Origin of the sequence: Aeromonas sp. s1(2024), from assembly GCF_040908005.1 — a bacterium.
Taxonomy (GTDB): domain Bacteria; phylum Pseudomonadota; class Gammaproteobacteria; order Enterobacterales; family Aeromonadaceae; genus Aeromonas; species Aeromonas caviae.
On sequence record NZ_JBFOCW010000067.1, the window covers coordinates 1 to 57,087 of the forward strand.

The following is a 57,087-nucleotide window of genomic DNA, read 5'->3' on the forward strand; positions in this document are numbered from 1 at the left end:
TTTTTGATGCTCGATGCTGTGAGTGCCCACACAGATTGCTTGATTCAAATTGTTAAAGAGCGTCACGCTTATCGCGTTGAGGAGGCGCATCTTACGCTCCTCACTTCGAAAGTCAAGCGGTTGTTTTCGCTTTTCTTTCGGCGCTGGCTTCACGAGGAAGCTAGCTCATCAGGTTGGCGTGGTTCGCCGTGCTGGTAGGGGCGCATTATAGGGAGGCCGGTTACGATGACAAGGGATTTTTTGAAGAAAGTCACGGAAACTTCAAATTATCCAGTTAGAAACAACTTACCCAGTGTATATATACAATGTTATCCACAAGCTGATGATTTCAGCCCTCTTTTATTGGCATTTATCAGGATCTTCCTGGCTGAAGGAATGCCATACTGAAGCGGATAATTTGCCTCAAGTGGTCCATGGTAGCGTCTGGTCGTAAAGCTGGTTACCATGAAGGTGAATAGAGTGTTGCACCTTTTTTGCTTTCATTTACAAAAGGTCTTTAAAGATGAATTTATCCAAGTTTCCCGTTTATGTGCAGGCAGCAGTTCTTGCTCTGGTATTGGCGCTGCTCGGCTATCTGGTTGCCCAGGCCCTGCAGTTCTCTCTGAAAGTCGAAGTCATTTTTGCCGCCGGTCTGGCCATTGGCGGTTTCGTGGTACCGCTCTTCCTTAACCGTGCGCCTGCCACCGCCCTCGAACAGGCGACCAGCCAGGAGACCTGTACCTTATATGTAGGCAACCTGCCCTATCGCGCCAACGAGATTGCGGTGCGCGAACTCTTTGCCGAGCAAGGTCAGGTACTGTCAGTTCGTCTGATGAAGGACAAGGCCACCGGCAAACGCAGGGGCTTCGGGTTTGTGGAGATGCCTGTCGCCGATGCGGCCAAGGCCATCGCCGCGCTCAATGACAAGGAGTATCAGCAGCGCACCCTGAAAGTGCGTGAAGCAAATGACAAGCGGGACCGGGATGAGAAGGACGTCAACGACGTCGACGCCTGATATTCAGTACACCACTTCTTCGAGTGACGACAGCCCCCAAGCTTGCAAGGGGGCTGTCAGTTTCTGGGCCCCAGCATCCAGTCGCGTGCAGTAGGCACGTCCCGTCCCCTCGCCAGGCGCCTGGACCGGCAGTGTCGCCAGCAGATGCGCCACCCGCCTTGCCACGGCAAGACCCGAATCGACCAGTTGGCATTCCGGCATCAGCTGTTTGATCTCTTTGTTGAGCAAGGGGAAGTGGGTACATCCCAGTACCAGGGTATCCGGCCTCTCCTCCCCTTCCATCCAGTCTGCGAGCACCTCTCTGAGCAGGGCCATATTGACCGGCAACCCCGCCAGCTTGCGCTCGGCTTCGATAACCAGTTCGGTGGCCCCCTTCAGCAGCACATGCTTGCCCGGGGCGAACTGGGCAATGAGTTCATGGGTATAGTCACGGCTGACGGTGCCGGGCGTTGCCAGCAGACCGATGTAGCCGTTACGGGTCAGGGCGGCGGCAGGCTTGATCGCGGGGACCACGCCGACCACGGGAATGCTGAGTGCGGTACGCAGGGATGGCAGGGCAATGGTGCTGGCGGTATTGCAGGCGATCACCACCAGATCGATGGCGTGCTCGGCCACCATGTGGCTGACCAGTCCGGTACAAGCCTCGATGAGGGCCGCCTCACTCAGCTCGCCATAGGGAAAGTGGGCATTGTCGAAACTGTAGAAATAGTTGTGCTCCGGCAGAGCGCGACGGATCTCCCCATAGACGGTCAGACCGCCCATACCGGAGTCGAACACGAGAATATTGGCCACCTGAGCTCCCCCTTGAATGCGAGGCCGCGATCATACTCCCGCCCGGCGCCAATAGAAAAGGCCCTGCCAATGGCAGGGCCCCTGATTTTTCAGATCCAGACAAGGGGATCAGAGTGCGTAGTCCACCGTCACATAGTAGGCACGCTCGTCAGCCGGGTAACCCACCGAGGTCTGGTATTCCTTGTCCAGCAGGTTGCTGATCTTGCCGGAGACCTTCCAGGACGGTGCAACCTGATAGCCCACCGCCAGGTTCCACACGCTGTAACCGCCCAGCTGGGTGGTATTGGCCGCGTCACCATAACGCTCACCCTGGTAGATCCAGCTCAGAGAGCCATCGAACTGCTGCCACTGCGCCTGGCTCACCCACTTGGCCCCCTTGCGGGAGATCAGCTGCAACTGCTTGTCGGTGACCTTGTCCTTGGGATCCTTGTATTCGGCGGAAACGCGATGGCTCAGCCAGCCGGTCTCGAACTCCCCTTCCAGCTCAACCCCTTCAATCCGCGCCTTACCGACGTTTTGCGGCGTCCACATGCCCTGGCTGTCCGGTGCCCATTGGATCATCTGCTCGAAGTCGTTGCGATAACCGGTCAAGCGCCACTCCACACCAGCAGTCTGTCCGTCCAGCATCAACTCGTGGCTTTTCGACTCTTCCGGCTTCAGATCCGGATTGCCGGACCCCGGGTAGTAGAGATCGTTGAAGGAGGGGGCACGGAAACCGGTGCCGTAACGGGCACTGAGGCGATAATCCTCAACGAAGCGCCAGCCAGCGCCGGTTTGCCAGGTGTTGTGACGTCCGAACTGCTCGTTGTCATCGCTGCGACCGCTCAGCTCGGCCTGCCAGACCTGGTTGTCAAACTGGGCCAGGGCATAGAGCCCGGTGTTGTCACGCTCATCGGCGTCACTCGGGAAGGCGACGCCAGAGGAGCGGGAACTATCGTCGAGCATGTCGCGCTGCCAGTCGGCGCCGCCCCCCAGGGTCCAGCTCTCGTCCAGTTTGACGCTGTTGACCCAGTTCAGGGTGTATTGACGGGTATAGAGTCGATCAGCGGACTGATCGCGGCCGCTGGTATCCGGGTAGTCGTAGGCATCCTGTTTGGAGAAGGCGCCGCGCAGTTCGCTCAGGTAGCGCTCGTCATGATAGCGGGAGCCGAGCTGGTAGCTCTGGTTCTCGGTCCAGGTCTCATTGCGTTGATGAAACGCCGGACCCCAGGCGGAAGCGGCAGAGGATCTGTCGTACTGGGCAATATTGCGGAACCAGCGGGTCGTACCGAACAGATCCCAGTTGCTGGCCAGCGCCTGCTGATAATCCACCATGGCGTTATAGCCCCGGTGTCCATGCTTGTCGCCATCGTTCACCCCGACGATGGGATGCACGTTGTAGCCGGTCTCGTCATCGAAACCACCAGCGACCTTGATCTGACCCGCATCACCCACCTGGCTGGCGCTGCTGAAGGCGGCCTGACGCTGCTTGTGGGAGCCCGCGCCCAGGTTGAACTTGTGTTGATTGGTTCCCTGATCCGGGCGAGTGATGATATTGATGACCCCACCGATGGCATCGGATCCATAAATGGTGGCGCGCGCACCGCGGATATATTCGATCCGCTCCACCTGGTTGAGGGGCAGGTTGTTGAGCTCGGTCATGCCGGCGGTCAGGGAGGCGCTGCGCACGCCGTCCACCAGCACCAGGGTCTGGGAAGAGGTGCCACCACGTACCCGCAGCGAGCTCAGTTGACCGCGGCCACCATTGCTGACCACTTCCACGCCGGGCAGGGTCTTGACCACATCGGTCACGGTCTGGGCTTGCAGGCGATCGATCTCGTCCCGGCTGATCACATTGACGGGAGCCAGTACGCTGGAAGCAGGTTGGGCGACGCGAGTGGCGGTCACCACCATGGTAGGATTGACAGGAATGGTCAGCTGCTGGGCAAATGCCGCCGTCGGCAACAGGGCAGCCGCCAATAATTTCTTGGACATGAGAGATCCTTAAGTTCGCGTAAGCATCTACTTCGTGGCCGGTTTCTCTCGGCCCGAAATACGAACTCTGGCAGGTCTTCGGGCTGGGGGGCTGATGACCTACGGCGACGGCTTCCCACCTGACGGCAGTGCCCTGATGTCGCTTCGTTCCCCCTTACCGCTGCGCGCCAGCTCCGGATTTTCACCGGATTCCCTATTAAGCATGATGCGCCAAAGCGGGGGGATTATAGGCAGACGCATATCGGATGTATAGCCATCCAGATTTCTATTTTTTATTTTCCAGTGCCGCCAATCGCTGGCTGGCCCCCTCCATCACCGCCTTCACGCCGGGGTGGGAGAGATGACGGCCGGCCGAGACCAGATAGTAGGAGAGGGTGACCTCGGGCAGGGTGGCAATCCGTTCGACACCATAGACGCGGGTTATCTCCTCCCCCATGGCGAGCGGAGCCGGAAAGATCCCCATCCCCGCCTTGCCAAACGACTTCATCAGGGCAGAGTCATCGAACTGGCCGACCAGGTGGGGATGGATACCCTGCTGGTGATACCAGGCCAGCAAGCGATCATGAGTCACCGACTTTTCACCCGGGATCAGCACAGGCAACCCCTCCAGGGCGGCGGGAAACCCCTTGCGGGCCTGCGCCGCCAGCGCCGGGCTGGCAAACAGGGCCAGCGGGCTGCGCCCCAGCTCGTGGTTATAGCCGCGGATGCCGCTGTCGGGGGGCAGCGGGCGGTCGGTCAACACCATGTCCAACTTGTGTCTGGCCAGCTCGCTGAAGAGCTGGTCGGGCCGCTCCTCATGACAGATCAGCCGAAGCGGGGTCGCCAGTGCCATGGCCGGCGCCAGCAGTTCGAATGCCAGGGTGCGGGGGACTGACGCGGTAATCCCCACCTGCATGGTCAGCTCCTGGCTGGCGTGGCGCAAGGAGTGCTCCAGCTCGGCGCCGAGCGAGAAGATGGCCCCGGCCTGTTCGAGCGCCTGGCGACCTGCTGCCGTCAGCACGAGCCGCCTGCCCACCCTGTTGAACAGCGCCACGCCGAGGGATTGCTCCAGCTCGGCCACCTGGCCGCTGATGGTCTGCGGGGTCAGATGAAGTTGCTGCGCCGCCCGCGTCACGCCACCGCTGCGGGCCACATGCCAGAAGTAGTAGAGCTGCTTGTAGTTGAGCATCGGGCCCCTTATCAGTTTTTACCGAACAACCATCAATCAAAATCTGATTTTATCGAAGCATCATGCACTCTAGCATGCAACCACCCTGTGGACTGCTCCCGCGAGTCATCATGTTGGATGTTGTTGTTCTCTTTTTCCTGTTTGGCCTGCTGGCCGGTTTGGTACGTTCCGAGCTCAAACTACCACCCGCCCTCTACGATACTCTCTCCCTCTTTTTGCTGCTGGCTATCGGCCTCAAGGGCGGCGTCGGGCTGGCCCAGCAATCCCTGCTCCCCCTGCTGCCCCAGCTGGCGCTGGTGATCCTGCTCGGCATGGTGCAGACCCTGCTCGGCTTTGCCCTGCTGCGCATCAAGATGAACCGGATCGATGCCGCCGCCACCGCCGCCCACTACGGTTCGGTCAGCGTGGCCACCTTCGCGGTCGGAGTGAACTGGCTCACCGAGCGCGGCATCGACTTCGAATCCCAGCTCTCCATCTTCCTGGCGGTGATGGAGATCCCGGCCATCCTGGTCGGCATAGTGTTGGCGCGTGGTGTGAGTCGCCAGACCCGCTGGCGGATGCTGGCCCACGAGACTTTCCTCGGCAAGGGAGTCACCTTGCTGCTCGGCGGCATGGCCATCGGCTACCTGGCCGGACCGGAAGGGGTCGCTCCCCTCAAACCGCTCTTTGTCGACCTGTTCAAGGGAGCGCTGGCCCTGTTCCTGCTGGAAATGGGCCTCATTGTCGCGCGCCAGTGCCAGGACCTGCGCCGTCACGGTCTGTTCCTGCTCGGCTTCGCTCTGCTGATGCCGCTCGCTTCGGCCGGACTGGGATTGGCCGTCGGCAAGCTGATGGGGCTCTCCCTCGGCGGATTGACCCTGCTTGCCATCCTGGCCGCCAGCGCTTCTTATATTGCCGTACCCGCCACCCTGCGCATCGCCCTGCCCCAGGCCAATCCCGGACTGTCGCTGAGCGCCGTGCTGGGGGTCACCTTCCCGTTCAACATCATGCTGGGGATCCCGCTCTACCACAGCTGGGCCCGCCACTTCATGGAGTAGCCATATGCAGACCGAGACCCGCACCCTGTTGACCATAGTGACAGAGGCCACCCTGGAACCCACCCTGCTGCGCACCCTGACCCGAGAAGGGTTGCGCGGCTATACCATCACCGATGCCCGGGGCCGGGGAGACCATGGCGAACGCAACGCCAGCTGGAGTGAAAGCGGCAATATCAGGCTGGAGGCGATCTGCACTCGCGAGCAGGCCGAACGATTGATGGAACATATTAAGATCCGTTACTACCCCGATTACGCTATGATTGCGTTCCTGCAAACGGTCGAAATAGTGCGACCCGAGAAATTCTGAGCCGGCATGCCGGCTTGTTTTGCCAACCAGAGACAAACGTTTGACTGCAAGGAGTAGTAATGAGCACCCCTCCCCTGATCGGCCTGGTAATGGGCTCTGACTCTGACTGGCCCGTTATGCAAGCGGCCGCCCGCATCCTCAAGGAGCACGGGGTTCCCTACGAAGCGCGCGTGGTATCGGCCCACCGCACCCCGGATCTGCTGTTCGAATACGCCGCCAGCGCCCGCGAACGCGGCCTGCGCGCCATCATCGCCGGTGCCGGCGGTGCCGCCCATCTGCCGGGCATGCTGGCCGCCAAGACCACGATTCCGGTGCTGGGCGTGCCGATCCCGACCCGCCAGCTCAAGGGGATGGACTCCCTGCTCTCCATCGTGCAGATGCCCAAGGGCGTGCCGGTCGCCACCTTCGCCATCGGCGAGGCGGGTGCCGCCAATGCCGGTCTGTTCGCCGTGTCCCTGCTGTCTGTCGCCCAAGATGGCGACGCTCCCCGTTATCACCAGCAGCTCGACGGCTTCCGCGCCAAGGAGCGCGACCGGGTGCTGGCGCTCACCCTGGAGGAGCCGGCATGATACTGCCCCCCGCCACTTTGGGTATGCTCGGTGGCGGCCAGCTCGGCCGCTACTTCGTGATGTCTGCCCACCGTCTCGGCTACAAGGTGATCGTGCTGGACCCGGACCCCATCAGCATCGCCGGTGCAGCCGCCGACGAGCAGATCGTTGCCGCCTATGACGATACCGATGCCCTGCGCGATCTGGCCAGCCGCTGCGACGCTATCACCTGCGAGTTCGAAAACGTGCCCGCCGTCTCCCTGGCCCTGCTTGAGCAGTACCAGCCGGTGCGCCCGGCCGCGAGCGCAGTACGTGTCTGTCAGGATCGCCGGGAAGAGAAAGCCTTCCTGACCCGCGCCGGCGTACCGGTCGCCCCAAACCTGACCCTGCTGCCCGGCGAGCCGCTGCCCGCCCTGCCCGGCGACCTCTTCCCCGCCATCCTCAAGACCGCCCGCGAGGGCTACGATGGCAAGGGGCAGTGGACTATCCACAATGCGGGCGAATTGCCAGCGGCCCTGGCCGCCAGCGGTGTCCCTTGCGTGCTGGAAAAACGCCTGCCGCTGGAGGGGGAGTTTGCCCTCACCCTGGCCCGCAGTCCGAGCGGTGCCATCAGTGCCCTGCCCCTGGTGCAGAACTGGCACAGCGGCGGCATCCTGGATCAGACTCGCTCCCCGGCCAATGTGCCCGCCCTGGAGCGCGAGGCCCAGCGCATCGCCGAGCACATCATCGCCGCCCTCGACTATGTGGGCGTGCTGACGGTGGAGTTCTTCCTGGTCGGCGGTGAGCTACTGGTCAACGAGATGGCCCCCCGGCCCCACAATTCGGGTCACCCCAGCATCGACAACGCCGGTTGCAGCCAGTTCGAGTTGCAGGTGCGCGCCCTGTGCGATCTGCCGTTGCCGGCACAGGCTGAGGTTCAGCCCGCCATCCTGCTCAACCTGCTCGGGGATCTGTGGCAAGACGGCACGCCGGACTGGGCCGGCGCCCTGGCCCTGCCCGGGGTGCACCTTCACCTCTATGGCAAGGGCGAAGCCCGCCCCGGCCGCAAGATGGGCCACGTCACCGTCACTGGCCGCGACTGGGCGGCGGTCGAGGCCACCGCGCACCAGCTGCGCGCCCTGCTGGGTCTGCCCCCGCGCTGAGTCCACCCCTTGACATGCAAAGACCCGGGCCAAGGCCCGGGTCTTTTTTTATGATTTGAGAAGCGAGAGGGGTCAGGCCCTGTCGACAGCCGCAACGGGAGCCGGCAGGCGGATGGTGAGGGAGAGCACCAGGGCCACCACCAGCAACACCAGAATGAGGTTGAAGGTCGCCATGAAGCCGCCGAACAGGGAGGCCACGATGGAGCCGATGATGCTGCCCAGACCAAAGCCCAGGTAGATGACGCCGTAGTTCTTGGTCAGATTGTTGAGGCCGAAGAAGTCACTAACCAGCGAGGGGTAGACGGTGATGGTGCCGCCGAAGCTGAAGGCTACACAGGCCACTGCCACGAAGAACAAGTTGGCATTGAGCGGCACGAACAGCAGCAGCGCCATGCCCGCCAGGGTAATCAACTGGGCGATGGTGATGACCCGGATACGGGACATCTTGTCGGAGAGGATGCCCAGCACCAGCCGGCCGCCCAGGTTGGCCATGGCGATGATGGCGACGGCGTTGGCGGCGACCACGGCCGGCAGGCCCACCATCTTCTCGCCGATGTCCTTGGCCACGCCGATGACGTAGAGACCGCTCATGCAGGCGGTGAGGAACATCAGCGCCAGCATCCAGTATTGGGGCTTGCGCATCGCCTCGGCCAGGGTGAAGTCGCGGCTCTCGCTCTGCTGCACGGCGGCGGCCTGCTTGGGTGCATCCTTCATCAGCATGCCACCCACCAGCACCATGGACATGGCGATCAGCCCCCACAGCTGGAAGGTGGTCTCAAGGCCGTTGCTGGAGAGCAGCAGCAGGTTGATGTACTTGAAGCCCAGGCTGCCGAGACCGTAGGCACCGATGGAGCAGGCGGAGATGAGCCCCTTGCGCTCCGGGAACCACTTCACGCAGTTGGAGAGGGTCATCAGGTAACCGGTACCATCGGCAAAACCGACCAGGATGCCGGCGCAGAGGTAGAGCATCGCCAGGTTGCTGGCATGAGCGGTGAGGAAGAAGCCGATGCCGAGCAGCACGCCGGCGCCCAGGGTGACGTTGCGCACCCCGAACCGCTCCTGCAGCTTGCCCGCCAGGGAGGAGGCCACCGCCAGGGAGAGGCTGAGCAGGCCGAAAGCGAAGGCGACCTGGCTGACCGGCTCGTCCAGCTTGTCGGAGAGCTGGGCGTTGAACAGGCTCCAGGTGTACACGGATCCCAGCGCGAACTGGGTGATGATGGTCCCCAACAGGGTGAGGTAACGGGTGCGATTCAGATCGATGGTCATGATGCGTCTCGAGGAATGGCCTTAAGGAAACTGGGGCCACTATAGGCAAGACGCCGCTCCCGCCGACCGATTACGGCATGAAATGCAGATCGGCGGGAATGAATAACAATCAGAGCCGCATCAGCTGACGGAACGCCTTGATGTTGCTGCGACTGACCGGCACCTCGAACGGCAGGTCATGGAGCCGAATGAGATAGGTGCTGTTGAACCAGGGCACTATCTCGCGGATCTTGTTGATGTTGACGCAGTAGGAGCGGTGGCAGCGGAAGAACCCCTCGGCAGGCAACCGACTGACGAACTCGCTGAGGGTCATGGTCATCACGTAGCGATCGGTACGGGTGTAGACATGGGTCAGCTTCTCGTCGGCTTCCGCGTAGTAGATCTGCTCGCAGGGGGTGACGATGATGCGCTCCCCCTTCACCAGATTGACGGTGCGGTTCTGTGGCGTCCCGGACTCCGCACCCTGGGGCTGGGACTTGCCCGCCAGTTCGAGCTTTTGCAGCAAATTGATGAGGCGCGGCTCGTTGTAGGGCTTGAGGATGTAGTCGAATGCCTCCAGCTCGAACGCCTCCACCGCAAACTCCTTGTAGGCGGTGACGAAGACGATGTGGGGCGGATGGCTGGACTTGTGCAGGTTCTTGGCCAGCAGCAGGCCGTCGATGGCGGGGATCTGGATATCCAGAAACACCACGTCCACCTCGTGATCCTGCAGATACTTGAACGCCTCCAGCCCGTCCTCGAAGCTCGCCACTATCTCGATGTTGCTGTGCTGCCCCACCAGAAAGGCCAGCTCCTCGCGGGCCAGATACTCATCTTCCACAATGATCGCTTTCAGCATGGCATTGCCTCCTGATCAGGCAGATAGAAACAGACTTCGGTCCCCGGCTCCAGCCGCTTGAGGTGCAGGCCGTCGCCATAGAGCAGCTTGACCCGCTGATGCACGTTCATCAGACCGATGCTGCGGCTCTCCACCCGACCGGCGGCGACCCCGTCGATCACCGCCTGGCTGATGCCGTAGCCTGTGTCGCGCACCGCGACCCGGATGCCGCCCGCCAGCTGCTTCACCTCGATGGTGACCCGACCCGGCGCACTGCGGGGCTGGATGCCGTGCAGGATGGCGTTTTCCACCAACGGCTGCAACAGCAGGCTCGGCACCTGGATATGCACGTCGTCCACCTCGAACACCACCTCCAGCTTGTCGCCGAAGCGGGCCTGCTCGATGGCCACGTAGTCGCGCACCTGCTGCAGCTCCTCCTGGATGTCGATGAGGGTGTCCCCCTTGTTGAGGTTGTAGCGCAGGTAATCCGCCAGATTGGCAATGAGCTGGCGTGCCTGCTGGGGACGGATGCGGATCAGCGACGAGATGGCATTGAGGGCGTTGAACAGGAAGTGGGGGTTGATCTTGCTCTGCAGCGCGGTGAACTCCGCCTTGCGGGTCATCTCCTTGAGCTGCTCGATACGCGACACCTCCATCTGGGTGGAGATGAGCTGGGAGAGGCCCACCGCCATCTCCTTGAGGGAGCTGGTGATGCTGTGGGTGCGGCGATAATAGATCTTGAGGGTGCCGCTGACGGCGCCGTTTTCCCGCAGCGGAATAATGATGACCGAGTGAAAATCGGAGAGGTGATACTGGCGCAGATCGTTGTTGATGATGATCTGGTCCAGCAGCACCGCTCTGTGGGTCATGTCGCTGATGGCGTGATGCTCGTCCAGCTCGTAGTAATCCTTGCCCACCCCCACATAGGCCAGCACGTCGCGGGTATCGGTGATGGCCACCGCATCGGCGCTGATCTCGCTGCGAATGATGCCGCACACCTGGCTCAGGGAGTGGCGATCAATGTTCTGGAAAAACGGCAACGTCTTGTTGGCGATGTCGAGCGCCAGCTTGGCCTGCTTGGCGGCAATCAGCTCCTTCTCGTCATCCAGATCCTGCACCAGCTTGATGATGAGCCCGATACAGAGCGCACCGGCGATCATCGGGTAGGCAATATGACTGACTATCTCCACACCTACCGCATGGGGCTCGGTCAGTTGCCAGATAAGCAGCATGGTCAGCCCCTCGCAGGCCATCCCCGCCAGGATGCCATAGAGCCAGAGCCGCGACTTGCGACAGCGCAGGTGCAGCCAGGTGGCCAGCAGGCCGGCGATGATGCTGGCGATGAGACAGGGAATGGAGGTGTGGCCATCCATGTCGATGAGATAGCGGTGCAGCCCCGAGATGACCCCGGCCGGAATGCCGACCCAGGGGCCGAACAGGATGCCGCCCGAGATGATGGCGATGATCCGCACATTGATGAGGGCCCCCTCCACCGGAATGCCGGTGTAGGTACTGAACACCGCGAACAGACAGAAGATGGCCGCCACCAGCACCAGCTCGGCCGGGGTGTGGTCACGCTTCTGGAACAATCGCTGAAACGGCCGGGTGCGGGTGAGAAGAAAGAGCGTCATCAGCATCAGCGCCGCCCGCTCAAACACCGCCAACAACATCATCTGATTTTCGAGCATGGCTCTCCTCCGTCAATGGCATGGCGCCAGGGGGCGGATCATACCCCTTATCTGCCGCCGACTCATGGGCGAATCCGGGGAGAGCGGTTCAGCTTTCGGGGAAAGCGCCGATAAGAGGAGGCCCTCGCCAAGGAGGGCCCAGTCCGACAAAGGAGATAACTATGTTTCAAAAAAGCATGGTGCTGGCAGTGATGATCGGTTGCAGCAGTGCCGCCGTTCACGCCAATACGCAGGTGAGCCAGCTGAACTGGCAGGCCACCGCCAGCAAAGAGACCAACATGGAAGTAGCGCTTACCCACCCAGGCCTCCAGGCCATCAATTCGGATCCGGCACAGGCTCCCGTCCAGATCCTGGCAGCAGACCTGAGCCACCCGGATTTCAACACCACCTATCGTTTGCAAGCCCGCGCACTCTACGGCTCCCTGCCACAGCAGGATGATCTCCGGATCACGCTGGCGCTCAACGGACAACCCCTCGAAGCAAGCCGCGCCCTCCCCTTGGCGCAGGCGACCCGCTATTACCTCAGCTATCAGGCCCCGTCAGCCAGACCGGACCAGGTGGGCGAAGCCGCCTATGAGTTGATGGTGTACTGGCTGGGCTGACCACAGGAGCCGAAGGCATGTTCCCATGCCTTCATTCCTCCCCTTCCATCACCTGCAGTTGGGTCGCCGCCAGCCGAACGACCTCGTACTCTTGCTGCAAACGGGCCAGCGCCTCGGGCAGCCTGGCCTGATCGAGCTCCCAGGATTCTATTTCGCTGCAGGTCGCCACCAGTTTCAGAGTGCCCATGATCCTGGCGCCCCCTTTCAGGCGATGTATGCGGTCGATGAACTGGCCGACATGCCCCTCCTCCGCGGCCCGTTGCAATCCCGCGATATCGTCGTCACTGGCCCGCACGAACTCGGCCAGCAGAGGCACCATCAGGGTCGACTGGTGTGCGGTCAGCGGCCCCAGATACCGCCGGATCTCCTCCATGCAGACGACCATGTCACTCTGCTCTTCCCGCTGCATGTGCCGACGCAGGCAGTGATCGAGCGCCTCCAGTCCGACGGGCTTGAACAGACAGTCATCCATCCCTGCCGCCTGCCCTTCATTGATCTGCTCCTGCCGCGCATCGGCCGTCAGCCCGAGGATCACGGTGCGTCGCCAGCCGTGCAGCCGCTCCAGCTCCCGGCATTGGCGAACCAGCTCGAAGCCGTTCATGCCGGGCATGTTGAAGTCGGTCATGATGACATCCACCCTGGCTCCGATCAGCAGCCGCAGCGCCTCTTCTCCCGACTCGACGGCCGTGGCGTCATGACCCAGATAAGCCAGTTGCTGGCTGACCAGCAACCGGTTGGCTGGATGATCGTCCACGACCATGATCTTCAGTCGCCGCACCGGCTCCACCGCCGGCTCCTGTGCAGGCGTGGCGGGCATCGCCACGGCATCGGCCACCGGCAGCTTGATCTCGATACTGACCCGGGTCCCCTGCCCGGGCGCACTCTCCAGTTGCAGGGAGCCGCCCATCGTCTCGCACAGGGAGCGGGAGATCATCAGACCCAGCCCAGTACCCGACTGCTGGATTTTCTCGGGTTGGCTGGCCTGGCTGAAGGGCTCGAACAGCCTGGCCTGCTCGGCCTGATCAATGCCGATTCCGGTATCCAGAATGGTGAGCTGCACGGTACACCAGCCATCGCTGACCCGGGAGGCCAGCGTCACCGTGACCGACCCACGCTCGGTGTACTTGATGGCGTTGCTGATCAGGTTGGAGACGATCTGCTTGTAACAAAGACCATCGATCTGCACCCAGGAAGGATTGCCCGTGACGAGATCCAGCCGCAGATTTTTCTGCCTCGCCAGCGCGGTAAAGACGGTAACGACCGATGCTGTCAGGGTCACGATGTCATGGGGTTCGGGGGCAAGTTCGAACCGGCCAGACTCGATCTTGGAAATATCCAGGATGTCGCCGATGAGGCTCAGCAGATCGCTGGCCGAGCCATGGGCAATGGCGAGGGAGGCCTGATCCTCCTCGTGCAGCCGACCCCGCTTGAGCGCCAGTTCCAGCAAGCCGATGATGGCATTCATGGGGGTACGGATCTCGTGGCTCATGGTCGCGAGGAAGGTGCTCTTGGCACGGTTTGCCTCCTGGGCCTCCTGGCTGGCCACCGCCAGCTCATCGAGCAGGCGTACCCGTTCGCTGACGTCGATCCAGCCTCCCACGCCCCCCTGCACATTGCCGTCCAGATCGTAGTAAGGCTGAACCCAGTGATAGACGTCGACCCCGCCCGTCGGCAGGACCAGACGGTGATCCCCCTCCTGGGCACGGCGGCTGTCACAGGAAAGCACCAGATCCCCGTGCAGGGGAGCAAGAAAAGGCCAGCGCGTTCGCGCGTCGTCCAGGCCCGTGCCGAGCAGGCTGACCTTGGACTCGCCAAGGAAGCTGGCATAGCTGCTGTTGCACAGTACCAGGATCCCGTTCAAATCCCGCGCATAGATGGGGTGAGGTGTCCCGTCCACCAGATCGGCGATGAACTTGAGCTGGGTGCTCAGCGCCCCCTCCACCAGTCGCCGCTCGCGGATCTGCTTGCGCAGGGACAGCCCCCACAGGCCAACCCAGAGGGTCAGCAGCAGGATCAAGGCGATAAAGACCCCGAACTCCTGAATCAACTCCTGCCAGGAGACACTCTCCTGTTTGACATTGACCCGCCAGCGGTTGGAGAGCCCTTCCAGCTCATCCGGCGGAATGATGGCAATCACCTTGTCCAGAATGTCCCGCAGTACGGGATGCGCGGGGGTGACCGCCAACGCGGCACCGATGGGGATGGAATCGAACAGCTCCCCCGTAATGATCAGGCTGTCGGGGAATTTGCTGTTCACGTAGTACTTGGCCACCCGCAGCGGCAGTATGGTCACATCGCACACATCCATCGCCACACAGCGCATGGCATCTTCAATCGTATCGAACTGCCGCGACGTCAGCTTGCCGTATTCCGCCTCGATGGCCTGGGTCGAGATAAAGCCTCTGACCATGGCCACGGTGCCGGTCTTGAGCAGCGATGCAGGGGGGACCTCCCGGTGGCGCAGCCCCACCACATAGGAGAGGGGATCGAGGACAAAGGCCCGGCTGAACAGATAGCGGTTCCTGCGCTCGGCAGAAGGGCTCAACACCCCCGCATCCACCTGGCCGCTATCCAGCAACTGGGTCATCTGCTCCGGCGTCTTGGCAGGCACCACCTCGAGCTCCACCCCCAGCTTGGCTCGCATGACCTGCAGCAGATCGGCGACCACGCCGTGCATGGTACCGGTGACGTCATAGAAACTGAGGGGCGGGATGCCGCTGTTCACCGCAATCCGGATCTTCTCCCGTTTGCTCAGCCATTCCCATTGCTCGCGGCTCAGGTCGATTCTGCTGGCACCGATGGAGAGGCCCCCCCCATTCCAGCGCTTGGCCACTTCCGCCCGCTTGCCCTCGAGGATCTCCCCCAGCGCGATATCCATGATCCTCTTGAGTCGCCGCTCCTTGGGATTGAGGGCAAAGGCAAAACCGGCGGTATCGATATAGAGCGGCTTCAATAATTGAATGCTGCTCTGATAGAACTTGTTGACGATGAAATTGCCGGAGATCATGTCCACCATGACGGCATCAACCTGACCATATGCCACCGCGGACAATGCACTATAGCGGGACGGGTATATTTTAATTTTGTAGTCCGACAGATAGCGCATGATGTCCATGAACGGCAAATAATACTCCGGCACGGCTATTGTTCTTATTTCTCGCTCTTTGACCTGAATGTTTTTATAGATGGCTGGGTCGTCAGCAATATATTTGTCAGTCAGCAGAAGATGCTGTTCCCGCTCATAGGAATTGGAGGTACTCAGCAGATCGATCTCCCCCCGCTGGAGCGCTTCAATGGCAGCCGCCCTGGAGGGATATCCCTTCACCAGGATCTCGATGTGCAGCAGATGGGTCAACATGCCGACGATGTCGGCCGTCACCCCTTCATAAGCATTCGCCCTCAGGGTGATGTCCATAGGCGGGTTGTCAGGTCTGGGCACCCCCAGGATCAGCCGCTCGCGCTCCTGCAACCAGCGCCACTCCTCCCCATGCAGCGGCAAGGGGCTGGCATCGAGGTATTCCCCGCCATCCCGCGAATAGACTTGCAGCAGGGGCTCTTCCGGTTCCTGGGCCGCCAGCGGCCACACCCAGACCAGCGCCAGCAGAAGCAACAGCAATTTCGCCCTGTTCACAGCAGTTTCTGCCGTCTGGCCAGACTGATCAGATCAACGATGTTGGTGATGTTGAGTTTCTTCATCAACCGGGTCTTGTAGGTACTGACGGTTTTCTCGCTCAACAGCATGCTTTGGGCAATCTGCTTGTTGGCATGACCCTGACAAATCTGCAGCAGCACGCTCATCTCGCGGGAAGAGAGGGTCGACAGCAGATCTTCCCGATCGACCGTATGGGCATGCCTGGCGCCGGCGATGACGTCACGGGGGTAATAGAGTTGCCGCTTCTCTATTTTTGCGATCGCATCCTTCAGCAAATACAAATCATCCAGCTTGGACAAGAACCCCTCGGCACCAGCTTGCAGGCACCGCACCATAATATGGTGGGTGGACTGTGCAGACAGCACCAGAATCTTGGCGCCAATATCCAGCATCTTGATTCTCTTTATCACTTCGATGCCATCAAGCTGAGGTATTCCAATATCAAGAATGACAATATCTGGATGGGTGTTCCTGGCCATGGCGATAGCATCAACACCATTATCAACCTCGCCTAACACATGATGTTCTTCCTGTTTCAACAACATGTTCACGGCCATTCTTATTGCTGGATGATCATCAACTATCAATACCTTCGCCATATATAGATCCGTTATTCAGCCCTGTCCGACGAGCATATTAACTACAAATCAAGCAACGACACCATACAGCTTGATCTTGTTTTCAATATGTTAAATAAATATAAAAATGGCATTCTCAAGTTAATCACCATTATAGCTTCATTTATTTTTTATATATTTATCAATATATTGCATTTTATTTGCCTCGTATGGAGCCTGGTGGTGGCCGGGTCCCCTCCCTCGTTGATGTCCCCTCCTTCCCGGTTTTCCCTGTGCTCTTCCTCCCGCAATAAAAGACCTAAAAAACATATAAATCAAATACATGAGACACAACAACCCACTGAAAGGAAAGGGAAATCAATTATTTTATAAAGTTTGCGCCCCATCATCCTTTGAGATTTTTCCTACGCACCATTCGGTCGATCAAAACAGATCCGATCGTTATCTTAGTCGACGAAAAAACAAGCTGGTCCGAGGAGAAACATATTCCAGGTCCGGCTGCCACGACCGGTCGAATCGTCGCCAACGTGGCAAGGCATGCCCCTGACGGGCAATGAACCAACCGGGTGGTCAATACCATCCAGAAGATATGTAGGAAATATCGTAATGAAGAAGACTCTGATTGCTCTGTCCGTGGCTACCCTGGGCTTTGCCGCCACCGCTCAAGCCGCCGTAGAAGCGTCTGCCGTCGCGACCTGGCAGGCCACTGCCAAGAAAGACACCACTTCCGAGCTGGTGGTCACCCCGCTCTCCAGCCTCTCCTTCCAATATGCCGAAGGGATCAAGGGGTTCAACACCGTCAACGGCCTGTTCGATGTCGCCATCAAGGGTGATGCCAGCGCGACCGACTTCACCCTGAAGGCGAAGAAGCTGAACGGCACCCTGAATCACCTGGGTGGCGACTCCACCGTCGATGTGGGCGTGCTGTGGGGCGGCGCACCGGTCAGCACAACCGCCTACACCACCCTGATCGACACCGCTGCCGGCATCACGGGGGGGAATCTTTCTCCTCTTGCCAACGGCTTCAAGAACGATGCCGAACGCGTCACAGCGCAGGGTTCCTTCACTTTCAACATTGAAAGTGCCACTGCCAGCGGCACCCCCACCACCTTTGACGCCCTGCCGGACGGCCTGTGGAGCGGTGAAGTCAACGTCGAGTTCGTAGCGAACTGGAGCTAACTCATCCACCGCTTACCATTGAGGGCCCTGCGGGGCCCTTTGTTCTCTTAGGGGCACATCATGAACCTGAAAATTGCAGCGATATGGCTGCTGCTCATTCCCGGTATCAGCCAGGCGATCAATGTCGGCGCCGTCACCACCTTCATTGATGCAGGCAGCCAGGAGGTCGCCAAACAGATTGAAAATGGCAGTGACCAGGCCAGATTGGTCACGATCAGCGTGACACGCATCACCTCACCGGAAGAGGGAGGGCAGGAGATCCCCATGGAAGTCAGCGGCGAGCTGATGTTGTCACCCAGTCGGCTGATGCTGCCCGCCAATGCCAAAAACAACGTCAGGTTCTTTTACAAGGGTCCGCAGGATGACAAGGAGCGTTACTACCGCATCCGCTGGCTGGACACGGCGCTCTCCGTCGACGATCAGCGCAACGAACGCCGTCAGGCTGTTGCCACCACGTCAGCACAGATAGGCACCATTCTGGTGGTAACACCACGCCAGCACCGGTTCGCCTATGACCTGAAGGACGACACGCTCACCAACCAGGGCAATGCCTCCTATCGCACGGTAGCGTATGGCCCCTGCCTGAAAGGCGAGGAGCTGTGCAAGGAAACCTACTACGACCTGCCGGGCAAGCAACGCCGGTTCAAGCAGGTCAATATGCGTGATCCAAAGAGCCACCTGGGACTCTGGCTGGGTCAGGAATTCGTCGTCATCAAGTAACCCCCTATCACGGTGCCGCCCCACCCTCTTGCAGGGTGACGGCTCTCGATCTCCACACCCGGAACCATGGTGCTCGATATGTTGAAAAAAGCCTGGCTGTTGCCGCTCTCCTGGCTGATTGCGATGTCAGCCTCGGCCAGCACTGCTGCCCCTCTCAAAATTGCCAACGTCATCATTCCTGCCAGTTTTGCCAAGGCGCTGGAAGAGGGGCTGGCGGTACCGGTACGCCTGCGATACACGGATGAGGACAACAGGATCGACACCCTGACCGACGACACCATCGGCAATGCCACCCTGCTGCTGCAAGACGGCAAGCTGCACTTGTTGCACCTTGATTTCAGTGCCGGCCAGCAGCAAGGCGTGCTGAACGATGCCCTTACCACTCTGCTCTCCAGCAAGCAAAGACGCACCTTTTCTGCCGATGGCGCCTTGCAGATCGATGCCGATGCCAGCATGCAGCTGGACCTCGTCGCCATGCTGCTCACCATCCGGGTGTCACGGGATGCCTTTGGCCAGGCGAGGCAATCTGACAACCGTGTCGCACTGACCCCGACGGTGGACACCCTGACGGGCGTACAGCGCTACAACCTGGGTTACTCCTTCATCAATACCCCCCAGAGCGGGCACCAGGACTCCAATTTCCTGCAGCTGGAGAGTACCGTAGGGCTGGGCGCGCACCATGTCGCCGTGGATGCATCCCTTTACAACCTGGGTGAGCCGGAGCAGAGCGGCGACATCTACCGCGCCATGTACGAACGGGATCTCGATGATCGCCGCATCGCAGCAGGCATGGTCTCGACATGGGACCTGCAGACCCTGGGGGTGGTGACGGGCCTGACCACGGGTCGCCTCTACGGCGCATCCTATGGCAACCAGGCGCAATCTCGAAAACAGACCACCAACGAATCGACCACTCCGGTGCAAGTCTTCATGCCCGCCAACGGCGAGGCCAGGGTCTATCGGGATGAACGCCTGATAGGCCTGCAAAACCTGGCGATCGGCAACCAGCACATCGACACCTCCGCGTTCCCCAACGGGGTCTACAACGTCACGGTCGAAGTCTATGTCGACGGCCGCCTGACCAGCACGACCACCCAGCGAGTCACCAAGCTGGGCGGCAATCAGGGCTTTACCCGGGAGTGGGGATGGCAATGGTGGGGAGGCATGATGGAGAACAGCCAGCACAGCGGCGATTCCCCCCTGCTCGGTCTGTCGCTGGCACGCTCGCTGGATACCCTTGATCTGGCGACGACCACCTATGCTTTCAGGGATGCGGCCGTCGGCGAGGCACGCGCAAGCTGGCAGGTCACGGATCGCCTCGGCACCCAGTTACAAAGCATGCTGTCCACCGATCACTCCTGGCGGCTGGCGTCCAGCCTTTCCTTGCAAGCCCATGACAATGCCTCCCTGTGGGTCAGCCAGGAAAAACTGTATGCAGGCGATGCCCTGGGAGTGAGTGCAACCGAGCTCTACTCTGCCGGCATCACGATCAATCTGGGTGGCTGGGTCAGCGGCATGGGCCAGCTGACCTTCAACACCACGCACGACCGTCAGATGAACAGCGATCGCAGTTATGCGGATTACTACCAGCACCTCTATGCGGGCCGATACGGCAACCTCTCCATGCGCGCCAGCCTGCAGAGCGACAGTGGCACACTCAATGGATTCAGCAACAAGAGCATCACCCTGGACTACTCCATCCCGTTCGACAATCTGTTCAGCTTCGGCATGAGCAGCAACGAGCAGGGCCAGACCACGGCCAACCTCAACTATCAGAAGCGCATGGAGGGAGCCATCAATCTGGCCGCGCTGAATGCCTCCCGCATGATGCACGGCAGCGACACACACAATATGGCGCTTTCCGGCACCCTGGGGTTCGAGAACAGGGTCATCGGCGGCACCATGACGCTGGGTCGCGGTCATGGCGGCGACGTGAATGGCAACCTGATTGCACGGGGTGCCCTGATCACCACGGAGAACGACGTGATCGCATCCAGCCGGAGCACCTCTGGTTCAGGCCTCATCATCAATACCGGCATCCACCGGGAAGGACAGATGCTCGCCAAGGTGAATGGACAGGACTACCCCCTGCAAGGGGAACAGACCTTCCTGGCGCTCCCGCCTTATCAGGAATACGAAGTGGAACTGCTCAACAGCAAGACGGGCAAGGACAGCTATGACATCAACACCGGCAAGCAGCGCTACACCCTGTTCCCCGGCAACGTCGCCACTCTGGATGCCGGCAGCAGCATCAAGGAGATGGTCACCGTGTTTGGCGTACTCAGGGCAGAAGATGGCTCGCTGCTTGCTAACGCCCGCATTGACAACCACATCGGCACCACGGTGACCAACGAGGTCGGCGAGTTCACCCTGGACGTGGACAAGGCCAACCCCATGCTGACTTTCCGCCGGGGAAGCGACTTCTGTGAAGCCGACCTGGATCTTGCACAACACACGGGCGCGGCCTGGGTCGGCATCGTGACCTGCCAAGGACTGCCCACCTACGCCATGGTGAGAGAGTATTGAACATGAACATCACACACAGATTGCTGCTGGTCATTGCACTTGGCGCCGGCTGGGCACAGCAAGGCAGTGCGGCTGTATCCAAAACCGTCTGGCCGAATGCCGCGCTGCGCCATTTTCTGTTAATTGAAAATCAGGAAGACAACAACCTGTTTGTTGCGCCGACTGATGGCCTGGATCCGCGTCTGACCGGCGCAAATGCCTGGACCTCGCTCAAAGGAAATGGTCAGGTGAGCCTGGCGTACGTTGATAACGGATACAACACCGATATCAACAACTGGAACGTCGATATGTGGGAAAACGGCCCTATTCGCCGTCCTTATGTCAACCAACGCTGCATCATGTCTTATACCCGTTGTGACCCCGATACCGCTGAGGCGGTCAACAAGCCGGCCGTCGTTGATGATTTGGGCTTCTTCGGTCTCATTGGGGCATCTGCCGGGTGGGGACATGGCAAATTGAGTGCAAGTTTCTTTGATTATCTTCGAACCATGCCTGTCGGAGCTGTTTTGAACAGGGAGATGAACCTGTGCAGGACCACGCTAAAATATGACGCGGCAGCCGGTGAACGCTGTATCAATCAGAACAGCGGAAACTGGTACGTCAGAAACATGCAGCACAAGAAGGCCGGCCATCTTCGTTTCGTACAAACCAATGCAATAAGTGAAGTCATTGTGGACAGCAATGGTGTTCCTTATGTCTTGCCCGGTTCACAAGGCTGTGAGAATTACAGGCTGGGTACCCGAGATGGGATTTTGTGTCGTTTTCTTGATTACAACTTCAATGAAGATGGCAGTCAGAACTACACCGAGCCCTACATGTATACCAATGTCAAAAACAGCTCGCTGAATAGCGCCATTGGTTCTGCGGATCTGCAAATGAGCGCAGATTTGAAAAATTGGGCAAGCAAAGGCTCTCGCTACAACATCAGCTATTTAAGAGGACAGCCATCTGTTTATCTTTTCTTGTCCAGCAATTTCTTCAAACAAGTTGTAAGGCTGGGACTGCAAGATCAACTGACTCGCAGTCTGATCAACTTCAATATGAAGAATGGATATGCTCCCGAGAGTGGATACTATGAATTCAGCGGCACAACCGAAATTCATATAAAACCACGGGACTTCAGCGTATCCATCTTGTCTTCGGAGGGCGTCAGCAATCCTTACAGGGAGGGGCAGGTCGGAAAAGACATTCTGAGCTTCTCATACAATATCTCTGATAGCGGCCCCATCAGTGCCGATATGCTGGAAATTTCTATTTCACAGGACAGGGGGTCGCCTTATCGGGGATATTGCACTTTCTATCCGGCAGGCTCCTTCGCACCTGAACAGGCCGTCCCCATCCCTACCAGGCTGGTATTCGATTCGGTGGCTCATGGAGCGGGTTCACGGCACGCCATTCGCTGCGATCGCACACCGGTGGATATTCGCACCCTCGGAATACAGGACAATCAACCACCACAGGAGTGGAATGATCCCGTCAACGGCCAGGGCATCACCCGGTTTTACAAGCTGGCGCTGGAATTCGACCTGACCGATCCCATGGTGCAGCGCACCATGGGCGACGAGATGTGGGAAGGCGAGGTGGAACAAAGCGGCACCATCATCATCAAGGGGACCTGGCGCTGACCATGGAGTACAACATGCATCGTCTACTTTGGCCCTTGCTGGGCGGCTTGCTGGCCTCACAGGCCGCCGCCCTCGACATCGGCGCCATGACTCTTGCCATGGCGCCAGAGCAGGAGTTCATTACCAGAACCCTGACCAACAACAGTGCTTCACCCAAGCTGTACGACATACAAATGGAAAAAATCAGCGACCCCACGGCCAGAGGCAGAACACTGCCCACCGTCCCCGGTGAGCTGCTGTTTGCCCCCAGGCGCTTCACCCTGCACGCCAGACATGCCCAGAACGTCAAGTTCTACTACAAGGGGCCCGCCGATGACCATGAGCGTTACTACCGCATCACCTTCACCGAGTCACCGGCAGCCCAGGTGGATGAAGGCAGCCAGACGCAGCACCGGGGAACCGTCGAGGTGAAACTGGCCCTGCAGTCCATCCTGGTGGTGCGCCCGCGTCAGTCACGTTTTGCATACCAGTTGGACCCGGCACAGAGCGCCATCACCAATACCGGCAACACCTATTTCGAGTTCATGGTGAAACGGGGCTGCCAGCAGGCGGACAGCGAGGCGGACAGCAAGTACCTGCTGCCCGGGGAGACCTACCACAATCCCGGGATCAATCAGCCGGGCAACCAGAAGCTCATCGTCTACCAGTCCCGCTTCATCCCCGTGGGCAAGGATTGCTGGCCAGACTAGGTGCCCGACACCGGACGGTCAGCAATCCCCAGGGTCAGGAGGAGAGCGTCGCCAGCCTGGCCGCAAACCCCATGAAGAAGAGGCCGATAAGGCCGTTGCCGAGACGGGCCGCCGTCTGGCGCTGACGGAAAAAGCGGGCCATCAGGGTACCGCCGAAGATCAGAAGGGTCAGGTAGACGAAGCTCATCGCTTCCAGCATGCCAGCCAGCACCAGGTAGGAGATCCAGGTGTGGGCATAGCTGAAGTCGATGAACTGCACGAAGAAAGAGACGTAGAACAGGATCGCTTTGGGATTGGTGAGGCTCAGGGTGAGGGCCTTGGTAAAATAGCGCTCACCGGGATCCATATCGGACGCCGGTCCCGCCTTTTTGGCGATGAAGTTCGCGTGCAGGATCTTCACCCCCAGATAAAGTAGGTAGATGGCGCCCAGATAGCGCACCAGGGTAAAGAGCAATGGGGTGGTGCGAATGAGGGACGCGATCCCCAGATAGGCGCAGAAAATGAGGATGGCATCGCCGACGAAGACGCCGAGGGCGGCGCGATAACCCGGGCCTATGCCGCGCACGGCACCGGTTCGCAGCACATAGAGGGAGTTCGGGCCCGGGGCGATGATGATGAAGAAGAGACCGACCAGATAGGTCCAGACGTTGATGACACCCAGGCTTTCGAACATGTTCCCTCCATGGCGGGCGATGGGCCGGATAACGGCGGCAGGCCTTCTATACTAATCCGCCCCGCGCCAAGCACAAGATCTGACCAGCCATCCACACGTCGTCAGCATGAACGGCCTGCGCGCCACGCGAACGCAATCCGGGAGTTCGCCCACTTTGGTTATGTCCAGATACGCCGGGATAGGGCATGGTAGAGGGAGTGATCCCCCAGCCATGGACAAGACCTTGAGTACCGACACCCCGATCACCGCCCCGCCCGCGGTGGACAACCCGACTACCACCGCTTATCCGGTGATCGCCGCCATCAGCTTCTCGCACCTGTTGAACGACATGATGCAGTCGGTACTGCTGGCCATCTATCCCCTCCTGAAGCTGGGGCTCGATCTGTCGTTCACCCAGATAGGTCTCATCACCCTCACCTACCAGTTCACGGCCTCGCTGCTGCAACCCCTGATCGGCCTCTATACCGACCGCAGACCCATACCCTACTCCCTGCCTCTGGGCATGGGCTTCACGCTGGTGGGGCTGCTCTACCTGTCGCAGGCAGGCAGCTTTGGCGCCGTGCTGTTGTCGGCCATGCTGATCGGCATGGGCTCCTCCGTCTTCCACCCGGAATCCTCTCGGGTCGCCCGCATGGCGGCCGGCAACCAGCCCGGTCTGGCCCAGTCTCTGTTCCAGATCGGCGGCAATCTGGGATCGGCCATCGGCCCCCTGCTCGCGGCGCTCATCATCGTGCCGAAGGGACAGGGCAGTGCGGCCTGGTTCTCGTTGTTCGCACTCATCGGGGTCATCGTGCTCAGCTTCGTCGGCCGCTGGTCCAGCCACCATGCTGCCAGCTTCCATCGGCGGATGAGGGCCCATGCTGGCACCGGCCTGAGCCGCCGCCAGATTGGCTGGTCACTGGCTATCCTCGGTCTGCTGATGTTCTCCAAGTTCTTCTACATGGCCAGCCTGAGCAGCTATTACACCTTTTACCTGATGGACAAGTTCCACCTGTCGCTGGAGAGCGCCCAGCTCTATCTGTTCGCCTTCCTGTTTGCCGTCGCGGCTGGGACAGTGCTCGGCGGGCCACTCGGCGATCGCATCGGGCGCAAGCGGGTGATCTGGATCTCCATCCTCGGCGTCGCTCCCTTCACCCTGCTGCTGCCCCACGTCGACCTGTTCTGGACCTCGGTGCTGTCGATCGTCATCGGCCTCATCCTGGCGTCGGCCTTCTCCGCCATCCTGGTCTACGCCCAGGATCTGGTACCCGGCAAGGTCGGCACCATTTCCGGCCTCTTCTTCGGCTTCGCCTTCGGCATGGGAGGGATAGGGGCCGCCCTGCTGGGCAAATTGGCCGATGCCACCAGCATCGAAACCGTCTATCAGGTCTGCGCCTATCTGCCCCTTATCGGCCTGCTGACCGCCTTCCTGCCCAATATCAGGAGAGGCTAGAGGCCAAGCGGCAGCCAGCGACCGACCATAAAAAACGCGGCCTGAGCAGGCCGCGTCTGGTTCCATCACTCGGGCCGCCTGACACGGCCCGATCCGCTCGGACTCATCCGCTGAGCCTCTTTGTCAGCAGTACGGCCTCTCCCCCAGCCCGACGACCGGGCCCACTGGAAGTTGTCACCCGAGAGGCCGCTGACGGGACCATTCACAGCAAGGATGCGGCATCCCTCAGCAGTACTGGCCTGCCACCCAGCCCGACGACCAGGCCCACTGGAAATTGTAACCACCGAGCCAGCCGGTCACATCGACCACTTCGCCGATGAAGTAGAGGCCGGGCACGGTGCGCGCCTCCATGGTCTTGGAGGAGAGCGCGTTGGTATCCACTCCCCCTAAGGTCACTTCGGCGGTGCGATACCCTTCGGTGCCGTTGGGCAGGATCTGCCAATCCCCCAGCAGGGTGGCCACCGCCTCCAGCTCCCGTTCGTTGTACTGGCGCATCGGCTTGCTCACCAGCCATCCCAGCTCCACCAGCTTGTCGACGAAGCGCTTGGGCAGCTCGCGCCCCAGCACGGTTTTCAGCTCCTGGGCAGGATGGGCCTGGACCCAGGTCTTGAGGGTCTCTGGAATGTCGAGATCCGGCAGCAGGTTGATGTGAATCTTCTCCCCCGCCAGCCAAAAAGAGGAGATCTGCAGGATGGCGGGGCCGGAGAGGCCGCGATGGGTGAACAGCATGGCCTCCTTGAAGCGGGTGCCATCCTCGGCGGTCACCGCCACCGGCAGGCTGACCCCCGCCAGATCGGCGAAGGCCTCCTTGTCGGCCTGATGCAGGGTAAAGGGCACCAGCCCGGCGCGAGTCGGCAGCACGGTGAGGCCGAACTGCTCCGCCAGCTTGAAGCCATAAGGGGTAGCACCGAGTTTCGGCATGGAGAGGCCGCCGGTGGCGACCACCAGCGACGAGCAGGCGATCTCCCCCTTGCTGGTGTCGAGCACGAAGCCTTCATCTGTCTTGCTGACGGTGAGGATCTCGGTCTGGAACTGCAGGGTCACGCCAGCCCAGTCGCACTCGGTCAGCAGGATGTCGACGATATCCTTGGCGCTGTCGTCGCAGAAGAGCTGGCCCAGCGTCTTCTCGTGGTAGTTCAGGCCATGCCTGTCCACCAGATCGATGAAATCCTGCTGGGTATAGCGCGCCAGCGCCGATTTGCAGAAGTGGGGGTTGGCCGAAAGGAAGGCATGGGGACCCACCTGATGATTGGTGAAGTTGCAGCGACCGCCGCCGCTGATGAGGATCTTGCGGCCCGGCTTCTTGGCGTTGTCGAGCACCAGCACGGAGCGACCCCGGTAGCCAGCCTGGGCCGCACACATCAATCCGGCCGCCCCGGCACCGATCACCACCACATCCACCTGTTTCATCGTCACTCACCCATCAAAAGAAAAACGGCCCCTTTACCTTAAAGGACCGTCATTGTACCCGGCAGACACCAGCACAGCGGTACAAGGACACCTGCAAATAGAAAACGGCCCCTTTACAAGGGGCCGTCATTGTACTGACTGAACACTAAGTGTCCACGACTATCAGGCGTTGCCGTCCATGATGCTGGCCGGTGCGCCCTTGGCCAGCTCGGCCAGCTCCTTGTCGATGAAATAGAGGCCCTTGCCATCCTCGCCCACCAGGCTCAGACGGTCGACGATGCTCTTGAACAGCTTCTCCTCTTCGTGCTGCTCGGCCACGTACCACTGCAGGAAGTTGAAGGTGGAATAATCCTGGGTGGTGAAGGCGACATGGGCCAGACCGTTGATGCACTTGGTGATGTGATACTCGTGCTCCAGGGTGGTGCGGAAGATGTCACCCAGGGACTTGAATTCATGGGGAGGCGCTTCGATGGCCCCCAGCACCGGCATGGCACCGGTCTCGCTCACGTAGGTGAACAGGCGCTCCATGTGCTGGCGCTCCTCGACCGCATGCTGGCGCAGGAAGGTGGCGGCCCCCTCGAAGCCCTTGTCCTCGCACCAGGCGCTCATCTGCAGGTAGAGGTTGGAGGAATAGAATTCAAGATTAATCTGCTCGTTCAACTTCTCGATCATGGCTTTGGCCAACATGATGATTCTCCACTGTGATTTGCCCACGATTGTCGCCACTGTTGCATCCTGACGCAACCAGAGACAACCGACGCACCCCGCAGTTGCGACGACTTTTCACCTCATCCTCTCCCCCATACGGTTATAGAGAAGCAAAGAAACATGGTGTAGGTGACATCAGCCATTATGATGGCGCCATTGGTCGGGGAAAGGATTCAATGAGATTCATAATGGCACTGGCGCTGCTCTGGATGACCCAGTTGCAGGCAGCTCCCTCCTTGCTGAAAGAGGCTGAATTGCAGGCGGCGCGCGATCCCGTCGGCTATCTGCAGCGCCTCGACGCCAGTCCCCAGCAGGATATGGAACTGTTCTACGCCAGGTCCCTGGCCCAGGCAGCCCTTGGCCGCTATCCACAGGCACAGCGCGACAATGCCCGCGCCCGCGGTCTGGCCAATGCCCAGCAGGAGACCCTTCGCCTGCTCGACTTCCGGTTGCAGCAGATTGCCCTGACCCTGGATGCCGATACGCCGGATCAGGCGCTCGAGCTGCTCACCCAGCTCTGGCCAGCGGTCCGGCATCACCCCAGGCAGGTCTCGGAGTGGCATGCCCTCAACGGGCTCGCCCTCTACCGTACCCAGCAGATGAAAGAGGCGATCCTCGAGCTCAAGACCGCCTATCACCTCAAGCAGAAAGAGCCGGGTTCCATCCTCTCCACCTTGCAGTGCGGCCGTCTGCTGATGACCCTCGGCAACCTCTATGCGGACCTCAATCTCTACCGTGAGGCCGAGACCTATTATCAGGATGCCCTCGGCCAGATGGTGCAGCTCAACGAGCCCAACAGCCAGGCCATCATCCGGGCCAACATGGCCAGGCTCTACATCGACATGGGCCAGCCTGCCAGAGCCAGCCAGTTGCTCGATACCCTGCTGGCCACGCCGAGCCTGTCACCCCACTATCGCGCCATCGTCCTCGGCTACCAGGCCATGGTGTTCAACGCACGGGCGGACTGGCACTCAGCCTGGCGCAGCTTGGAGGAGGCACAAGCCATCTATGACAGGCTGGATAGCCCGCAGGCGGCCTCCCGTCTGACCGAGATCCGGGCAAGAACCCTGCTGGGTCGTGGCGAGAAGCAGCTGGCCCTGCAACTGCTGATGGAGCACACCGCCCCTCTCTCCATGGATGGTCGGGCGATGCAGGCCAGGTTGCTGGCCGATCTGGGCCGCTACCCCGAGGCCTATGGGGCCATGACCCGCTACATGCAGTACTACAAGCAGCACTTCAACCAGACCCTGAGCCAGCACGCAGCCGCCTTCCAGGTCGAGATGGATCTGGCTCGCAGCGAGGCCAGCAATCGCGCGTTGCAGCAGGAAAACGAGAGCAAGCGCCAGCAACTGCTCTACCAGCAGAGTGCCCGCTACTACCAATTGCTGCTGCTGGTGCTGCTGGCCGTCGCCTTGATCCTGCTCGGGCTCACCACCCGCAGGCTCCACCGCAGCTCGCGCCACCTCTACAAGCTCGCCACCTTCGATCAGCTGACCGGGCTGCCAAACCGGCGCGCCCTGCTGGAGAGACTGGGTCAACAGTGGCTGCACGAAACGCCCCTGACCCTGCTCATCATCGACATCGATCACTTCAAGCAGATCAACGACAAGCATGGTCACCAGGCGGGGGATCAGGCTATCCGGCAGTTGGCCAGGGAGCTCAAGAGCTGGGCACCGGACCAGCAATTGATCGGGCGCTGGGGCGGGGAAGAATTTCTGGTGGCCATGACCCAGGACGGGGCCACCTGCTGGCGGCTGGCGGAGCAGCTGAGAAGCCGGATCGCCTACCTGGCCGCCCCCCACATGACCATCAGCATCGGGGTGGCGGAACGCTCGACGCAGGATGACAGCCTGAGCCAGCTCATTCATCGGGCCGACATGGCCATGTATCAGGCGAAGCGCCAGGGGCGCAACCAGACCGTGCTGGCCCAGTCTCCCCACCTTTCCCCTGAACTGGCCTGCAACGTCGCCTGATGCCCCTCGTGCGGGTGTCAGGGCGTCAGCTCAGTGAGTGACGCCACGTTCACCGGCGCACCGTAATCCACCCCCGGCAGCTCGAAGCCGTTGAGCTGCATGAACTCCTGGCGCAACCCGGCAAAATCCCCCAGGGTGCGGAAGTTCTCCGGCGTCACCTTGGGCCAGAGTGCCGAGACGGCGGCCTGCACCGCTGGCTCAAGCTCGTGGTCATCCATCCGGATCAGCCGGTTGCCATCGGCGACGACCCCTCTGGGCCCGTACATCTTGTCGGCAAACAGCCGCTGCATCTGCTCGATGCAGCCCTCGTGGACACCACGCTCCTTCATCACCCCCATCAACAGGCCCAGATAGACAGGCAGCACCGGAATAAACACGCTCGCCTTGGTCACCAGCGCCTTGCAGACCGACACCCAGGCATGACCGCCAATCCCGGCAAGTTGCAGGTTGATGGTCTCGGCGGTGGCGTGCAGGTGCTCCTTGGCATAGCCGATGGTGCCGTCCCGATAGAGGGGGTAGGTGGACTCGGGGCCGATATAGGAGTAGGCAACGGTCCGGGCGCCGGGGGCCAGGCAATCCGCCTGCTGCAATGCCTGCATCCAGCGCTGCCAGTCCTCTCCCCCCATCACGGTGACGGTGTCGCGGATCTCCTCCGGGGTGGCTGGCACCAGCGACTGCTGCACCAGCGCATCGTGCTCCAGATCCAGCCCCCAGCCTTGCAGCGGCTGGCCTGTGGTCTTGAGCACCGAGCGTACCTGTGTGCCATCCGGCATCACCCTGACTCCGCTCGCCAGCGAATAGACCACCAGATCCACCTGCCCGAGCTGCTGGCGGATGACGTCGATGGCCTGCTGGCGCATGGTGTCGGAGAAGGCATCCCCGATCAGGTTGACGGCGATGCGACCGGCTTGCTCCGCCGCCTGACGAAACCAGATGTTGTTGTACCAGCCAGCACTGCCGAGCCCCTTGTCGGAGGGACCCCGCTCGAACGAGACGCCCAGGGTATCGGCCCCGGCGCCGAAGGTGAGCGCGACCCGGGACGCCAGCCCGAAACCGGACGATGCCCCCAGCACCAGCACCCGTTTCGGCCCGTTGAACGGCCCCGCCGCCCGCACCTGTTCGATCTGTTGCAGCACGGCGGCGCGACAACCCATGGGGTGGCAATTGCGGGCAACACAACCCTGGATCTGGGGATGAATGATCATGAAGGACTCTCCGGTGCATCGGTGGGACATGAGAAACGGCCATGACAGCGTCACCCGGTTGCAGGTGAGGAGCCCTGGCCGTTTTGCCAAGGGAACTGGCTACAGCATAACCAAGGAGGGCGGGATTACCTTGATGTCGGACGGGATATGGGCTGGAAGAGGGCAGAAAAACAAAAGGGAGCGCGAGGCTCCCCAAAGCGGTATTCAGATGCTTTTTGTTGTTTTGTGTTCATTGCGAAGCACGGGCACATCCTATTCCCCCACCTTCCCGGGGGCAATAGCACGCCTGTGACCGGTGTCAAACTCCTGTTCAAAATATGCACTCCCCGGCCACCTGCACCTCTACGCCTTCCGGTTCGGGGTCAGGCAAATCCTGAAACTGTGGCGACGATGCCGTTTTAGTTTCAGCAGACATTGGTATAGTGGACCCAGGATCAGTGAGGAGAACTCCCATGAATGGAACCTATTACAAACACGTACTGGCCGCGATCGACCTGTCGGAAGACAACCGCAAGGTGATCGAGAAGGCGGTCGACCGGGCCCGCTCCAACGGCGCCAAGCTGTCGGTGATCCATGTGGATGTGGACCTCAAGGATCTCTACACCGAGATGATCGACATCGACATCGACAACGTGCAGGACCAGGTGATCGCCGAAGCGAAGGAGAAGCTGGAAGCCTTCCTCGCCTCGGTGGACTACCCCATCGAGAAGAAGCTGGTGATCTGCGGCGATCTGAGCGAGCGGGTCAACCAGGCGGTCAAGGACTACCAGATCGACCTGCTGGTGTGCGGCCATCGCCAGAGCTTCTGGAGCCTGCTCACCTCGAGCGCACGCCAGCTGATGAATACCGTGCCCTGCGACATGCTGGTCGTGCCCTTGCAGAAGTGATCGAACAGGCGTAGTGTGATTTGCCATGAATATGACCTCATTCAATCACAACTACTGGTGGTGCTGCTTCTAAACAGGCGGCACTGCTTTTCTATGTAAAATTTCCAAAAGAAAACACCGTGACCGCCGAGAGGCGGTCATTGTTTTCATCCCTTTGTCGCCTCCCGGCTCACCCAACTGGAGAGAGTGACATGCACAACCCCGTGATCCTGACCGGTGACCGCCCCACCGGCAAACTGCACATCGGCCATTACGTCGGCTCCCTGCGCCAGCGCGTGGCCGCCCAGCACCATTACCGCCAGTTCGTCATGATCGCCGATCTGCAGGCGCTGACCGACAACGGCCACAACCCGGCCAAGGTGACCGATCACGTGCTGGAGGTAATGGCCGACTACCTGGCCGCCGGCCTCGACCCGGCCAAGACCACCTTCTGCCTGCAGAGCGCCCTGCCCGCCCTCGCCGAACTCACGACCTACTACCTCAACCTGGTCAGCGTCGCACGGCTGGAGCGCAACCCCACCGTCAAGGCCGAAATCCAGCAGAAAGGGTTCGAGCGCAGCCTGCCCGCCGGCTTCCTCGTCTATCCGGTCAGCCAGGCCGCCGACATCACCGCCTTTCGTGCCACTCACGTGCCGGTGGGCGAGGATCAGCTGCCCATGCTGGAGCAGACCAACGAGATAGTGCGCCGCTTCAACACCCTGGTGGGCAAAGAGGTGCTGACCGAGTGCCAGCCCATCCTGAGCGACACCGGCCGCCTGCCCGGCATCGACGGCAAGGCCAAGATGTCAAAGTCCCTTGGCAACACCATCGAACTCGGCATGTCGAGCGACGAGATCAGGCAGGCGGTGTTCGCCATGTATACCGACCCCAATCACCTCAAGGTGAGCGATCCGGGTCAGGTGGAGGGCAATACGGTGTTCGCCTATCTGGATGCCTTCCACCCTGACAAGGCCCTGGTGGCCGAGATGAAAGCCCACTACCAGCGCGGCGGTCTGGGGGACATGCGCTGCAAGCAGGTACTCAACGACTGCCTGCAGGCCCTGCTTGCCCCGATGCGGGAGCGGCGCGAGGCGGCCATCGCCGACAAGCGTCAGCTGCTGCGCCTGTTGCAGCAGGGCACCGAGCAGGCCCGGGCCCTCACCGACGAGGTGCTGGCCGAGGTGAAGGGGGCGATGGGGCTGGACTACTTCTCCGGATTGGCGTGATCTGCCCCCTGCGGCGCGGGATAGCCGAGCGCATCCGCGCCGTAGCGCTCCCTCGCCAGCCGGTGCAACAGCCCCTTGAACCAGCCGATCGCCTCGTCATGGGCACTGAGCGGGTGGCCCGCCATCAGATAGACGATGGGGATGGCGGGTTCCAGCTGGTGCAGTCGCAACGGATAGTGGCGACAGAAGTGGCGCCCGATCATCTCGGGCACCACCACCAGGTAGCGGCCGGTCGCCATCAGCGGCGGTACCGCCATAAAGCTCGGCAGCCTGACCCCCAGCTCCCGCTCCACCCCGAAACGGGCCAGCCAGAGATCCACCATGGCCTGGCTGTGGCCCCAGCTGGAGGTGTGGATATGGGGGCGGCTGACCAGTTCTCCCGGCCCCAGCATGTCGGGCAGGGCGCTGCCGAGGGGCGACAAACAGACCAGCGGATTGCTGAACCACTCCTCGCGCCACAACCGGGGCGAGAGGTGGTTGGCACCGGCAAACCCGATCACCAGATCCAGTTCCCCCTTCTCCAGCTCCCGCTCGTAGTCGCTGTCCGCCAGCTCGCACACTTCCAGTCGGCAGTGGGGAGCCTGCTGCACCATCCACTCCACCAGCACCGGCACCAGGCCGTGCTCCACCGAGCCCGGGGTGGCGATGCGAAACACTCGCTGGGCACTGGCGGGATCGAACCCCTTCGCCTGCCGCAGCCCCTGCTCCAGCATGGCCAGCGCCTGACGTACCGGGCTGGCCAGTGCCTTGGCCCGCTCGGTCGGCATCATCTCGCGCCGACTCATCACGAAAAGGGGATCATCCAGCGCCTGGCGCAAGCGCCCCAGCGCATGGCTGACGGTGGACTGGGAGAGGTGTAGCCGTTCGGCGGCGCGAGTGACGTTGCGCTCCTGCATCAGCATGTCGAACACGGTGAGCAGGTTGAGGTCGAGGCGGGAGAGGGGCAGTTCCATCGATATTGGCCATAGTTGAATGACGACAATTCATTTTTGGCATAGTAGCAGATTGCATAGAATGCGCAGGCGAATTACATCGGAGATTCAAATGCGTAGCTATCTGTTGTTGCTGGCGATCGGCCTGTTGTGGGGCTCCCAGTTCATTTTCATGCACCAGGCCGTGGCTGAACTGCCCCCCATCATGGTGGCCGCCGGACGCGCCCTGTGCGGCAGCCTGACCCTGGGTCTGCTCTGCCTGTTCATGCGCCTCAAGAGTGAACACACGCCCTGGCGAACCTATATGCTGATCGCCCTGCTCGACGCCACCATCCCCTTCATCATGGTGGCCTGGGGACAACAGTACGTGGACAGCGCCATCGCGGCCGTGGTCATGGGTTGTATCCCCTTTGTGACCATTCTGGCGGCTCCTTTGTTTATTTCTGGTGAAAGAATCACCAAGGGCGGCCTCGTCTCCGTGATCATCGGCTTCATCGGCGTGCTGGTGCTGTTCTGGCCCAAGCTGACCAGCGGCATGAATGCCGGCCTGCTCGGTGCCATGGCCATCCTGTTCGGTGCCAGCTGCTTCGCCATCGGCCTGCTGATGATCAAGCGCTTTGCCAAGGACCATCCTGTGGTCGTGGCCCGCAACATCCTGATCTCCTCAGCCATCCAGCTGCTGCTGGCCGCGCCCTTCGTGGCCGACCTGAGCACCCTCACCCTGCCGAGCCAGCAGGCCATGGGCGCCGTCGCCATGCTGGGGATCTTCTGTACCGGCCTGGTCTACTTCCTCTACATGGCGCTGATCCAGAAAGCGGGCCCGACCTTCGCCTCCTTCAGCAACTACCTGGTGCCGCTGTTCGGCGTCATGCTGGGAGCCCTGTTCCTCGGCGAGCAGATCCAGTCCACCACGGGCGTGGCGCTGGCCCTGATCCTGGGTTCGGTCGCCCTCAACCAGTGGGCACAGCAGCGCCGCCAACAGCGGGAGGCAGCCCTATGTCAGGCATCCTGACCACCCTCTGCGGCGGTCTGGTACTGATAGCCGGCTGGCAGTATCGCCACCGGCTGGCCGGGGTGCTGGGTCTGCTGATGGTGCTGCTGCCCTGGTTCTTCGACAGCAAGCTGCAAGCCATGCTGAACTATGCACTGAATGCCTGAAGACCCTCTCTGCGTGTGTGACGAGAGTGTATCTCTCCTGTTTTTGGGACCGTTTTAACAAAACCTCCGATTTGTCCCCTCTACCGGCGCCCTGCGCCGGTTTTTTTATCTCTGCGCCTCTGGTCCGTAGCGATAACTCAACCGCTCGTTCTTGCGCGGCCCCGTTATCTGCCAGGCGAGCAGGAAGCCCCCGCCGGTTTCGGTCAGCTCGGCGCTGTAGTGATCCTGCCCGCACAGGTGAGGCTCGGCCGTGACCCAGTGCCCGTCCCCCCGGGGCAACAGCTCGAACAACATCACCGGCTGCTCGTAGCGCAGGTGGGAGAGCATGATCCCCCGTGCGGTGCGCTGCCACCAGAAGCGGTTGTGCATGGTCAGCTCCCGGCCATGGGGCGTGGTGTAGCGACCCGTCTCGGCATACAGCCACCCCCCATGGTGATCGGTCACCACCACGGCCCCCTCCCCGCGACCGCACCAGTCGGTGGCGGATCCGGCCCCGTTGCTCGCCTCGAAGGCAAATGCTCCGATCTGTGACAACCCTTCCCATAAACGCTGGATCGCGCCTTCCAACTCGGCCATCATAGCGCCCTCCAAATTGACAACTGACGACAATTCAATCACATGAACTACTTGATAGGGGTTACCCTGCTCTGGTCCTTCTCCTTCAGCCTGATCGGGGTCTACCTTGCCGGTCAGGTGGATGCCTACTTCTCGGTACTGACCCGCATCGTGCTCGCCAGCCTGGTGTTTCTGCCCTTCCTGCGCCGTCGCTGGCTGCGCCCCGATCTGGTGGCCAAGCTGATGGCCCTCGGTGCCATCCAGCTCGGCATCATGTATCTCTTCTACTACCACTCCTTCCTGCTCTTGACGGTACCGGAAGTGCTGGTGTTCACCATCTTCACCCCCATCTATGTCACCCTGATCCACGACCTGCTGGAAGGGCGCTTCAAGCCTGTCTATCTGTGGGGGGCCCTGCTGGCGGTGCTGGGGGCGGCCGTCATCCGTTTCGACGGCCTGACCGAAAACTATGTACTGGGATTCCTGGTGGTGCAGGGCGCCAACGTCTGCTTCGCTCTGGGCCAGGTAGGCTACAAGGTGCTGCTGGCCCGGGAGGCTGAGCAGCCGCCCCAGCTGGCGATGTTCGGCTGCTTCTATCTGGGCGCCCTGGTGATCGCCCTGCCCGCCTGGTGGCTGCTGGGCAAACCTCAATATCCCGCCAGCTCCCTGCAATGGGGCATCCTCTTCTGGCTGGGGGTCGGGGCATCCGGGCTCGGCTACTTCCTGTGGAACAAGGGGGCGACCCTGGTCAGCAGCGGCGTGCTGGCCATCATGAACAACGCCTTGATCCCCGCGGGTCTGCTGGTCAATCTGGTGCTCTGGGGAAAGGATACCGACCTGCTCAGGCTCGGTCTGGGCGCCCTGCTGATGCTGGCTTCTCTCTGGGTCTGCCAGCGTCAGCAGGTCAGTGAGCGCTGACTGAAAACCATTGACGCTGATGGGTCCATCGGCGTCAATGGGTACGCGGACAGTGACTGGCCGTCAGCCGACCACGGCGTTGTGTTCCCGCTTCGCCTGACCGTGGCAGGAGGCCAACCGGGCCAGCAGGTGATCGAGCTGCTCGGCACTCTGGCTCTGCACCAGGCCGATGCTCACGGTCACCGGGCGCTGGGGCAGCAGGCTGGCGTCGGCGATCTCAAGACGCAGCCGCTCGGCAATCTCCAGGCCGCTCAACCGATCGGTCTGGGAGAGCATCAGGATGAAGCCGTCTTCGTCCCAACGAGCGAAAGGATCTTCCCGGCGCAGCTCGCGGCGCACGATGCGGGCCAGCTTGGCCAGCATGGCGTCGCAGGCCGCCTCCCCGAACAACTGCAGGATCTTGCTGCGGTGATCCACGCTGAACTGCAGCAGACAGAAACTGCCGCTCTCGCTGGCCAGCCGTTCATCCAGCAACAGCTCGAAGTGGCTGCGGCTCTCGAGGCCGGTGAGGGGATCCGTGTCATGGCGATCCTCCAGGGGCGCCATGGCGGCATCCAGATGGCGAACCACCCCCAGCAGTTGACCCCCTTCGTCGCGACGGACCCGCTCCTCCAGCCGGATGTAATGGCCCTGATGGTGCAGGATGCGGTACTCGAGTCGAAGCCCGTTGCTGCGCCCTTGCTGACAGGCCTCCAGGGCCTCTGCCAGACGGGGAGCATCATCCGGATGTACCCGATCCAGCCAGCCGAGATCTCCCAGCTCGCCCCCCTCCAGACCCAGCAGTTGCAGACAGGAAGGGTCCCGCCTCAGACCCTGCCCGGCCGACCAGGTCCAGATCCCGGCCTCCAACATCGCCATGGCCTGTGCCATCAGCGTCACCTCAAGGGGAGTGGTGACCTCAACCCCGGGAGTCTCATACCTTTCCATCACGCGCCTCGAAACCGGATCTGAATATCTGTCCAAGCAATCACACTCAATAAGTAACATTGGTGCTGGCGCCGAGCAACCGCGCCAGCATCGCTGGCCTCGCACCTCTCGCCCCCGGTGGTCCGCCATCAGGGCTTGCCAGCCTCCAGATACGAAGTGAAGCTCGACGTCACGCCACCTTGCCCTGATAGCCTGCCATCAGGGCCTGCCAGTTTTCCGGCACGAAGTGGAAGCTGGTGTGCAGTTGCGACTCCTTGTTGAAGGAGCGCAGCAACCGCTCCAGGTTGGCCTGCTGCCAGTTGCCGGGGGAGCGGATGGCTCCTTTGTCGAAGTCGATCACCCACACCTTGCCCTCCTTGTCGAGCAGCAGGTTGTGGCTGTTGAGATCCGCATGATAGACCCCTGCATCGTGCAACTGGCGCACCGTTTTGCCTATCTTGTGCCACACCTCACCGGCGATCGGCCCCTGCTTGAGCAGGGCCACCAGATCCTTGGCGCCGCGAATGCGCTCGATCAGGATGTCGGCCCGATAGAAGGGCCCCTGCTTGACCATGCGGGCCGCAAAGGGGCGCGGCACCGGCAGCCCCTGTTCACTCAGGGTCGCCAGCAGACGATATTCAGCCATGGCCCGGCTGCTCTCCACCCCTTCAAACCAGAACCGGTCACGCACCAGCTTGCCCACCATGCCGCCACGGTAGTAGTGACGCAGCACCAAGTGACGGGACTCATCCTTCACGAACCAGGTCACCCCGCGGCCGATGGAAGAGCCCACCACCTGGCGATGGGTCTGCCACCAGACAGGATCGAACAAGGCAGGGGAAGGATCGCGGAAGACTCCGTCGGCATACCAGCAGACCTGGTTGTGGGTGGTGTGTGTCAGCATGATGAGAATTCCGGTCGATAGTGGGTGCAGGGCCTCCATTCAGAAAGCCGTGCCGGTCGGGCAACCGGCGCAATTTTACAATCCACAGGGGAGTTTGCATAATGCCATCCATCCATTTTGCCATCGTTGCGCCACATCATGCCGCTGTTCCAAACGCCGCCCTCCTCCATCTGCATCCTGCGGCTCTCCGCCATCGGAGATTGCTGCCACGCGCTGGCGCTGGTGCGCGTCATCCAGCGGGAGTGGCCCCAGACCCGCATCACCTGGATCACCGGCAAGATTGAGGCGACCCTGTTCGCCGATCTGCCGGGGGTCGAGGTCATTCCCTTCGACAAGAGCAAGGGGTGGCGCGGCTATCGCGATCTCTGGCAGACCCTCAAGGGGCGCAGGTTCGATGCCCTGCTTCACCTGCAGGCCGCCATGCGCGCCAGCATCGCCACCCTCGGCATCAAGGCCAAGGTCAAACTCGGGTTTGATCGGGAGCGCGCCAGCGACGGTCAGTGGCTGTTCACCAACCATCGGGTCCCCTCACCCGCCTCCCCCCACGTCCTGGACGGCTTTCTCGCCTTCGCCAAAGAGCTCGGGATAAAGGATCTGACCCCGGACTGGCAACTGCCCATCAGCGCCGAGCACCAGGCCTGGGCGAAGGAGAAAATTGGCGGCAAGCCGACCCTGCTCATCTGCGCCGCTGCCAGCAAGGCATTCAAGAATTGGACTGCCGCCGGCTATGCCGCGCTGGCGGATCACGCCGCAGACAAGGGCTTTCAGGTCTATCTGTGCGGCGGACCGGCCAAGCTGGAGCGGGATCTCGCCGCCGAGATCCAGCGCCTCAGCCAGAGCAAGCCGGCAGATTTGGTGGGGCAGACCAGCCTCAAGCAATTGCTGGCGCTGATTGGCGAGGCGAGCCTGGTGCTGGCCCCGGATACCGGCCCTGCCCACATGGCCACCCTGGTGGGAACACCCGTGATCGGCCTCTACGCCCACCACAACCCCGCCCGTACCGGCCCCTATCTGTGCCGGGATTATCTGGTCAGCGTCTATCAGGAACTGATTGAGCAGGAGACCGGCAAGCCGCTGGCCGAGCTCGGCTGGCGCACCCGCCTCAAGGATCCGGACGCCATGGCCAAGATAAGCCGCGAGCGGGTCATCGCCGCCTTCGACCGCCTCTGTACCGACAAGCATCTTCTACCGACCCAGGGCAACTCGGAAATTCCGAGCCCTGGCGCAGGGATAATCTGATGGCCCGGCCCCGGCTCCGTGGGCAGAATGGCCCTCTATGCGGGTAACGCCCGCACAGCAAGCTACGGATATTTTGATCGGCTGGAATATGATTCCGGCCGTTTTTTTATCCGCCCCCATCTGCTAACATTCGCCGCCTTTACATCCTCCTGACTCTGATTCCTCCGCGCATTGCGAGCAACCGTCTCCCTTATCGGGCACAAGACGGCGGCCTCTGCTACAACCAAAGCGCGGATCATCGCTTAAAGGTACAGACATGGCGCAACAAGGCACTCTCTATATCATCTCTTCCCCGAGCGGGGCCGGTAAGTCCAGTCTGCTCAATGCCTTGCTGACCCAGCACAACGCCGCCGGCAAGATGCAACTCTCGGTCTCCCACACCACCCGCGCCACCCGTCCCGGTGAAGAGCACGGGGTGCACTACCACTTCGTCAAAGTGGAAGAGTTCAAGGCGCTGATCGAGCGCGGTGACTTTCTGGAGTGGGCAGAAGTCTTCGGCAACTACTACGGCACTTCCCGCGCCGCCATCGAGGCCTGTCTGGCGCAGGGCATCGACGTCTTCCTCGACATCGACTGGCAGGGTGCCCGCCAGATCCGCGAACTGATGCCGACCAAGTCCATCTTCATCCTGCCCCCCAGCCGCGAGGAGCTGGAGCGCCGCCTGATCGGCCGCGGCCAGGACAGCGCCGAGGTGATCAAGGGCCGGATGGAGAAAGCCATTGCCGAAATGGTGCACTACGACGAGTATGACTATGTCATCATCAATGAAGACTTTGATCAGGCACTGTTCCAGCTCAGGGCCATCATAGAGTGCCAGCGCCTGGAAATGCGTCAGCAACAGCAGGCCCAGCAAAACTTGCTGAAACAGCTACTGGCAGAGTAAGCCAAAAACAAGTAAACTTTTGCGTCATTTTTAAACACCGCTTTTTCAATCACAGAAAGCCCAAACACTGGAGTCCCGCATGGCCCGCGTTACTGTAGAAGATGCTGTAAAACAGGTAGGTAACCGTTTTGACCTGGTGCTGGTCGCCGCGCGCCGCGCTCGTCAAATCGCGGTACAAGGCAAGGATCCCCTGGTCGACGAAGAGAACGACAAGCCGACCGTGATCGCCCTGCGCGAGATCGAACTGGGTCTGGTCAACAACCAGGTGATGGATACTCAGGACCGCTACGAGCAGCAAGAGCAGGAAGCCGCCGAGCTGGCTGCCGTTGCTGCCATCGCAGAAGGTCGCGGCTAAGTCAGTCGCTTCCCATAGTCGGCGCCCGCCCGGGTGCCGGCTGTTCTCCCCATTTACAACCGCTCGAAAACCTCGCAAACTCGAGGGCATACCCTCAATTTCACGGATTGCCGTTTAACCGCTGCGGGGACTGTCTTGTATTTATTTGAAAATCTTAAAGAAATAGCCAGTTCCTACCTGCCACCCGAGCAGGTTGAGAAGCTCAGGCAAGCCTATGTGGTAGCCCGTGATGCTCACCAGGGACAGATGCGTTCCAGTGGTGAACCCTACATCACTCATCCCGTTGCCGTGGCCCGCATCCTAGGCGACATGCGCCTCGATCACGAGACCCTGATGGCTGCCGTGCTGCACGACGTCATCGAAGATACCCCTGTCACCAAGGACGACCTGGCCGAGCAGTTTGGCAACGCCGTCGCCGAGCTGGTCTCCGGTGTCTCCAAGCTCGACAAGCTCAAATTCCGCGATCGCAAGGAAGCGCAGGTCGAGAACTTCCGCAAGATGATGATGGCCATGACCCAGGACATCCGGGTCATCCTGATCAAGCTGGCCGACCGCACTCACAACATGCGTACCCTCGGCTCCTTGCGACCGGACAAGCGCCGCCGCATCGCCCGGGAAACCCTCGAGATTTTCGCCCCCATCGCCAACCGCCTCGGTATTCACACCATGAAGAACGAGCTGGAAGAGCTCGGCTTCGAGGCGCTCTACCCCATGCGCTCCCGGGTACTGCGGGAATCGGTGCGCCGCGCCCGTGGCAACCGGCGCGAGATCATCGACTCCATCCAGAGCGAGATTGAGGGGCGTCTGCGGGAAGCCGGTATCGATGCCCAGGTGAGCGGACGCGAGAAGAACCTATTCTCCATCTACAACAAGATGGAGAAGAAAGAACTGCAATTCCACGAAGTGATGGATATCTATGCTTTCAGAGTGAGAGTGAAAGACATAGACACCTGCTACCGAGTGCTTGGGCAGATGCACAGCCTCTACAAGCCGCGCCCCGGTCGCTTCAAGGACTACATCGCCATCCCCAAGACCAACGGCTACCAGTCCCTGCACACCTCCCTGGTGGGCCCCCACGGGGTACCGGTGGAGGTGCAGATCCGCACCGAGTTCATGGACCAGATGGCCGACAAGGGCGTCGCCGCCCACTGGGCCTACAAGCAGGATGGGGACAGCTCGGGCACCACGGCCCAGATCCGCGCCCAGCGCTGGATGCAGAGCCTGCTGGAGCTGCAACAGAGCGCCGGCAGCTCCTTCGAGTTCATCGAGGGAGTCAAGACCGACCTCTTCCCCGACGAGATCTACGTCTTCACACCGGAGGGCCGCATCATGGAGCTGCCCGCCGGCGCCACCCCGGTGGACTTCGCCTACACGGTGCACACAGACATCGGTCATGCCTGCGTCGGTTCCCGGGTCGACCGCCACCCCTATCCGCTGAGCAGCCCGCTGCACTCCGGTCAGACGGTGGAGATCATCACGGCCCCCGGCGCCCGCCCGAACGCGGCCTGGCTCAACTTCGTGGTGACCACCAAGGCGCGCTCCAAGATACGTCAGTTCCTCAAGAACCTGCGCACCGAAGAGTCCGTGGTGCTGGGCCGCCGCCTGCTCAACCATGCCCTCGGCGCCAAGAACATCGAAGACATCCCGGAAGCCCGCGTCAAGCAGGTGCTGGCCGATACCAAACACGAGAACCTGCAGGGGCTGCTGGCCGACGTGGGCCTTGGCAACGCCATGAGCGTCATGGTGGCACGCCGCATGCTGGGAGATGAACTGCCGCCGGAAGAGCAGCCCAAATCCACCAGCAAGAAGATGCCGATCAAGGGGGCCGACGGCATGCTGGTCACCTTCGCCAACTGCTGCCGCCCCATCCCGGGGGACGCCATCATTGCCCACATCAGCCCGGGCAAGGGACTGGTGATCCACCAGGAGTCCTGCCGCAACATCAAGGGCTACAGCCGCGAACCGGACAAATACCTGCCGGTGCAGTGGGAGGTGGACAAGGAGCAGGAGCAGGAATTCCGCACCGGCATCAGCATCGAGATCGTCAATCACCAGGGCGCCCTGGCGGAGCTGGCCAACGTGATTGCCGCCACCGGCGCCAACATCCACGCCATCAGCACTGAGGAGAAAGATGGCCGGGTCTATGTGGTCACCCTGCTCATCACCACCAAGAGCCGGATCCACCTCGCCAACATCATGCGCAAGATCCGGGTCATGCCCAACGTGCTCAGGGTGAGCCGACAGAAAAACTGAACACAGGCGGCGCAAGCCGCCTGCTGCTTTTCAAGAGATACCCAGGGCCCCATGCCGCAAGCCACCAGCCTTGTTGCATGCACCGGCCTCACGACATAGAAACCGACATGACTCCTGAACGCTTCAAACGCATTTCCGACATGCTGGCCCAGCGCCAGCTCGACCTGACCGTCTGCATGGAAGAGGTTCATAAACCTCACAACCTGGCCGCCATCGTGCGCACTGCCGATGCCATCGGCATCCACCGGGTGCACGCGGTCTGGCCCAAGAGCTGGATCCACAAGCGCAAGGGCACCGCCCGCGGCAGCCAGAACTGGGTGGACGTGAAGCTGCACCCGGACATCGGCAGCGCGGTGACCGAACTCAAGGCCTCCGGCATGCAGATCCTGGCGACCCACCTCTCCGACAGCTCCGTGGACTTTCGCGCCATCGACTACACCAGACCCACCGCCATCCTGGTGGGCCAGGAGAAGCACGGCATCGGCGAAGAGGCGCTGGCCCTGGCCGATCACCATATCGTCATCCCCATGGTAGGCATGGTGCAGTCCCTCAACGTCTCGGTGGCTGCCGCCGCCATCCTTTACGAGGCCCAGCGCCAGCGCGAACTGGCCGGCTGTTATCAGCGCGGCTGCCCACTCACACCCGAAGAACAGAACACCATCTTGTTCGAGGGGGGCTATCCCGTCTATGCCCAGCTCTGCAAGGAGAAAGAGATGCCCTACCCCCAGCTCGGCCCGACCGGCGAGATCCTGGCGGACGAACGCTGGTGGCAGCAGATGCAGCTGACCCGCAAGGGCTGGGCCGCCCATCAATCGGATGATCCTTCGGAAGAGTACACTGATGAAGCTTAACCACCTGCCCCTGCTGGCCCTGACCCTGTTTTCTGCCGGAGCCCTTGCCGTGAGCAATCCTTACCAGCTGACCACTGAAGCCGACGTCCCCGCCCTCTATCAGCAGACCCTGCCCGACTTCTGGCGCCAGCATGCCGTCGAGGGGGAGTTCAAGGGCAAGGACGGGGTCACCCTCCGCTATGCCGCCCTGCGCCAACCCAAGATCGATCGCGCCATCCTCATCGTCAACGGCCGGGTCGAGAGCTACCTCAAGTATCAGGAGCTGGCCTGGGATCTCTGGCGCCAGGGTTACAGCCTCTACCTCATCGATCATCGCGGCCAGGGAATGTCAGACCGCATGCTGGCCGACAAAGAGAAGGGGTATGTCGACCAGTTCGACGACTATGTCGCCGATCTCAAACAGTTTCATGACGAAGTGATTGTACCGGACAAGCCTGCCAAGCTGTTCCTGCTGGCCCACTCCATGGGGGGGGCCATCTCGGCCCGCTATCTGGAACGCTGGCCGAACGACATCCAGGCGGCGGTGCTCTCCTCCCCCATGATGGGCATCAACCTCGGCGGCCTGCCCAAGTGGCTGGCCAAGGGGTTGGCGGCCACCATCGGCACGGTCGGCGGCTGGGTGGGCGAGCCCCCCTACGGCCCGGGTCAGGGACCCTATGAGGATCACGGCTTTGCCGACAACGAGCTGACCCACAGCACGGCGCGTTATCAGGCCTTCCGCCAGATCTACGAACAGCATCCCCAGGTCAGGCTGGGGGGCGCCACCGCCCACTGGATCCATCAGGCCATCACAGGATCGGACACGGCCGTAGCCGACTCCGGCGCCATCAAGACGCCGCTGTTGCTGCTGCAGGCCGGCGAGGACAGCGTGGTGGACAACGCCGCCCAGGAGGCCTTCTGCGCCAAGGCCCAATGTGAAGGGAGCAAGCCGCTGCGCATCGAAGGGGCCTGGCACGAGCTCTTCATCGAGGCGGATCCCCAGCGCCACGCCGCGCTCAATGCAACCCTGGCCTTCTTCGCGCGCTACTGACGCGACCAGAAGGGGCTGGTTATTTTTTGGATCCCTAAATAAATGGGGTGACGGCAGACGTTGGGGTACACTCCCCCGGCGTTCAATTGAAGTCGAGGTAATGATGTTCAAGGTAGTTGTGTCCGATCTCGATGGTACCCTGCTCAACGGGCAGCACCAGATCTCCTCCCGCACCCGGGATACTCTGCACCGCCTGGTCGACCAGGGCGTCAAGTTCGTGGTCGCCACCGGCCGTCACCATGTGGATGTGCGCAGCATCCGCGACACGCTCGGGCTCGACATCTATCTCATCACCTCCAATGGCGCCGTGGTACACGACAAGCAGGATCAACTGGTCTACAACCAGGCGCTACCGAGCACGGTGGCGGCCGAGCTGATCGCCATGGAACGCGACCCGTCCATCCACATCAACGTCTACTACGGCGACGAGTGGCTGGTGGAAGAGGAGCTGCCCTGGTTGCTGAAGTTCCATCACGACTCCGGCTTCAGCTACCGTCTGGCGGATCTCGCCAGCCACCCGATGGACAGGGTCAACAAGGTGTTCTACATCGGCGACCACGACAAGCTGCTGAAGATAGAGGCGCACCTCAACCAGCAATATGGTGATCGACTCAACGTCACCTTCTCCCTGCCTGACTGCCTCGAGGTGATGCATGCCGGTGTGCACAAGGGTAATGCCGTGCGCGCCGTGCTGGAGCAGCACGGCCTGGAGATGTCACAGGCCGTGGCCTTCGGCGATGGCATGAACGACTTCGAGATGCTGAGCATGGTGGGCCGTGGCGTGGTCATGGGCAACGCCCATGATCGCCTCAAACTGGCCCTGCCAGAGCACGAACAGACCCTCACTTCCGATGAAGATGGCGTTGCCGTCTATCTGGAGAAACTGTTCGCCTCCCAGACCCGCTGATAAGGCATCCCCATCGCGGATCGAAAAAGGGTGGCCCATGTGGCCACCCTTTTTTCTTCTCGCTCTCTTGTCACCACACCAGAGCCGGGTGCATCAGACGGTTCAACAGCGTGCCGGAGGGCGTCCACTCAAAGCTCTGGTTGGCGCCGCCATAGCATTCGGCGAGGCGCAGGGGGACGGCCGGCTTGTGACGGCGACCCGCCACATCCAGGCACAACGACACCTGCCGATTGAACAGCCGATCCCCCTGCCACTGCCATTGATGGCTCTCCTCCCGGCACGCCTCCATCCCCAGACCATCTTCCCCTCTGGCGACCAGGCAATCCCCGGCCAGTTGCAGGGCACCGACATCCCAGCTGAATGACTGGTTCGGTTGCTGATCGCAGGGCTGGGTCAGCAGACGGCCCTGCTCGCTCAGGGTCACGCAGAAGCCACCACTGGTTACCAAGGTGGCCTCGAGTTCGGCCTTTGGCTTGGGGGCGGCGCCCATCAGAAGATCTTCCGGTTTCGGCTGCAGGGCGCAACCACCCAGCAGCAGTGCGGCCATGGCCAGCACGGAGAGTTGAAGAGAAGTGATATGGTGATGCATAGGCCTTGTATCTGGTCCGTGCCCGAGCGTCCCCTGTCTCGCGGCTCCGGGCCCCAGCATAGCGAACTCGTGGCGAACAGGCGCCTGAAGAAGTGTAAAAAGACGTGACAGGAAAAAGCGAAAGAGAAACGCCAAAAAGCAAAAACCCCGCCTGAGCGGGGTTTTCAAATGTGGTCGGTGATAAAGGATTCGAACCTTTGACCCTCTGGTCCCAAACCAGATGCGCTACCGGGCTGCGCTAATCACCGAGGGGGTATTCCAAAAACACAAAGATGACCATCTGGCCATCCTCGTCATACAGCAAGTATGGTGCGAAGAGAGGGACTCGAACCCTCACACCCGGGGGGCACTAACACCTGAAGCTAGCGCGTCTACCAATTCCGCCACCTTCGCGTACCTGACAAGCTGTAAAATGGGGTGGCTGATGGGGCTCGAACCCACGACAACCGGAATCACAATCCGGGACTCTACCAACTGAGCTACAGCCACCACAGCTGTTTTCGTTCTTCAACACGCCCGTTTAACCGGCGCACTTTTGATGGTGCGCCCGACAGGATTCGAACCTGTGACCTCTGCCTCCGGAGGGCAGCGCTCTATCCAGCTGAGCTACGGGCGCTACGCTGTCGAACGGGGCGCATTATTGATGATGATGCCGACCTTGTCTACTCTTTTTTTGACACAAAGAATCAAGTGCCTGTTTTTCAATCACTTTCGACCCTTTTCAACTATTTTTGTTTTGTTCAGGCTGGATCCAGCAATTCCCCACTACTTTTTGAATCCCTCACCCCATAGGGTCAGAGATGATGGGCAATGCTTGACTTGCCTTTGCACCCACCTAGAATGAATGAACGTTCATTCAGTCGTTGACCTCTGATAACCATGGATAAGAAAGAACGCATTTTCAAAGCAGCTCACGAGATCCTCGGCGAGCAGGGCTTCTACGGCCTTTCCATTGCCGTGGTCGCCAAGAAAGCCAAGGTGGCGGCAGGCACCATCTATCGCTATTTCAGCGACAAGGATGACCTGATCCGCCAGCTCTATCAGCACACTATCCTCAAGTGTCATCCCCTGGTCATGGAAGGTGTGCAGATAGAAGAGGTGTCCTATAAGCAGTATCGACGCCTCTGGCTCAATATCGATGCCATCTTCACCAGCTACCCCAATGCACTCAAGTGCAAATTGCAGTACGAAAGTTCTCCATTGGGGGCTGAATTGGAGCGGGATCCGGTCATAATGGCGACGTGGGCGCCACTTGAGCGCTTCTTTGAGCAAGGACGCCAACAGGGACTCTTCATCGATCTCCCCATTCTGGTGTTGCAAGCATTGAGTCTGGATTGCGTGGCCAACCTGGCACAGCAGCGCCGGGTTCACGATTTCGAATTGACGCAGGAACAGCTGGAGACGGTCATCCGGGCCAGCTGGAATGCCATTTTAAACCCTAATGTTTCCATCACAGGAGCCTGTTCATGAAAAAGTGGATGGCCATCATGTTGCTGATAGCACTCGCCCTGTTTGGCAGTGTCATCGGCTTCAATATGTTCAAGCAGAAGAAGATTGCAGAGTTCATGGCCAATCGGCCCGAGCCCGAGTTCCCGGTCACCGCCATGGTCACCAAGGCGCAGGACTGGGTCCCCACCATTGAAGCCATCGGCTTCATCGAGCCGAACCAGGGGGTCACCCTCTCCAGCGAGCTGTCAGGCACCATCGACAGCATCCGGTTCGAATCCGGGGCACATGTCAAAGCGGATCAACTGCTGCTGAGCCTGGACTCCAGTGTGGAAAAAGCCAATCTGAACTCTTCCCAGGCCAGGCTGCCGGCAGCCAGGGCCAAGTTCGAGCGCTACAAGAACCTCTATCAGAAGAACTCCATCTCCCGGGACCAGCTGGATGATGCCGAGGCAAGCTACCGCTCCCTCGAGGCGGACATAGACAGTCTGAAGGCCACCATCGCCCGTCGTGAGGTGCGTGCCCCCTTCAGCGGCGCCGTGGGCCTGCGCAACGTCTTCCTCGGCCAGTATCTGGAGCCCGGTACCGAGATCGTGCGCCTGGAAGACACCAGCGTGATGCGCCTGCGCTTCACCGTGCCCCAGACCGACATCTCCAAAATCACCTTGGGACAAACCATCAAGATCAACGTGGATGCCTATCCCCAGACCCAGTTTGACGGCCAAATCACAGCCATCGAGCCCGCGGTCAACTATCAGAGCGGCCTGATCCAGGTGCAGGCAGACATTCCGAACAACGACGGCCAGCTCCGTTCCGGCATGTTCGCCCGCGCCAGCATCATACTGCCCACGGTGAAAGACCAGATAGTGATCCCGCAGTCCGCCATCTCCTTCACCCTCTATGGCGAGAACGTCTACGTCATTCACGAGGCTGACGGCGTGAAACGCGCCAAGCAGGTGGTGGTCAAGGCAGGTGAGCGTCGCGGCAACGATGTCCATGTGCTGTCCGGCATCAAGGCTGGCGATCAAATCGTGCTGTCGGGTCAGGTTCGCCTGAGCAACGATACCAAGGTGCACGTGGTCGAGAACGATGCCCTTGCCGTTCCGGCACAAACCCCGATGCTGTAAGCGCGGAGAGCTGCGATGCGATTTACTGACATATTCATAAAACGGCCTGTGCTGGCGATCTCGCTCAGCTTCCTGATAGCCCTGCTGGGCTTCCAGGCCATCTTCAAGATGCAGGTGCGTGAATACCCCGAGGTGATCAATACCGTCATCACGGTCAACACCAGCTACTATGGCGCCAGTGCGGATCTGATCCAAGGCTTCATCACCCAGCCCCTGGAGCAGGCGGTCGCCCAGGCCGACAACATCGACTTCATGACCTCCTCGAGCCAGCTGGGCAGTTCCACGGTGACGGCGTACATGAAGCTCAACACCGATCCGAACGCCGCGCTGTCCGACATCCTGGCCAAGGTCAACTCGGTGCGTTCCCAGTTGCCCAAAGAGGCGGAAGACCCTTCGGTCACCTCCTCCACCGGCTCCACCACGGCGGTGCTCTACATGGGCTTCACCAGCCCGGAGCTCAACTCCAGCCAGATCACCGACTACCTGGAGCGGGTCATCAAGCCCCAGCTGTTTACCGTGGGCGGGGTCTCCAAGGTGGATCTGTATGGCGGGGTCGAATTCGCCCTGCGGGTGTGGCTGGATCCGGCCAAGATGGCCGCCTTTGACCTGACCTCAAGCGACGTGATGACGGTGCTCAACAGCAACAACTATCAGTCCGCCACCGGCCAGGCCACCGGCTATTTCACCCTGTTCAACGGCAACGCCGAGACCCAGGTCGGCAACATCGAAGAGCTCAAGCGTCTGGTGGTCGCCACCCGCGACAGCAAGGTGATCCGTCTCTCCGACATCGCCAAGGTCTCCCTGGAGAAGAGCCACGACATCTATCGCGCCAGCGCCAACGGCCGCGAGGCCGTGGTTCTGGCCATCAACGCAGCCCCGACAGCCAACCCCATCAACATCGCCCACGATGTGCTGGAGCTGCTGCCGAGCCTGAAGCGCAACATGCCGAGCACCATGCAGGTGAACATCCTGTATGACTCCACCATCGCCATCAACGAATCCATCCACGAGGTCATCAAGACCATACTGGAGGCGGCCGCCATCGTACTGGTGGTGATCACCCTGTTCCTCGGTTCGTTCCGGGCGGTCATCATCCCCATCATCACCATTCCCCTGAGCCTCATCGGCGTGGTGATGATGATGGACATGTTCGGCTTCTCCATAAACCTCATGACCCTGCTGGCGATGGTGCTGGCCATCGGTCTGGTGGTGGATGACGCCATCGTGGTGCTGGAGAACGTCGACCGTCACATCAAGGAAGGGGAAGAGCCGTTCCGGGCCGCCATCATAGGTACCCGGGAGATCGCCGTGCCCGTCATCGCCATGACGGTCACCCTGGCGGCGGTGTATGCGCCCATCGCCCTGATGGGGGGCATCACCGGCTCCCTGTTCAAGGAGTTCGCGCTGACCCTGGCGGGCGCCGTGTTCGTCTCGGGCATCATCGCCCTGACCCTGTCGCCCATGATGTGCGCCAAGATGCTCAGGGCCAACGAGGAGCCAGGCAAGTTCGAGCGTACCGTGCACGATCTGCTGGACCGCCTGACGGCCCGCTACGACGCCATGCTCCATGCCGTGATGCAAAAGCGCATCGTGGTCATCCTGTTTGCCGTCATCGTGTTCGCCAGCCTGCCGCTGCTGTTCAAGTTCATTCCGAGCGAGCTGGCCCCGTCCGAGGACAAAGGCGTCATGGCGGTGCTGGGGACGGCTCCTTCCAACGCCAACCTGGACTACATCGAAAACACCATGGCGGATGTGAACAAAGTCCTGGACGACCAGCCGGAGATCGCTTACTCCCAGGTCTTCTCAGGGGTGTTCAACTCCAATCAGGCGTTCGGTATCGCCTCCATGGTGCCCTGGAGCCAGCGTGAAGCGAGCCAGAAAGAGGTGCTGGATCGGGTTGCCGGTCTGGTGAAGGACATCCCCGGGATGGCCATCACCACCTTCCAGTTCCCGGAACTGCCGGGGGCCTCGAGCGGTCTGCCCATCCAGTTCGTCATCACCACCCCGAACAGCTTCGAGAGCCTGTTCCTGATCGCGGGTGAGATGCTGGCGGCAACCCAGGCCAACGGCCAGTTCGTCTATTCGGATCTCGATCTGAACTACGACTCGGCCACCATGAAGATCAGCATCGACAAGGACAAGGCGGGTGCCTACGGCATCACCATGCAGGACATCGGCATCACCATGGGCACCATGATGGCGGACGGTTACGTCAACCGTATCGACCTGGATGGCCGCTCCTACGAGGTGATCCCGCAGGTGGAGCGCAAGTTCCGTCTCAACCCCGAGTCCATCAAGGGCTACTACGTGCGTGCCGCCGACGGCAAGTCGATCCCGCTGGGCAGCCTGATCAAGATTGAAGTGAAGGGAGAGCCCCGTGCCCTGCCCCACTTCAACCAGCTGAACTCCGCCACCATCGGCGCCGTGCCGGCACCTGGCGTGGCCATGGGGGATGCGATCAACTGGTTCAAGGCGACCGCGGAAGAGAAGCTGCCCCAAGGCTATCGTTACGACTTCATGGGGGAAGCCCGCCAGTTCGTGACCGAAGGGAATGCGCTCTACGCCACCTTCGCCCTGGCCCTGGCCATCATCTTCCTGGTGCTGGCGATCCAGTTCGAATCCGTGCGTGACCCGCTGGTCATCATGGTGTCGGTGCCGCTGGCCATCAGTGGCGCACTGATCGCTCTGGCGTGGGGCATGGCCACCATGAACATCTACTCCCAGGTCGGTCTCATCACCCTCGTCGGTCTGATTACCAAGCACGGTATTCTGATCTGCGAGGTGGCGAAGGAGGAGCAGCTGCTGCATGGTCTGAACCGGATGCAAGCCGTGATGCAGGCTGCCAAGGTCCGTCTGCGCCCCATCCTGATGACCACGGCGGCGATGATCGCAGGCCTTATCCCGCTGCTCTATGCCTCGGGTGCGGGGGCGGCACAGCGCTTCAGCATCGGCATCGTCATCGTGGCGGGTCTGGCCATCGGCACCCTGTTCACCCTGTTCGTGCTGCCGGTCATCTACACCTTCCTGGCATCCGAGCACAAGCCGCTGCCGGAATTCGACGAATCCATCCCGGCAAAAGCCAAGGGCGGTCACTGATCCCAGCCCACACAAACAAGGCCCCGAAAGGGGCCTTGTTTTTATCCATTGGATGACACACGACATAAGTCCATGAAGCAGTTAAACTAAACCGCACTCAATCCAGACCGCAAGGACGCCATGTCAGGAATCTTCTCCAAGGCCGTCGGCCTTAACGGACTCTCTTATCGTCTGCTTTCCTACATTCTGATCTGCAGTACGGTGCTGGCACTGCTCATCACCGTGCTTCAGCTCGCCTGGGACTACAACAAGGATGTGACCGTCATCGAGGCCAGCATCGGCCAGATCGAGGCCTCCTTCCTGCAACCCATCTCGGCCAGTCTCTGGAATCTGGATGAAGAGCAGGTGAAGGTGCAGATCGAGGGCATCATGAACCTGCCCAACATGCAGTTCGTCATGGTCAAGGAGATGCTGGGCAATTCGGAAGTGCCCCTGCTCACCCAGGGGGTGGAGCAGCCCCAATACGACATCTCCCGCGAGTTCACCCTGAGCTACCAGGGGGAAGTGGTTGGCAAGTTGTTCGTCGCCGCCTCCCTGGAGCAGGTCTACCAGCGCCTCATCGAGAAATCCGTGCTGATCCTGGTCAGCCAGACCATCAAGACCCTGGTCGTCTCGTTCTGCATCCTGGTCATCATTTACTATCTGGTGATCCGTCATATCAACCGCATCGTCAGCTATGCCCAGAAACTGAGCCTGGATCGCCTCGCGGTGGAGCTGACCCTGGAGGGTCGCCCCCTGCCCCGCAAGTCCCCTGACGAATTCGATACCCTGGCCGCCACCCTCAACCAGATGCGCACCCGGCTGAACGACGAGTTCACGGCCCGCCATCAGGCCGCCGATCAGCTCCAGCAGGAGCGGGACTTCTCCGCCACCCTGATCAACTCCGCCAACATGGTCATCTGCTGCATGGAGCCGGATCTCAACATCGCCAGCATCAACCCGGCAGCCATCCTGCTCACCGGCTATCACCACCAGGAGCTGTTGCAGCACAACTGGCTGGATCTCTTCGTCAGCAAGGAGCAGCGTGACGAGCTGGCCGCCACCCTGGCCGATCAGGGCGCCCTGGAGGACAGGGAGATCACCATGCACGACCAGCAGGGCAACGAGCTGGTACTGCAGTGGACCTTCGCTCCCTTCTACGAGGGGCCCAACCTCAAGTACCTGATTGGCTTTGGCTATGACATCACCCCCCTCAAGAAGGTGGAGCGGGAGATCACCCTGTTCAACGAGCAGCTGGAAGGCAAGGTGGCGGAACGCACCCGCAGCCTGAGCGATGCCAACGACCAGCTGGGCAAGGCCTATGACGATCTCAAACAGGCCCAGCAGACCCTGGTGGAGTCGGAAAAGATGGCCTCCCTCGGTTCCCTTGTTGCCGGCGTGGCCCACGAGATCAACACCCCCATCGGCATCAGCGTCACCGCCTCCTCCTACCTGCAGGAGCGGGTGGCCGACTTCAAGCAGCATATCGAGGCCAAGCAGCTCTCCCGCACCTACCTCAACGAATTCACCCAGAATCTCGACGAGTCGATGCAACTGCTGCAAGGCAACCTGAGACGCGCCTCAGAGCTCATCGCCAGCTTCAAGCAGGTAGCGGTCGATCAGTCCTCCGAGGCCCGCTACAACTTCAGCCTCGCCGACAACCTGCATCAGGTGGTGGTCTCCCTCGGCTACAAGCTCAAGAAGGCCCAGTGCGAGGTGGACATCCAGTGCGATCCCAAGCTGAGCATCTACTCCTTCCCGGGCAGCTTCACCCAGATCTATTCCAACCTGATCCTCAACTCCATCCATCACGGTTTCGATGGCTGGGACAGGCCCAGAAAGATCACCATACAGGTGGCGCAGCAGGGAGACGAGCTGGTCATCGACTACAGTGACAACGGCCGCGGCATCCCCCCGGAGATATTGCCGCGCATCTTCGATCCTTTCGTCACCTCCAAGCGGGGCCAGGGTGGCAGCGGGCTCGGCACCCATATCATCTACAACCTGGTGGTCCAGCTGCTGCGCGGCCGCATCCACTGCGCCAGCGAACCGGGCCAGGGCGCCCAGTTCCACATTCGTCTGCCCATCCAGCAGAACTGAGCACCGGCTCTTGTGGGCCGGCCGCTTTGTCCCCATCATGCTGTGACTGCATTCTTAACGAGCGGAGAACCTCGCAATGGCACAGCATTTTGACTACATCGCCATCGGTGGCGGCAGCGGCGGCATCGCCTCGGCCAACCGGGCAGCCATGTACGGCAAGAAAGTCGCCCTGATCGAAGCCAAAGAGCTGGGTGGCACCTGCGTCAACGTCGGCTGCGTACCGAAGAAGGCCATGTGGTATGCAGGCCAGATCGCCGATGCCCTGAAATATGGCGCCGACTACGGCTTCGACACCACGCTCAACCACTTCAGCTGGGCCAAGCTGGTCGAATCCCGTCAGGCCTATATCGGGCGCATTCACCAGTCCTACCAGAACGTGCTGGGCAAGAACCAGATCACTGTCATCAAGGGCTTCGCCCGCTTCGTCGACAGCCATACCGTCGAGGTGAACGGCGAGCACTACAGCGCCGATCACATCCTGATTGCCACCGGCGGCCGCCCCGAGGTCCCGACCATTCCGGGCGCCGAACTGGGTATCGACTCCGACGGTTTCTTCGACCTGCAAAGCCAGCCCAAACGGGTTGCCGTGGTGGGTGCCGGCTATATCGCCGTGGAGATCGCTGGCGTGATGCAGGCACTTGGCTCCGAGACCCATCTGGTGGTGCGCAAACATGCGCCGCTGCGCAACTTCGACCCCATGATCCACGAGACCCTGGTGGAGATCATGGCGCAGGAAGGGCCCAAGCTGCACACCCACGCCATTCCCAAGGCCGTCATCAAGAACGCCGACGACAGCCTGACCCTGCAACTGGAAGATGGTCGCCACCTCACCGTGGACTGCCTCATCTGGGCCATCGGTCGCGTGCCCGCCACCGACAACCTCAATCTGGCTGCCACCGGCATCACCCTGGACGAGAAGGGCTTCATCCCCACCGACAAGTTCCAGAGCACCGACGTCGCCAACCTTTATGCCGTCGGTGACAACACCGGCCGCATCCAGCTCACCCCGGTGGCTGTCGCGGCAGGCCGCCGCCTCTCGGAGCGGCTGTTCAACAACAAGCCGGGCGAGCACCTCAACTACGATCTGGTGCCGACCGTGGTGTTCAGCCACCCGCCCATCGGCACCATCGGCCTGACCGAGCCGGAAGCCGTCGCCGAATACGGTGAAGATCAGGTGAAGGTCTACCGCAGCCAGTTCACCGCCATGTATTCGGCCCTGACCCAGCATCGCCAGCCCACCCGGATGAAACTGGTCTGCGTCGGGCCGGAAGAGAAGGTGGTCGGCCTGCACGGCATCGGCTTCGCCATGGACGAGATCCTGCAAGGCTTCGGCGTCGCCATGAAGATGGGTGCCACCAAGGCGGACTTCGACAACTGCGTTGCCATCCATCCGACCAGCGCGGAAGAGTTTGTGACCATGCGATAAGCGGGGTTGAAGCTGACCTCATCACCATCGGGTCAGCTTCCACCACTTGCTACCAAAACCCGGCTCAGGCTGGGTTTTTTGTGCCTTGCCTGTCCACCAGCCAACAAAACCTGCCTTCTTTACGCCGATTTTACGCCAGCCAAATTGGGCTTTATGGCGCCTTTACGCCCGTTTTACATACCCTTTGAGCGTCAATGAGACCCATGGGATCGACACGGATATGCATCGATCCCTGACGCTAATTACCTCAACGGAGTCGTTATGAATTGGCTATATCTGCTGCTGGTCCTCGCCCTCGCGGGCTATCTGCTGCGCGCCCTCGCGCGCACTCATGAGTGAGGAACCGGATATGTGGCAAGAGATCATCTATCCCGTCGCGTTCGTGCTGCTGGTGCTGCTGCCGGCGCCTCTGCTTGGCAACTACCTGTATCGGGTGTTTGAAGGCAAGAGTCGCTGGCTGGCCCCGTTTGAGCGCGCCACCCTGGCCTGCTGCGGCACGGACGGGCGCGAGCAGGACTGGAAGTCCTACGCCCTCAGCCTGCTGGCTTTCAACGGCGCCGGTTTCGGCCTGCTGTTCCTGATCCTGATGGCGCAGGGGCTGCTGCCCCTCAACCCGCAGCAACTGCCCGGGCTGAACTGGCAACTCGCCTTCAACACCGCGGTCAGCTTCATGACCAACACCAACTGGCAGGCCTACTCCGGCGAAGCCAGCCTCTCCTACTTCAGCCAGATGGTGGGGCTCACCACCCAGAACTTCGTCTCCGCCGCCACCGGCGCCGCCGTCGCCATCGCCCTGTTTCGCGGCATCGCCCGCCAGCAGACCACCCACCTCGGCAACTTCTGGCAGGATCTGGTGCGTTTCTGCCTCTACGTGCTGCTGCCGATGGCGCTGATCCTGGCGCTGCTGCTGGTCTGGCAGGGGGTGCCCCAGAGCCTGTCGGCCTACCTGCCGTTCCACGCTCTGGAAGGCCAGGAGCAGCTGCTGCCGCTCGGCCCGGCCGCCTCCCAGATCGCCATCAAGCAGCTCGGCTCCAACGGCGGCGGCTTCTTCGGCATCAACTCAGCCCATCCGTTCGAGAACCCCACAGCCCTCTCCAACTGGCTGGAGATGGTCGCCCTGCTGACCCTGGCCGCCGCCATGGTCTGTACCCTGGGTCGTTACGTGAAGGATCTGGCCCACAGCCGCGCCATCCTCATCGCCATGACCATCATGCTGGTGCTGGGGCTCTGCCTCGCCATCGGCCAGGAGCTGAAGCCGGATCCCGCCCTCGCACACCTCACCAGCGAAGCCGGCAACTGGGAAGGCAAGGAGAGTCGCTTCGGCCCCGTGCTGTCCAGCATCTGGGAAGTGGCCACCACCGCCGCCTCCAACGGCTCGGTCAACGCCATGCACGACAGCTTCACCCCCCTCGGCGGCATGGTCGGCATGATCAACATGCTGCTGGGTGAAGTGGTGTTCGGCGGCGTCGGTGCCGGCATCTACGGCATGATGCTGTTCGTGCTGCTGACCGTGTTCCTGTGCGGCCTGATGGTGGGGCGCACCCCCACCTATCTGGGCAAACGGCTCGGCATCACCGAGATGAAGTGGGTGGTCGCCAGCATGCTGGTGATGCCGGTCGGGGTATTGGTGATCGGC

The 57,087-nt window shown here is 61.1% G+C and carries 48 protein-coding genes, 4 tRNA genes and 1 riboswitch (1 of these 53 only partly in view); of the genes, 31 read left to right on the forward strand and 21 right to left on the reverse strand.

Translation table 11 applies throughout. The features are described from left to right. Window positions 1–502 precede the first annotated feature (502 nt). Window positions 503–994, forward strand: coding sequence for an RNA-binding protein (locus AB5Y70_RS15905; RefSeq protein ID WP_029313407.1), 492 nt, complete (start codon window positions 503–505; stop codon window positions 992–994). A gap of 3 nt (window positions 995–997) precedes the next feature. Here AB5Y70_RS15905 and murI read toward each other — a convergent pair whose 3' ends face one another. The 3 genes from murI to AB5Y70_RS15920 all read right to left on the reverse strand — a co-directional run bounded on the left by murI (window position 998) and on the right by AB5Y70_RS15920 (window position 4,928). Next, on the reverse strand, window positions 998–1,786 hold the full coding sequence (murI, locus tag AB5Y70_RS15910) for a glutamate racemase (RefSeq protein WP_069785511.1): 789 nt from the start codon (window positions 1,784–1,786) through the stop codon (window positions 998–1,000). A gap of 108 nt (window positions 1,787–1,894) precedes the next feature. Then, entirely contained in the window at window positions 1,895–3,760 is a 1,866-nt protein-coding gene (locus AB5Y70_RS15915) for a TonB-dependent receptor (RefSeq protein ID WP_052814683.1), read from the reverse strand. A gap of 51 nt (window positions 3,761–3,811) precedes the next feature. Further along, window positions 3,812–3,990: riboswitch (cobalamin riboswitch) on the reverse strand. Between the two features lie 35 nt (window positions 3,991–4,025). Beyond that, on the reverse strand, window positions 4,026–4,928 hold the full coding sequence (locus AB5Y70_RS15920) for a LysR family transcriptional regulator (RefSeq protein WP_043153769.1): 903 nt from the start codon (window positions 4,926–4,928) through the stop codon (window positions 4,026–4,028). A gap of 110 nt (window positions 4,929–5,038) precedes the next feature. On the opposite strand from AB5Y70_RS15920, the gene AB5Y70_RS15925 reads away from it, so the two are divergent. From AB5Y70_RS15925 to AB5Y70_RS15940, 4 genes are read left to right on the forward strand one after another with little or no spacing between them, the layout of a single operon-like run. Further along, window positions 5,039–5,965 (forward strand): sodium-dependent bicarbonate transport family permease, encoded by a 927-nt coding sequence (locus tag AB5Y70_RS15925; protein WP_043153767.1) that lies wholly within the window; start codon window positions 5,039–5,041, stop codon window positions 5,963–5,965. Window positions 5,966–5,969: 4 nt separating this feature from the next. Beyond that, entirely contained in the window at window positions 5,970–6,272 is a 303-nt protein-coding gene (locus AB5Y70_RS15930) for a nitrogen regulatory protein P-II (RefSeq protein WP_026456329.1), read from the forward strand. A 59-nt stretch (window positions 6,273–6,331) separates the two neighbouring features. Continuing rightward, window positions 6,332–6,841, forward strand: coding sequence for a 5-(carboxyamino)imidazole ribonucleotide mutase (gene purE, locus AB5Y70_RS15935; RefSeq protein ID WP_042026785.1), 510 nt, complete (start codon window positions 6,332–6,334; stop codon window positions 6,839–6,841). Beyond that, window positions 6,838–7,962, forward strand: coding sequence for a 5-(carboxyamino)imidazole ribonucleotide synthase (locus tag AB5Y70_RS15940; protein WP_069785510.1), 1,125 nt, complete (start codon window positions 6,838–6,840; stop codon window positions 7,960–7,962). The genes purE and AB5Y70_RS15940 overlap by 4 nt, the downstream gene beginning before the upstream one ends. A 72-nt stretch (window positions 7,963–8,034) precedes the next feature. Here the strand turns inward: AB5Y70_RS15940 and AB5Y70_RS15945 are convergent, their stop codons facing one another. The 3 genes from AB5Y70_RS15945 to AB5Y70_RS15955 all read right to left on the reverse strand — a co-directional run bounded on the left by AB5Y70_RS15945 (window position 8,035) and on the right by AB5Y70_RS15955 (window position 11,733). Next, window positions 8,035–9,228 carry an MFS transporter gene (locus AB5Y70_RS15945; protein WP_185367322.1) on the reverse strand — a complete coding sequence of 398 codons (1,194 nt, stop codon included), beginning with the start codon at window positions 9,226–9,228 and terminating at the stop codon, window positions 8,035–8,037. 109 nt (window positions 9,229–9,337) lie between these two features. Beyond that, entirely contained in the window at window positions 9,338–10,066 is a 729-nt protein-coding gene (locus tag AB5Y70_RS15950; RefSeq protein WP_039040685.1) for a LytTR family DNA-binding domain-containing protein, read from the reverse strand. Continuing rightward, window positions 10,060–11,733 (reverse strand): sensor histidine kinase, encoded by a 1,674-nt coding sequence (locus tag AB5Y70_RS15955; protein ID WP_039040684.1) that lies wholly within the window; start codon window positions 11,731–11,733, stop codon window positions 10,060–10,062. Before AB5Y70_RS15955 ends, AB5Y70_RS15950 begins: the two co-directional genes overlap by 7 nt. Before the next feature lie 161 nt (window positions 11,734–11,894). Between AB5Y70_RS15955 and AB5Y70_RS15960 the strand changes: the two genes are divergently transcribed. Beyond that, window positions 11,895–12,335 carry a hypothetical protein gene (locus AB5Y70_RS15960; RefSeq protein WP_045522692.1) on the forward strand — a complete coding sequence of 147 codons (441 nt, stop codon included), beginning with the start codon at window positions 11,895–11,897 and terminating at the stop codon, window positions 12,333–12,335. Window positions 12,336–12,366: 31 nt separating this feature from the next. Here AB5Y70_RS15960 and AB5Y70_RS15965 read toward each other — a convergent pair whose 3' ends face one another. Together AB5Y70_RS15965 and AB5Y70_RS15970 are read right to left on the reverse strand one after the other, a co-directional pair. Further along, window positions 12,367–15,966: a transporter substrate-binding domain-containing protein gene (locus AB5Y70_RS15965; protein ID WP_223930646.1), complete on the reverse strand. Its 3,600-nt coding sequence runs from the start codon at window positions 15,964–15,966 to the stop codon at window positions 12,367–12,369. Next, window positions 15,963–16,586, reverse strand: a complete 624-nt coding sequence (locus AB5Y70_RS15970) for a response regulator transcription factor (protein ID WP_045522690.1) — start codon at window positions 16,584–16,586, stop codon at window positions 15,963–15,965. The genes AB5Y70_RS15965 and AB5Y70_RS15970 overlap by 4 nt, the downstream gene beginning before the upstream one ends. Window positions 16,587–17,171: 585 nt before the next feature. On the opposite strand from AB5Y70_RS15970, the gene AB5Y70_RS15975 reads away from it, so the two are divergent. The 5 genes from AB5Y70_RS15975 to AB5Y70_RS15995 all read left to right on the forward strand — a co-directional run bounded on the left by AB5Y70_RS15975 (window position 17,172) and on the right by AB5Y70_RS15995 (window position 23,304). Continuing rightward, on the forward strand, window positions 17,172–17,744 hold the full coding sequence (locus AB5Y70_RS15975) for a common pilus major fimbrillin subunit EcpA (RefSeq protein ID WP_010672341.1): 573 nt from the start codon (window positions 17,172–17,174) through the stop codon (window positions 17,742–17,744). 60 nt (window positions 17,745–17,804) lie between these two features. Beyond that, window positions 17,805–18,464 carry a fimbria/pilus periplasmic chaperone gene (locus AB5Y70_RS15980; protein ID WP_045522689.1) on the forward strand — a complete coding sequence of 220 codons (660 nt, stop codon included), beginning with the start codon at window positions 17,805–17,807 and terminating at the stop codon, window positions 18,462–18,464. Between the two features lie 78 nt (window positions 18,465–18,542). Further along, entirely contained in the window at window positions 18,543–20,990 is a 2,448-nt protein-coding gene (locus AB5Y70_RS15985) for a fimbrial biogenesis outer membrane usher protein (protein WP_223918057.1), read from the forward strand. A 2-nt stretch (window positions 20,991–20,992) separates the two neighbouring features. Next, a complete protein-coding gene (locus AB5Y70_RS15990; protein WP_043153743.1) occupies window positions 20,993–22,615 on the forward strand; it encodes a hypothetical protein in 1,623 nt (540 codons plus the stop codon). A gap of 14 nt (window positions 22,616–22,629) precedes the next feature. After that, window positions 22,630–23,304: a fimbria/pilus periplasmic chaperone gene (locus tag AB5Y70_RS15995; RefSeq protein WP_043153787.1), complete on the forward strand. Its 675-nt coding sequence runs from the start codon at window positions 22,630–22,632 to the stop codon at window positions 23,302–23,304. A gap of 34 nt (window positions 23,305–23,338) precedes the next feature. Here AB5Y70_RS15995 and leuE read toward each other — a convergent pair whose 3' ends face one another. Further along, entirely contained in the window at window positions 23,339–23,977 is a 639-nt protein-coding gene (gene leuE / locus AB5Y70_RS16000) for a leucine efflux protein LeuE (protein ID WP_043153740.1), read from the reverse strand. Between the two features lie 211 nt (window positions 23,978–24,188). Here leuE and AB5Y70_RS16005 point away from each other — a divergent pair, with 211 nt between their 5' ends. Further along, complete coding sequence (locus AB5Y70_RS16005) at window positions 24,189–25,409, forward strand: MFS transporter (protein ID WP_043153738.1); 1,221 nt, start codon at window positions 24,189–24,191, stop codon at window positions 25,407–25,409. Window positions 25,410–25,634: 225 nt separating this feature from the next. Here AB5Y70_RS16005 and AB5Y70_RS16010 read toward each other — a convergent pair whose 3' ends face one another. Next, window positions 25,635–26,819 carry an NAD(P)/FAD-dependent oxidoreductase gene (locus tag AB5Y70_RS16010; RefSeq protein WP_049637075.1) on the reverse strand — a complete coding sequence of 395 codons (1,185 nt, stop codon included), beginning with the start codon at window positions 26,817–26,819 and terminating at the stop codon, window positions 25,635–25,637. A 162-nt stretch (window positions 26,820–26,981) separates the two neighbouring features. Then, a complete protein-coding gene (gene ftnA / locus AB5Y70_RS16015) occupies window positions 26,982–27,506 on the reverse strand; it encodes a non-heme ferritin (protein WP_010672333.1) in 525 nt (174 codons plus the stop codon). Window positions 27,507–27,715: 209 nt separating this feature from the next. Between ftnA and AB5Y70_RS16020 the strand changes: the two genes are divergently transcribed. After that, on the forward strand, window positions 27,716–29,500 hold the full coding sequence (locus AB5Y70_RS16020; protein ID WP_049637076.1) for a GGDEF domain-containing protein: 1,785 nt from the start codon (window positions 27,716–27,718) through the stop codon (window positions 29,498–29,500). Window positions 29,501–29,517: 17 nt separating this feature from the next. Here AB5Y70_RS16020 and fabV read toward each other — a convergent pair whose 3' ends face one another. Further along, window positions 29,518–30,705, reverse strand: coding sequence for an enoyl-ACP reductase FabV (fabV, locus tag AB5Y70_RS16025; protein WP_049637077.1), 1,188 nt, complete (start codon window positions 30,703–30,705; stop codon window positions 29,518–29,520). A 452-nt stretch (window positions 30,706–31,157) separates the two neighbouring features. Here fabV and AB5Y70_RS16030 point away from each other — a divergent pair, with 452 nt between their 5' ends. Then, window positions 31,158–31,592 (forward strand): universal stress protein, encoded by a 435-nt coding sequence (locus tag AB5Y70_RS16030; RefSeq protein WP_010672329.1) that lies wholly within the window; start codon window positions 31,158–31,160, stop codon window positions 31,590–31,592. 191 nt (window positions 31,593–31,783) lie between these two features. Next, window positions 31,784–32,797, forward strand: coding sequence for a tryptophan--tRNA ligase (gene trpS, locus AB5Y70_RS16035; protein ID WP_049637079.1), 1,014 nt, complete (start codon window positions 31,784–31,786; stop codon window positions 32,795–32,797). Here trpS and AB5Y70_RS16040 read toward each other — a convergent pair. Then, the gene (locus AB5Y70_RS16040; protein ID WP_102948990.1) at window positions 32,776–33,750 is read right to left on the reverse strand and encodes a LysR family transcriptional regulator; all 975 of its coding nucleotides are present in this window, start codon (window positions 33,748–33,750) and stop codon (window positions 32,776–32,778) included. The two genes, trpS and AB5Y70_RS16040, sit on opposite strands and share 22 nt — an antisense overlap. 91 nt (window positions 33,751–33,841) lie before the next feature. On the opposite strand from AB5Y70_RS16040, the gene AB5Y70_RS16045 reads away from it, so the two are divergent. Together AB5Y70_RS16045 and AB5Y70_RS16050 are read left to right on the forward strand one after the other, a co-directional pair. Beyond that, the gene (locus tag AB5Y70_RS16045; protein WP_045522666.1) at window positions 33,842–34,741 is read left to right on the forward strand and encodes a DMT family transporter; all 900 of its coding nucleotides are present in this window, start codon (window positions 33,842–33,844) and stop codon (window positions 34,739–34,741) included. Beyond that, window positions 34,726–34,887, forward strand: coding sequence for a hypothetical protein (locus tag AB5Y70_RS16050; protein ID WP_010672325.1), 162 nt, complete (start codon window positions 34,726–34,728; stop codon window positions 34,885–34,887). The genes AB5Y70_RS16045 and AB5Y70_RS16050 overlap by 16 nt, the downstream gene beginning before the upstream one ends. Window positions 34,888–34,992: 105 nt before the next feature. On the opposite strand, the gene AB5Y70_RS16055 is transcribed toward AB5Y70_RS16050, so the two are convergent. Continuing rightward, a complete protein-coding gene (locus tag AB5Y70_RS16055; RefSeq protein ID WP_102949270.1) occupies window positions 34,993–35,463 on the reverse strand; it encodes a DUF6314 family protein in 471 nt (156 codons plus the stop codon). Between the two features lie 42 nt (window positions 35,464–35,505). Here AB5Y70_RS16055 and AB5Y70_RS16060 point away from each other — a divergent pair, with 42 nt between their 5' ends. Continuing rightward, window positions 35,506–36,360: a carboxylate/amino acid/amine transporter gene (locus tag AB5Y70_RS16060; protein ID WP_102948989.1), complete on the forward strand. Its 855-nt coding sequence runs from the start codon at window positions 35,506–35,508 to the stop codon at window positions 36,358–36,360. A 63-nt stretch (window positions 36,361–36,423) separates the two neighbouring features. Here the strand turns inward: AB5Y70_RS16060 and AB5Y70_RS16065 are convergent, their stop codons facing one another. Together AB5Y70_RS16065 and AB5Y70_RS16070 are read right to left on the reverse strand one after the other, a co-directional pair. Further along, the gene (locus tag AB5Y70_RS16065; protein ID WP_039040669.1) at window positions 36,424–37,287 is read right to left on the reverse strand and encodes a sensor domain-containing diguanylate cyclase; all 864 of its coding nucleotides are present in this window, start codon (window positions 37,285–37,287) and stop codon (window positions 36,424–36,426) included. Between the two features lie 169 nt (window positions 37,288–37,456). Further along, window positions 37,457–38,170 carry a 3-deoxy-D-manno-octulosonic acid kinase gene (locus tag AB5Y70_RS16070; RefSeq protein WP_010672321.1) on the reverse strand — a complete coding sequence of 238 codons (714 nt, stop codon included), beginning with the start codon at window positions 38,168–38,170 and terminating at the stop codon, window positions 37,457–37,459. Between the two features lie 138 nt (window positions 38,171–38,308). On the opposite strand from AB5Y70_RS16070, the gene AB5Y70_RS16075 reads away from it, so the two are divergent. The 7 genes from AB5Y70_RS16075 to AB5Y70_RS16105 all read left to right on the forward strand — a co-directional run bounded on the left by AB5Y70_RS16075 (window position 38,309) and on the right by AB5Y70_RS16105 (window position 45,688). After that, the gene (locus AB5Y70_RS16075) at window positions 38,309–39,409 is read left to right on the forward strand and encodes a glycosyltransferase family 9 protein (protein ID WP_102949269.1); all 1,101 of its coding nucleotides are present in this window, start codon (window positions 38,309–38,311) and stop codon (window positions 39,407–39,409) included. A 256-nt stretch (window positions 39,410–39,665) separates the two neighbouring features. Then, window positions 39,666–40,292 carry a guanylate kinase gene (gene gmk, locus AB5Y70_RS16080; protein ID WP_045522661.1) on the forward strand — a complete coding sequence of 209 codons (627 nt, stop codon included), beginning with the start codon at window positions 39,666–39,668 and terminating at the stop codon, window positions 40,290–40,292. A gap of 79 nt (window positions 40,293–40,371) precedes the next feature. Beyond that, complete coding sequence (gene rpoZ / locus AB5Y70_RS16085) at window positions 40,372–40,647, forward strand: DNA-directed RNA polymerase subunit omega (protein WP_005307060.1); 276 nt, start codon at window positions 40,372–40,374, stop codon at window positions 40,645–40,647. A gap of 135 nt (window positions 40,648–40,782) precedes the next feature. Beyond that, window positions 40,783–42,900: a bifunctional GTP diphosphokinase/guanosine-3',5'-bis pyrophosphate 3'-pyrophosphohydrolase gene (gene spoT, locus AB5Y70_RS16090; protein ID WP_039040667.1), complete on the forward strand. Its 2,118-nt coding sequence runs from the start codon at window positions 40,783–40,785 to the stop codon at window positions 42,898–42,900. Between the two features lie 107 nt (window positions 42,901–43,007). Beyond that, a complete protein-coding gene (gene trmH / locus AB5Y70_RS16095; protein ID WP_279977477.1) occupies window positions 43,008–43,751 on the forward strand; it encodes a tRNA (guanosine(18)-2'-O)-methyltransferase TrmH in 744 nt (247 codons plus the stop codon). Further along, window positions 43,741–44,781, forward strand: a complete 1,041-nt coding sequence (locus tag AB5Y70_RS16100; protein ID WP_069651595.1) for an alpha/beta fold hydrolase — start codon at window positions 43,741–43,743, stop codon at window positions 44,779–44,781. The genes trmH and AB5Y70_RS16100 overlap by 11 nt, the downstream gene beginning before the upstream one ends. 103 nt (window positions 44,782–44,884) lie before the next feature. Then, window positions 44,885–45,688 (forward strand): Cof-type HAD-IIB family hydrolase, encoded by an 804-nt coding sequence (locus AB5Y70_RS16105; protein WP_279977476.1) that lies wholly within the window; start codon window positions 44,885–44,887, stop codon window positions 45,686–45,688. 70 nt (window positions 45,689–45,758) lie between these two features. Here the strand turns inward: AB5Y70_RS16105 and AB5Y70_RS16110 are convergent, their stop codons facing one another. The 5 genes from AB5Y70_RS16110 to AB5Y70_RS16130 all read right to left on the reverse strand — a co-directional run bounded on the left by AB5Y70_RS16110 (window position 45,759) and on the right by AB5Y70_RS16130 (window position 46,893). Beyond that, a complete protein-coding gene (locus tag AB5Y70_RS16110) occupies window positions 45,759–46,277 on the reverse strand; it encodes a ricin-type beta-trefoil lectin domain protein (protein ID WP_069651594.1) in 519 nt (172 codons plus the stop codon). 171 nt (window positions 46,278–46,448) lie between these two features. After that, window positions 46,449–46,525: transfer RNA gene (locus AB5Y70_RS16115), tRNA-Pro, on the reverse strand. A gap of 59 nt (window positions 46,526–46,584) precedes the next feature. Next, a tRNA-Leu gene (locus AB5Y70_RS16120) sits at window positions 46,585–46,670 on the reverse strand. 20 nt (window positions 46,671–46,690) lie between these two features. After that, a tRNA-His gene (locus AB5Y70_RS16125) sits at window positions 46,691–46,766 on the reverse strand. 50 nt (window positions 46,767–46,816) lie between these two features. After that, window positions 46,817–46,893: transfer RNA gene (locus tag AB5Y70_RS16130), tRNA-Arg, on the reverse strand. Between the two features lie 263 nt (window positions 46,894–47,156). Between AB5Y70_RS16130 and AB5Y70_RS16135 the strand changes: the two genes are divergently transcribed. The 6 genes from AB5Y70_RS16135 to kdpA all read left to right on the forward strand — a co-directional run. Continuing rightward, the gene (locus AB5Y70_RS16135) at window positions 47,157–47,747 is read left to right on the forward strand and encodes a TetR/AcrR family transcriptional regulator (protein WP_279977475.1); all 591 of its coding nucleotides are present in this window, start codon (window positions 47,157–47,159) and stop codon (window positions 47,745–47,747) included. Then, window positions 47,744–48,850, forward strand: coding sequence for an efflux RND transporter periplasmic adaptor subunit (locus tag AB5Y70_RS16140; RefSeq protein ID WP_041212081.1), 1,107 nt, complete (start codon window positions 47,744–47,746; stop codon window positions 48,848–48,850). The genes AB5Y70_RS16135 and AB5Y70_RS16140 overlap by 4 nt, the downstream gene beginning before the upstream one ends. A gap of 15 nt (window positions 48,851–48,865) precedes the next feature. After that, window positions 48,866–51,946, forward strand: coding sequence for a multidrug efflux RND transporter permease subunit (locus AB5Y70_RS16145; RefSeq protein WP_279977474.1), 3,081 nt, complete (start codon window positions 48,866–48,868; stop codon window positions 51,944–51,946). A gap of 120 nt (window positions 51,947–52,066) precedes the next feature. Further along, window positions 52,067–54,025 (forward strand): ATP-binding protein, encoded by a 1,959-nt coding sequence (locus tag AB5Y70_RS16150; RefSeq protein ID WP_010672308.1) that lies wholly within the window; start codon window positions 52,067–52,069, stop codon window positions 54,023–54,025. Window positions 54,026–54,101: 76 nt separating this feature from the next. Then, on the forward strand, window positions 54,102–55,451 hold the full coding sequence (gene gorA, locus AB5Y70_RS16155) for a glutathione-disulfide reductase (RefSeq protein WP_045522651.1): 1,350 nt from the start codon (window positions 54,102–54,104) through the stop codon (window positions 55,449–55,451). A gap of 349 nt (window positions 55,452–55,800) precedes the next feature. Continuing rightward, window positions 55,801–57,087, forward strand: partial view of a potassium-transporting ATPase subunit KdpA gene (gene kdpA, locus AB5Y70_RS16160; RefSeq protein ID WP_103261624.1) — the 5' portion only. The gene runs 396 nt beyond the window's last position; 1,287 of the gene's 1,683 nt are visible here — the first part of the coding sequence; its start codon is at window positions 55,801–55,803; the stop codon falls past the right edge of the window.

Coding starts and splice junctions, on each gene's coding strand:
- purE (WP_042026785.1), top strand. CDS start 6,332: ATGAGCACCCCTCCCCTGATCGGCCTGGTAATGGGCTCTGACTCTGAC.
- AB5Y70_RS16010 (WP_049637075.1), bottom strand. CDS start 26,819: ATGAAACAGGTGGATGTGGTGGTGATCGGTGCCGGGGCGGCCGGATTG.
- AB5Y70_RS16030 (WP_010672329.1), top strand. CDS start 31,158: ATGAATGGAACCTATTACAAACACGTACTGGCCGCGATCGACCTGTCG.
- AB5Y70_RS15915 (WP_052814683.1), bottom strand. CDS start 3,760: ATGTCCAAGAAATTATTGGCGGCTGCCCTGTTGCCGACGGCGGCATTT.
- AB5Y70_RS16065 (WP_039040669.1), bottom strand. CDS start 37,287: ATGGAAAGGTATGAGACTCCCGGGGTTGAGGTCACCACTCCCCTTGAG.
- leuE (WP_043153740.1), bottom strand. CDS start 23,977: ATGTTCGAAAGCCTGGGTGTCATCAACGTCTGGACCTATCTGGTCGGT.
- AB5Y70_RS16100 (WP_069651595.1), top strand. CDS start 43,741: ATGAAGCTTAACCACCTGCCCCTGCTGGCCCTGACCCTGTTTTCTGCC.
- AB5Y70_RS16040 (WP_102948990.1), bottom strand. CDS start 33,750: ATGGAACTGCCCCTCTCCCGCCTCGACCTCAACCTGCTCACCGTGTTC.
- AB5Y70_RS15975 (WP_010672341.1), top strand. CDS start 17,172: ATGAAGAAGACTCTGATTGCTCTGTCCGTGGCTACCCTGGGCTTTGCC.
- AB5Y70_RS15980 (WP_045522689.1), top strand. CDS start 17,805: ATGAACCTGAAAATTGCAGCGATATGGCTGCTGCTCATTCCCGGTATC.
- trpS (WP_049637079.1), top strand. CDS start 31,784: ATGCACAACCCCGTGATCCTGACCGGTGACCGCCCCACCGGCAAACTG.
- AB5Y70_RS16110 (WP_069651594.1), bottom strand. CDS start 46,277: ATGCATCACCATATCACTTCTCTTCAACTCTCCGTGCTGGCCATGGCC.
- gorA (WP_045522651.1), top strand. CDS start 54,102: ATGGCACAGCATTTTGACTACATCGCCATCGGTGGCGGCAGCGGCGGC.
- gmk (WP_045522661.1), top strand. CDS start 39,666: ATGGCGCAACAAGGCACTCTCTATATCATCTCTTCCCCGAGCGGGGCC.
- AB5Y70_RS15930 (WP_026456329.1), top strand. CDS start 5,970: ATGCAGACCGAGACCCGCACCCTGTTGACCATAGTGACAGAGGCCACC.
- AB5Y70_RS15920 (WP_043153769.1), bottom strand. CDS start 4,928: ATGCTCAACTACAAGCAGCTCTACTACTTCTGGCATGTGGCCCGCAGC.
- AB5Y70_RS16150 (WP_010672308.1), top strand. CDS start 52,067: ATGTCAGGAATCTTCTCCAAGGCCGTCGGCCTTAACGGACTCTCTTAT.
- AB5Y70_RS16045 (WP_045522666.1), top strand. CDS start 33,842: ATGCGTAGCTATCTGTTGTTGCTGGCGATCGGCCTGTTGTGGGGCTCC.
- fabV (WP_049637077.1), bottom strand. CDS start 30,705: ATGATCATTCATCCCCAGATCCAGGGTTGTGTTGCCCGCAATTGCCAC.
- AB5Y70_RS16135 (WP_279977475.1), top strand. CDS start 47,157: ATGGATAAGAAAGAACGCATTTTCAAAGCAGCTCACGAGATCCTCGGC.
- AB5Y70_RS16105 (WP_279977476.1), top strand. CDS start 44,885: ATGTTCAAGGTAGTTGTGTCCGATCTCGATGGTACCCTGCTCAACGGG.
- AB5Y70_RS16060 (WP_102948989.1), top strand. CDS start 35,506: ATGAACTACTTGATAGGGGTTACCCTGCTCTGGTCCTTCTCCTTCAGC.
- AB5Y70_RS16020 (WP_049637076.1), top strand. CDS start 27,716: ATGGCACTGGCGCTGCTCTGGATGACCCAGTTGCAGGCAGCTCCCTCC.
- trmH (WP_279977477.1), top strand. CDS start 43,008: ATGACTCCTGAACGCTTCAAACGCATTTCCGACATGCTGGCCCAGCGC.
- AB5Y70_RS16050 (WP_010672325.1), top strand. CDS start 34,726: ATGTCAGGCATCCTGACCACCCTCTGCGGCGGTCTGGTACTGATAGCC.
- AB5Y70_RS15985 (WP_223918057.1), top strand. CDS start 18,543: ATGTTGAAAAAAGCCTGGCTGTTGCCGCTCTCCTGGCTGATTGCGATG.
- AB5Y70_RS15955 (WP_039040684.1), bottom strand. CDS start 11,733: ATGCTCGAAAATCAGATGATGTTGTTGGCGGTGTTTGAGCGGGCGGCG.
- AB5Y70_RS16145 (WP_279977474.1), top strand. CDS start 48,866: ATGCGATTTACTGACATATTCATAAAACGGCCTGTGCTGGCGATCTCG.
- AB5Y70_RS15950 (WP_039040685.1), bottom strand. CDS start 10,066: ATGCTGAAAGCGATCATTGTGGAAGATGAGTATCTGGCCCGCGAGGAG.
- AB5Y70_RS16070 (WP_010672321.1), bottom strand. CDS start 38,170: ATGCTGACACACACCACCCACAACCAGGTCTGCTGGTATGCCGACGGA.
- AB5Y70_RS15940 (WP_069785510.1), top strand. CDS start 6,838: ATGATACTGCCCCCCGCCACTTTGGGTATGCTCGGTGGCGGCCAGCTC.
- rpoZ (WP_005307060.1), top strand. CDS start 40,372: ATGGCCCGCGTTACTGTAGAAGATGCTGTAAAACAGGTAGGTAACCGT.
- AB5Y70_RS16055 (WP_102949270.1), bottom strand. CDS start 35,463: ATGGCCGAGTTGGAAGGCGCGATCCAGCGTTTATGGGAAGGGTTGTCA.
- AB5Y70_RS15990 (WP_043153743.1), top strand. CDS start 20,993: ATGAACATCACACACAGATTGCTGCTGGTCATTGCACTTGGCGCCGGC.
- AB5Y70_RS15945 (WP_185367322.1), bottom strand. CDS start 9,228: ATGACCATCGATCTGAATCGCACCCGTTACCTCACCCTGTTGGGGACC.
- AB5Y70_RS15960 (WP_045522692.1), top strand. CDS start 11,895: ATGTTTCAAAAAAGCATGGTGCTGGCAGTGATGATCGGTTGCAGCAGT.
- AB5Y70_RS15995 (WP_043153787.1), top strand. CDS start 22,630: ATGCATCGTCTACTTTGGCCCTTGCTGGGCGGCTTGCTGGCCTCACAG.
- AB5Y70_RS15905 (WP_029313407.1), top strand. CDS start 503: ATGAATTTATCCAAGTTTCCCGTTTATGTGCAGGCAGCAGTTCTTGCT.
- ftnA (WP_010672333.1), bottom strand. CDS start 27,506: ATGTTGGCCAAAGCCATGATCGAGAAGTTGAACGAGCAGATTAATCTT.
- AB5Y70_RS16075 (WP_102949269.1), top strand. CDS start 38,309: ATGCCGCTGTTCCAAACGCCGCCCTCCTCCATCTGCATCCTGCGGCTC.
- AB5Y70_RS15925 (WP_043153767.1), top strand. CDS start 5,039: ATGTTGGATGTTGTTGTTCTCTTTTTCCTGTTTGGCCTGCTGGCCGGT.
- AB5Y70_RS16005 (WP_043153738.1), top strand. CDS start 24,189: ATGGACAAGACCTTGAGTACCGACACCCCGATCACCGCCCCGCCCGCG.
- AB5Y70_RS15970 (WP_045522690.1), bottom strand. CDS start 16,586: ATGGCGAAGGTATTGATAGTTGATGATCATCCAGCAATAAGAATGGCC.
- AB5Y70_RS16140 (WP_041212081.1), top strand. CDS start 47,744: ATGAAAAAGTGGATGGCCATCATGTTGCTGATAGCACTCGCCCTGTTT.